Source organism: Enterobacter cloacae complex sp. S1 (assembly GCF_014930525.1).
Classification (GTDB): domain Bacteria; phylum Pseudomonadota; class Gammaproteobacteria; order Enterobacterales; family Enterobacteriaceae; genus Enterobacter; species Enterobacter hormaechei_C.
On sequence record NZ_JADBRE010000020.1, the window covers coordinates 1 to 57671 of the forward strand.

The window sequence follows — 57671 nt, forward strand, 5'->3', positions numbered from 1 at the left end:
GGGTCCTGCTGCGTAAATCGTCCGCAGTCCGGGTCATAATACCGGAACAGATTGTAGTGCAGCCCTGTCTCACGGTCCAGGTATTGCCCCTGCATACGCAGGTTCTGGGAATATCCTGATACCTGCGTCTCGCTTTCCCGCAGCAGTTTGCCCCAGACGCTGTTCACGCCTTCCCAGCGCACCTGCCCTTCGATATCCGTCATCCGCTCCGGCGTGCCGTTGGGCTGACAGTGGAACCAGAAGATTTCCGGGGCATCAACGCCGTCGATACGCGCCAGCGGGTCGTAGCTGTCCTGATCGCTGTAGACGTAGGTCAGCGGCACATCACCGTGCACTTCCTGCAACAGCCGGAACCCTTCCCAGACAAACCGGGTGGTGACTGGGTTACCGGTTGGCTGTCCGCCCACCATCTGGCGACGCGTTTTGCTGATGCGTCGTCCGAGTGGGTCATAGCGGAAGCTGACCTGCGTCTGCGGCCTGTTGCGGTCCCGCGGCTGGCTGATGACCTCCGTCAGGCGGTGCTCGCCGTCGTAGCGGTAGTGCCAGCGGGTCTGGCCGTTATCCTTCTCCACGGTGCGGCCGTGGATGTCACAGCGCCAGCGAATGCCGTTGAGCTGCGTCAGGCGGTTGTGCGTGACCTTCTCAGCAGACTCTTCAAGCGATAAAGGTTCTGTAGTGGTAGCGTTTTGGAACGCGGTTGAATCCGATATCGCTGAAATGAACGACGCCGATCGTGAAGATTTCATGGCCGAGCAGGGTCTGAACCGCGTGATCCGCGCGGGCCATGAGATGCTCAGCCTGCAAACCTACTTCACCGCGGGCGTAAAAGAAGTGCGTGGACCATCCCTGTGGGTGCGACTGCGCCTCAGGCGGCTGGTAAGATCCACACCGACTTCGAGAAAGGCTTCATTCGTGCGCAGACTATCGCGTTTGAAGACTTCATAACCTACAAGGGTGAGCAAGGCGCGAAAGAAGCAGGCAAGATGCGTGCGGAAGGGAAAGATTACATCGTTAAAGATGGCGACGTGATGAACTTCTTGTTTAACGTTTGATTTGTTTTGAATGAAAAAAATCCACGCTTTGGCGTGGATTTTTTTATGGAGTAACGAACTTATCCCCTTTTGCGCAGATAGAACTCCAGATATTTTTTAGGTCTATCCTGAAACGCACGCTCTTTGCCGTAGTTATAAGCATCGTTAAAATATTTATACGCTTCCTCGAATTGATTTAACTCATAACAGACCATGCCGAGATCGATTAAGGGTGCAGTGTCTATATCCGATCCACGTGTCCGTAATGTCGTCTCTCCCCATTTCTCTGCCTCAGCGTAATCCGCGTGATCAAAATATGCGCTGTATATGCAGGCAGAGATCCAGTTGGCGAGCTCCCATTCGAGCTTTGGCTCAGGAAGAGCTTGCCAGGCTTTTTGGTATTGCTCTAAAGCCTCGACGTATTTTTTATCATCGTGAAACTCGTTTCCTTGTCCAATAGTATATTATTATAGATATTATCATACTTAAGTCCTTGCCCTTTTAAATAAAAAACCTTGCCTAAGAAACCGCCAGAAACACCATAATATATGGTTAAATTTTTATTTAAAATTATAAAGTTATTACATTGCAATCAATCATTTTATAGCAAATATTTTTTAGTATTAATGACTCTATGACATTCCAATCACCACCACCGAGGCCAGCTCCTATCCTTGGCATTTGTACAGAAAGGCGATTCACTAAAGCAAAGTCAGATAATTTTTCAAGACAAACTTCCAGAGAGTCATAACAAACGTATTGTTTCTTGTCGTTGATATTTTTCTTTATACCATCCTGCGCATACATATTAGCAATAAATATCTTCTCCTGAGCATCAACCATAACAAAATCAACCATTCCTAATTCTGGGAAGTTATTTTCTTTGAAGCTACTAAGATAGCTTTTTTTTGCCGCAGGATATTTATTTGAAAGGGACAGAACAAAACCTTTACCCCACTTCCCTTTATTGTTCACAATATGAGCAATAACTGTGGATTTTTTCAAAGGTTCCACAGCATCTCCAAACAAGTATTTTATTCGCTTTTTTTCTTGCAATGAACTCGTTGATGTTTGCCAGAAAACTTCAAATTCCTCATTCGAAATTTCTTCGGCGTCACTTAAGTCCAGGTCGCTTTTCTTACCATCATACAGCAGGAAGCCAACTTTTTCATTTTTATCTAGCAAAGAGGAAGAAGCATAATAATTACCATCTATAATATTTATTTGTCGCGTGGCTACCTCTCCTATGAACTCATTGAGAATAGTCCCTTCACCTGCAATAAAATCAACACTTCCTTTATAATATTTTTTCACCTCAACCACAACTCCTCCCACTTTTAACAATTCTTTTAGAGACATCAAGATCTTTTGTGTTTAAGATCAAAAATGTATTTTTCCGGGGTTCAATTACATCTAAGCCAGTAACATCTATTTCGACAAAATGGCTTATACCTTTTAATTTCCTCGCATCACCATATATATCAGCTGCTAATTGACCCAGAGACATTTTTCCAGTTCCTCCAACATCTTTGAGTGTTCGTCCGCCAATCATTTCAGGTCTGATATTAGTGAAGTATTGTCCATCCCCGAAACGGGCGTGTATATCTCCTGATGAAGGTCTTATTACACCACTTTCCGTGATACCTTTCATCCCTTCTTCAGTCGTGTAGTGAATTAATGTTTTAGGAGTCAACCCCCACGGATCCACCCATCCCAGCGCATTCGGCGCATACTGGTAAAGGTTTATCCCTCCCGCCAGCCCTATCGGGTCCTGCTGCGTAAACCGTCCGCAGTCCGGGTCGTAATACCGGAACAGATTGTAGTGCAGCCCTGTCTCACGGTCCAGGTATTGCCCCTGCATACGCAGGTTCTGGGAATATCCTGATACCTGCGTCTCGCTTTCCCGCAGCAGTTTGCCCCAGGCGCTGTTCACCCCTTCCCAGCGCACCTGCCCTTCGCTATCCGTCATCCGCTCCGGCGTGCCGTTGGGCTGACAGTGGAACCAGAAGATTTCCGGGGCATCAACGCCGTCAATACGCGCCAGCGGATCGTAGCTGTCCTGATCGCTGTAGACGTAGGTCAGCGGCACATCACCGTGCACTTCCTGCAACAGCCGGAACCCTTCCCATACAAACCGGGTGGTGACTGGCTTGCCGGTCGGCTGCCCAAACAGCATCTGGCGTCGCGTTTTGCTGATGCGGCGCCCGAGCGGGTCATAGCGGAAGCTGACCTGCGTCTGCGGCCTGTTGCGGTCCCGCGGCTGGCTGATGACCTCCGTCAGGCGGTGCTCGCCGTCATAGCGGTAGTGCCAGCGGGTCTGGCCGTTATCCTTCTCCACGGTACGACCGTGGATGTCATAGCGCCAGCGAATGCCGTTCAGCTGCGTCAGGCGGTTGTGCGTGACCTTCTCAGCAGAGCCTTCGAGCGGGTTACCGGCAGCATCCCAGCGCCACTGCTCCTGGCCGGGCAGCGTGCCGTCCTGAACCAGCAGACGTCCGGCGCTGTCATACTGCCAGCGGTACCAGCTGAACGGGTTATCGTCCCGCTCTTCGCGGACCAGGTTATTGCGATAGTCGTAATCCCAGCGGCGGGACCAGCGGCGCGGCGACGGGCGCTGGGCATTGCCGGTAAAGACGTCCCGGCGATGCAGTCGGCCAAGGCGGTCGTATTCGCTGCGGGTGGTCAGCAGCCCCTGCGTACGGCTGGTTTCACGGTGGAGTTCGTCGCGGGTAAAGTCGGAGACCGAGAGCTTATCAAGGGCAATGCTGAGCAAATGTCCGCTACCGTAGTAAAACTGCTTCAGCTCCCGGCCATCGGGCAGCGTGACAGAGGTGCGGTTGCCCAGCGCATCATACTCCCACGCCAGCTCCCCGTGTTCGCCCGTTTCGCGCGTGACGCGCCCGAGCGCGTCATACTCAAACACAAGCTCCTGCTCGGCCTCGGCGCTCCAGGCATCGGCTGAAAGCGCGGGATGCAGCCCAATCCGGCTCAGAAGGCCGGACGGGGTGTAGTGGTAGCGGGTCTGCCCCTCCGGCGTGGTGCGGGCGACCAGCTGGCCGCTCGCGCTCCAGGCGAAGGAATGGGTAATGGCCTCCGGATGTCCGGCGGCAAAGGTGCGCGCTATCGTACGCCCGCAGGCATCGTAGCGATACTGCGAGGCCACGCCATCCAGCCCCACCTCTTCCAGCAGCAGCGAGTCTGCGCCCCAGCGGAACTGATACGCTTCGCCGTTTTCGTTTTCCAGGGCAATCAGACGCCCGCGGCTGTCCCAGCGGCGGCGCACCTCTTCACCCTGCGTATTACGGGTGGCGGTTAAGCGCCCTGCCTCGTCGTATCTGAACTCGCTCTCTTTCCCGTCGGCGCCCGCATGCTTCACCGGCAGGCCACGTTCGTTCCATTTGAGCGACTCGGTCCAGCCTTCTGGTCGGTCGAGCTGCACCGGACGCCCCGCGGCGTCGTAGCGGTAACGCGTCTCTTCGCCGTCGGCGCTTATCTCAGCCACCAGCCAGCCCAGCGGATGATAACGGTATTGTGTCACACGGCCCGAACAGTCCGTCGCACGCACCATCTGCCCGGCCTCGTTGTACTCCTGGTAACGGCTGTTCCCGGCGGCATCGACTTCTTCCACAACCTGACCAAACTCGTCCCGACGCAGCAGCGAGGTCTGCCCCATCGGATCCACCACGCGTTTCAGCCCGTGATGTTCGTCATACCGGAACCGGGTGGCGCTACCGTCGGCTTCGATGATGGACGCCGGAAGCGCACGGTGCTCCAGCCAGGTGGTGGTGCGGGTATTGCCGTCGGCGTCGATCTCCTGCACCCGGTTGCCCATCTCGTCATAGACGAAGGTAACGGCATTACCCAGCGGATCGATGCGACGCGTGAGGAGTTCGTTGTCATCCCACTCGTAGCGCCAGTTCTCACCGCGCTCGTCAACGTAGCGAACAATCAGGTTTTGCGCGTTCCAGTAATGCTTTCGCGTCTGACCGTCGTAGTGATCGACGGTCGTCAGCCCGGCGGCTAAATCGTAGGTAAAGCGACAGCCGTCGCCGGTGCTGGTGCGATTTTCCACCACGCGCCAGTGGTCGAATTTTTGCCAGCGGTATTCGCTCTCCAGCCCGCCCGGCAGACGGTGCCAGACCATCAGGCCATCATCGTTATAACGGTATTCACGTGTGACCACGCCGGAGGCATCCGTTGCGCTGGCCAGTTGGCCGCGCGCGTCGTACCCCCACTGCATCAGCGGCCATGTCTGGTTGCCGTCAAAATGGCTCGCCGAGGTAACGCGCTGCGGGAAACGTTCATCGTCATAGCGCAGGGTGACATCGATCGCTCGCGGCTCATCGTGCAGACCTACCAGCCGCCCGTGCTCATCCCATTCCGTCAGCAACGCGTTGCCGTATTCGTCGCTGAGGGAGGCCAGGCGCAGGATGGAGGGGTTAGCGCGGGTCGGTTTATACAGACGCCACACCGCGCCGTCATCGTCGGCAATCGCCACGTCTCCGCTCTCATTCCGGCGGATGATAATGCCTTCGCTGATGCTGTAAAACGCGCGGTCGACCGGCGGCAGTTCAAAGCTCAGCTCGCGCCCGGTTTCATCGAACCAGGTGGCGTTGTTTTCTTCCAGCGTCAGATAGCTGTCAAAGGTGGTAGCCCAGCCCAGACCAAACAGCCCTTCGCGGGTGGTCAGGCTGTTGTAGCTGCGCTGCCAGCGCAGCGGAAAGCGCCCCGGCAGCGAGAAATCGAGTTCGTCGTCGTCATTCAGCACCTTCACGCCGGTAGCGGCGTGAACCGGGTGCGAGGAGCCGAACACGGCGTTGACGGCCATATCCGCCAGCATCCCGCCACCGGCAGCAGCCAGCGCGCAGGGCATGTTTTTCAGGATCTTGCCCGGACGCCCGCGCAGCAGGGAGAGCGCAATCATCCCCAGCGCCAGACCCGGCGTTTTGCCGCTTTTGATGTCGCGGACCGTGAGCGTGTCGCCGCCAATGATCACGTTCGGGGATACGTCGTCGGAAACGGTGCCCTCGCAGGTGGTGCGATCTTTTGCGCGCACCGCAGGCTGTCCGTTGATGAAGACGCTTTTAGATCCTTCCGCCAGATACTGTGGCCCGGAGTGTTTATCACACGCCACCTTGTCTTCTTCCAGCGGCGAGGTCCCCGCGGCGGCAGAGGCGACGCTGGGCTGCCACATCTCGCTGCCGAACTGTCCGGCAGCGGAGAGCAGCATGCCCGCGTAGTCGGCAAAGCTGCCCGGCGACTGCGGCTCAGGGGACGGGGTATCGGCAGGCGTTAACGTCCCGGCGGCGCGCGCAGCGGGAAGTTTATTTGTCAGAACATTGCTCGAACCGGTGGTGATTTTGCCCGCGGGCGACGGCGGGAAAAGCGCGTTACCCAGCCCTTCAGCGGCGTTGCTGATATCGTCGGTGATCCCGGCGACGTTCGCCAGAACCCCACCAATAATGCCGCTCAACAGACAGCTGGAGCCAATTGCCGCCACGCCTGCTGCTGCTGCCCCGGCTCCCAGCAGTGGGGCCGCAACGGTCGCTGCCGCGCCCACCGCCGCGCCAATCACCGCATAGGCAGCGCCTTCCGCCACAATGCTGGTAATATCAGCAAAAATGCTGGAGTGAATAATCTCGTCGCCCTTACGGGCCGCGTTGTTATCGCTCATGCCTTACACATTCCGGTTGTCGTTTAGCGTCAGACTCTGCTTCAGTGCGCTCCAGCGCGCCTCGTCCTCTTCCGTAAAGGCTTTTAAGGCCGAGAGGGTAAAAATCATCAGTACCGGTTTGCCTGGCGTCTGTACGGCCAGCTGTTTTTGCCACAGGCGCTGGCCGTTACGGTCAAAGGTGGTCTCAACTTCTACCCCATCAATGTTGCCGGCAGGCCCGGCTTTTACGTGCTGAAATTCGCTCTGGGCGATCTCACCCATCTGAGGACGCAGCACGCCCCACTGCCGGTGAAACTCTTGTTCGTAGTCGCTGCCGTCCGGGATAACGCCGCGGCTGACCACCACGGACAGCCCGCTTTCGTCATCGCGAATGATGTTCATGCTGTTGTCCTGCCAGGCGGCAGGAAAAAGGGTAAAGGAACCTTCCTGGAGGGTGTATTTCATCGGTGAACTCGCGTCTAAAATTGCTAAAGGGTTTTACGTGCCGCCACGGACAACCCGGCGGCAGACAGAAAGCGGTTACTCTTCCGGGGGCGTAAATTTCTCCTGCACCGCCGCATCAATATCCCCTTTATGCCCCGATCCCGGTGCTGTTGTGCCCGGTTGGGTGCCCGACGTATTCAGGTGCAGCTTGCCGCCCGTGGTGATATAGCCGTCCCCTTCAACGAAGAAGTTGAACTCTTTGCCGATCAGGTTAATTTTGCCGTTAGCGTTAAGCTCAATAGCACTCTCGCCCGAGACCAGCCGCAGCTTCGTCCCGGAAGCAATAACATACTGCTCTACCGCCGCATCCAGCTTGCCTTTACCCGTCAGGATCTCGGTTCCGCCTTTCACGGCCTGGGTCTGATTAGCCTCCACGCGATGCAGCTCATTTTTCTTCACGTAATGGCTGCGCGCGCCGCCGACGCTGTGCGTTTCATCATTTTTAACGCTGGTGTCCATGTTACGCTCGGCCTGGATCCACACCTGCTCTGCGCCCGCCTTGTCCTCAAAGCGCAGGGCGTTGGCGTTATCCACGGAACCGTCTTTTGTCCGGCTCATAAAGCCCATCTGCGTCGCGGCAGCCGGCAGCGCCCACGGCGGCATGCTGGCTTCGTTATACACGCGGCCGGTGATAATCGGACGGTCCGGGTCGCCGTTGATAAAGTCCACCACCACCTCATCGCCGACGCGCGGGATCTGCACCCCGCCGTAGCCCTGGCCCGCCCAGGCGCTCGACACGCGCACCCAGCAGGAGCTGGTGTCATCGCCCTTCGCCAGACGGTCCCAGTGGAACTTCACCTTCACGCGGCCATATTTGTCCGTCCAGATACTCTCCCCCTGCGGTCCCACGACTTTCGCCGTCTGCGGGCCGTAGGTGCGCGGCCACGCCGTGCTCTGCGCCGGACGGTAGGACACCGACGCCGGGATAACGGTGAAATCGGTGCGGTGAATGGTTTCCCCCTCACCGCTCGCGTAGCGGTTCTCCTCGAAGTGGTAACCCGCCGCCGTGACCAGATACTCGCCGTTGTCACTGAAGAACGGCGCGTTGGTCAGGGTAAAGATGTGGCCCGGCGCAATGCCCGCCGCCGTGGCCGTCGCCTGAATCTGCTGATGCTCCACCTGCCAGCGCTCCTGACGGATGCGGGCGTAGAACTCCGCATGCCCTGTCTCCACAAAGCGGCCCGGCCAGTCGTACACGTCGATGCTGCCCGGTTTCGGGGACGCCGGGTTCTGCTGCGCCTGGAACAGCCACGCGTTCGGCTTGCGGAAGTCATAGTCGTCGAGGCTGTAAATCCCCGGCGTGACGCTGTCCTCCAGCGCCCACTGGCTGATGCCCTCTTCATCCGTACTGCCGCCGGACGGCGTCTGATGGTAAGGAATGACCTCATAGCCGCTGAACGGCTGGTGCTGGGTGGCGGCGTCGGTCAGTACCAGGGTATGCTTGTCCGCCTCGTGGCTGAAGTAGTACGCAATCCCCTCCAGCTCCATCAGGCGGCTGATGAAGTCCAGGCTCGATTCCTGATACTGCACGCAGTAGTCCCACACCCGGTAGCTGCCGGTAAGTTTGTCTTCGAGGTTAACCTGATGCTCACCCAGCAGGGTTTTGACAATCTGCGGTACCGTCTGGCCCTGGAAGATACGCAGGTTACGGTCGCGCTTCATCGGCCACAGGTCCGGCTCCACCGTCAGCTGGTACACCGCGTAGCGGGTGCCCGTCAGCTCCACGGCGCTCACCGCCACGCGCGTCACCTTGCCGTTGATATAGCGGGGGGTGAGCAGGTTCTGCGTGGGGATGGTCACCGTGACCGGCTGGCCCAGCAGCTTGCTGCGGTCAATGCGCGCGTCCGTACCAAGCAGGGTCAGCGTCAGCGCGAACGACTCGGACATCGCCTCGCGGCCGGAGAGTTTCCAGAAAAGCAGCCCCTCAACCGGGAGCTGGACGGTAATTCGGTTGAGCATAATCTTTATTCCGTAATGGTTTATGCTGGGAACGTTTATGAACGTAAAGCTAATTTCGACGAGGTGGTTTTGGATTGATGCAATGCTGGGTTGATTTGTCTGGAGGTACGAACTTTCGTTTTTATAAATCCAAAGAGTGCAGGCTTATGGAAACTCCGGAAAAAACCTTATCTCTGGCTTTTATGACAGTTGTGCAATCACTTAACCGGCGCAGGTGGCCACACGCCCCCTTTCTGAATAAGTTTCTCTTTTATTTCATTTAACTTCTCGTATTGCTCGCTGCCTCTATCCAGTCCACTCAGCGCGTCCGCAAGCGCATTACTCATTGACCAGCCATTTTTAGCCTTAACTGACGGGTCCGCTCCACGATCGAGCAGTAACAAGACATGATCGTAAGCCTGGTTATCCAGCGCATCAAACACCAGCGTTTTACCCAGTGAATTGGTTGCATTGACGTCAGCTCCGCTATCGAGCATGGCTTCCAGCGTCTCTGTATTTTTCGCTTTTAGCGACTGGAAGATGATGGGTTCGTGGAAGACCTTATCTTTCACATTGGGCGAAAGGCCACCGTCCAGCATAGCGTTGATCCAGTCTGCGCTGTCCCCCTTCAGGGCAAATTCGGCAGGGCTGCTTTTTCCCTGCGGTCGAGGCTGGAGCGGATCTGCGCCGGCCTTAACAAGCAACGTAATCACCTTTAAATGGGGCGATGTTTTTTTATCATTAATCGCGTTGCCGATGGCCCAAAAAAGCAGGGTCATATCCTGCTTTCCCGGTTTATTAAGATCGCTTTCTGGTGCAAGCGTCTTCACCGCGTCGACATCGCCTTCTTCAATCGCTTTCGCCAGTTCAAGCTGCTGACCGCTGAAGTAGTCCTGTGGATTAAGGTCCATATCCTGCTTACACCCCTGAATCATGAATAAAAAACATAACGCGACAAAAGCCATCAACCGTTTTTTCACAATCGACTCCCGATTATCGAAATATCCTCGTCCTTCTGTTGCTCTATGCAATCAATCGCCTGATTAATCCCGTGGCGGTCCAGCGCGCTTCCGGTTCCACCGGGAAGATCGTGGGGTATTCCGGCAGCATTAGGGCTCAGCGCAGAGATTTCCTCTTTGAGGATCCACGAAGGGACATGCCCTTTCATCGTTTTCAGATCCTCCCAGGGGTTAACTTCCTGAATCTTCGTCAGCAGCTCACCTTCAACCCGATAAGCCTGGATATTATCCGTACTGCCTAATATCTTGCCGCCGTATTTTTCTACGGTTCCGGCATTCAGGCCGGCGGCGTTGAACGTCCACCCCGCTTTCCCGCTGCCCATGGAGGTTGCAGAGGCGAGGCCACCGCCAAGGGAATGACCGGCAATATCAATATTTTGGCCTGACCTTGCCAGCTCCTTACCAATACTCACGGCCTTTTTATAATAATCTGAAGCCATACCCATGCCCTGAGAGAAGTTATTAGACCAGTCAGCCCCGTTTACCACCGGCGCCAGCTCCCCTTTGGTCAGTAAAGAGGAGACATTCTCAGACAGAGAGGCGAAACCAGGCTCGCGCGATCCCCTGAATACCAGTGTGGGGTTCATATCTGTACCAAACACTTCCGGCTTCGGTTGATAGACGCGCGCCAGAAAATTGGGGGACGTATCATCGTCAAAGAGCATTGATTTGTTCAGCCCGAACTTTCCTAACAGCGCATCGTCATTACTGATATCCGTCCACCCCTCCGGCACGCCCGGTGTGGTTTCCAGCGGGTTCACGGTCTTATAAATATTTTCCGCAAGCTTCGCTTTTTCCACCGCGATATTATTCGCCGCCAGACGCTTAGCGGCGATCTGGGCATCCGGATAAAGGCTATTGCTCCCCTTCGCAATCAGATCTTTACGCGCCTGCCAGCGCTCTGCTTTGGTCATCTTCTGAAGCTGCCCGGCATAGGTTTTACCGTCCTTGCCCGGAGTAGGTTCATCCGGCACCTGTGCCGTTTTAGATTTCACCACCTGTTTTGGCAGTACCGTTGGCGCAGGGCGAGATCCGTACGTTCTCACCATGGTTTCGTAGCGGTCGACAATCGTACTCACCGGATACCAGCCCAGGCCGACCAGCGAGGCAGCCTGGAGTTGCCCTTTGGCATTGATGTAAAAAATTTCCGTTACTGATGACCAGTCACGAAAACTTTCGTCAATGGCAACCACTCTGCCCATCTCTAAATCCTGCGCGATCAGCGTGCGGGTATCGCGCCCGGACTGATAAGGATTCGCACCGGTGATCGTGCGCAGCAGATCGTAGCGCGTGAAGAGCGAGCGCAGCGAATGGTCGGGAACCGACATAATCCACTGTCCGGCAACGGACGGACGGATTATTTTCGCAAACAACGCTGGCGAGACGTTCTCGTGGAACAGATAGACAAACTTGATGTTATACATTCGCTCCGTCCTGTTACCCGCAGGCTTACGGATTCACCAGCCAGGTGCCTGGCTTCGCAATATCCAGCGTCTGGGTACGCGTTCTTCCATTGCCTTCCAGTTCAATGCGGGTCTCGCCCGCAGGCAATTTCAGCGACGCGTAACCGTTATTGCCCGGACGCAGCGCTTTAGACTCGCCGTTCACCTTCAGCGTCTCGCCATCAAGCATGCGGATGTAGACCAGCGCGACCGGGCTGGCGTCGACAGGCGGCGCACTCTGCTGCGCCGTAGAAGGTGACGCTACCGGCTCGCTCACGTCTGCCGTTGCCGGTCTGGTCTCCGCCTGGGAGGAGGTCTCAGCCGGAGGGCTCACGGCAGGCGTTTGCGCCGTCTGCTCTGGCGTTTCCTGGCTGCCGCCGCCGAACAGCATCGCACCGGCAACCACCCCAACCAGCACGCCCGCGGCCACCAGCCCTGGAAGCTTGTAACGTCGCCAGTCCAGCGCGGAAGCAGATGTCTCCTCTTCCACCGGCACCAGCATCGTGCCGGTCTTCTTCGCGGTCAGCACCTCGTCGATACCGGCGACGGGCATCTCGATCAGCGCCGCGAACTCCTCAATGGATTGCGGACGGTCTTCCATATGCAGCGCCAGCGCCTTGTCGATGGCCTGTAGCAACGGGATGGAATACCCCTGCGGCATCAGCTCCACCAGCGGTTTGCAGGTATCCTGAATCGAACGCACCACGCTGACCGGCGGCGGAGAGCCGACGATGAGGGTGCGCAATACGGCGCCGAGCGCGTAGATATCCGTCCACGGCCCCTGCTCGCTTTCATTGTCGTCGGTATACTGCTCGATAGGCGCGAAGCCCGGACGCAGCATGGTTTCCGTCTCATCCGAGAGATTACCGATGGTGCGGCGCGCCGATCCGAAATCGAGCAGCACCGGCAGGCCGTTATCCTGAATCTGAATGTTATCCAGCGAGATGTCGCGGTGCAGATAACCCTCGTCGTGGATCGTTTTGATGGCGCCGAAGAGCATTGGCAGCATGCGGCGGATCCACGCCTCGTTAATCAGCTCCGGTTTCTCTTCGCGCAGACGCGACAGCGTGGTACCGCTGTAAAACAGCGTCCCCATATAGGCCGTGTCGTTTTGCACCCAGAAACGCAGTACGTGCAGCAGGTTCGGGTGGTTAAAGCGCGCCAGCAGGCGGGCTTCCTGGATGAAGCTGTTCAGACCGGCAGAAAACGCTTTGCCGAAGCGCTCGCTGCGCAGCACCAGCGTCATATCCTCGCCGCGCACGGCGAGGGAGGAAGGCATAAATTCTTTGATAGCGATAGTGCGTTCGAGCTGGTGATCCCAGGCGCGATAGACGATGCCGAATCCGCCGCCGCCAATCACCTCTTTTATCTCAAACTCATTGAAACGGTACCCGACCGGGAGCGCGTTTGGGACAGTCCGATTGTTATCATTATCCGTCATCTTTTACAGTTCTCTTGATGATTATTACGCGGCAAACTGACAGTGGAACTCGCCCTGCTCGCAGGTGACATGCAGACGTCGGTACTGCTCGTCGCTGCGGCTGGCGGTAAGTAAAATCTGGCTCATCTGAGGCAGCAACGTATTGGTCAGAATCGCATCCACCATACGCCCGCCCGACTCAACCTCGGTACAGCGCTGAACAATCTGTTCGACCACGCTGTCGTCAAATTCAGAAATAATGTTGTGATTCTCTTCCAGACGACGCTGAATGCGCCTGAGCTGAAGACGCACAATCTGCCCCAGCATCTCGTCACTCAGCGGGTAATACGGCACCACCAGCAGGCGGCCCAGCAGCGCAGGCGGGAACACCTCCAGCAGCGGCTGGCGCAGGGCGCCGCTTAACGCGTCAGGCTCCGGCATCAGTTCCGGGTCGGCGCACATGGCTGCGATCAGGTCGGTGCCGACGTTAGAGGTCAGAATAATAATGGTGTTACGGAAATCAATGTGACGCCCTTCGCCGTCCTCCATCCAGCCCTTGTCGAAGACCTGGAAGAAGATCTCGTGCACGTCCGGGTGCGCTTTTTCAATTTCGTCCAGCAGCACCACGCTGTAGGGACGGCGGCGCACGGCCTCGGTTAAGACGCCGCCTTCACCATAGCCCACATAGCCCGGAGGCGCACCTTTTAACGTCGAAACGGTGTGCGCTTCCTGGAATTCACTCATGTTGATGGTAATGACGTTCTGCTCGCCGCCGTAAAGGGACTCCGCCAGCGCCAGTGCGGTTTCGGTTTTACCCACGCCGGATGGCCCGCAGAGCATGAATACACCGACCGGTTTGTTCGGATCGTCAAGCTTCGCCCGCGAGGTTTTTACCCGACGGGCAATCAGATCCAGACCGTGACGCTGACCAATAACCCGCTGGTTCAGCGTGTCGGCCAGGTTCAGCACCGCGTCAATCTCATTTTTCACCATCCGGCCCAGCGGGATCCCGGTCCAGTCTGAGACCACCGCAGCCACCACGTTCTCATCCACCGCGGCAAACAGCAGCGGTTCGTCACCCTGTAAGGTCTTCAGCGCCTGCTGCTGTTCTGCCAGCTGGCCGCGCAGTTCAGCCGTATCCTCATCACCCGCCGCAAACAGCGCGGCACGCAGACGGATAATCTCCTGCACCCGCGTGCGCTCTTCTTCCCAGCGACGAGCCAGGGCTTCGCGCTGGGTTTCGAACGCGTCACGTTCGGCGGTTAAGGCCGCCACACGCGCCGGATCGCCCGCCCCCACGCGCGCTTCGCGTTCAGCAATCTCCAGCTCCACGTCCAGGGCCGCCAGGTGACGCAGACAATCTTCCAGCTGGGCAGGCGGCGCGCTCTGGCTGACGGCCACGCGCGCGCAGGCGGTGTCCAGCAGCGCCACCGCTTTATCCGGCAGCTGACGCGCAGGAATATAGCGATGCGACAGTTTCACCGCCGCGCTGACCGCTTCGTCGAGAAGTAAAACCTGATGATGAGTTTCCAGCGGCGACACGGTGCTGCGCAGCATCAGCACGGCTTTGGCTTCGTCCGGCTCGTGAACCTGTACGGTCTGGAAACGGCGGGTCAGCGCCGGATCTTTCTCAATGTATTTTTTGTATTCCGCCCAGGTGGTCGCGCCGATGGTGCGCAGTTGCCCGCGCGCCAGGGCAGGTTTGAGCAGGTTAGCGGCATCGCCGGTGCCCTGCTGACCGCCAGCGCCAATCAGGGTGTGGATCTCATCGATAAACAGAATAATTGGCGTGGCGCTGGACTGCACCTCGTTAATCAGCGCCTGGAGGCGCGCCTCAAATTCCCCTTTCATGCCCGCGCCGGCCTGAAGCATGCCGATATCCAGCAGCCACAGCTGAACGTTTTGCAGCGGCTCCGGCACGTCGCCGTCAGCGATACGCAGCGCAAGCCCTTCCACCACCGCCGTTTTCCCGACGCCGGCTTCCCCGGTCAGCAGGGGGTTGTTCTGGCGACGACGCATCAGAATATCGACCATCTGGCGGATCTCTTCATCGCGCCCTACCACCGGGTCGATTTTCCCTTCCCGGGCGCGCGCCGTCAGATCCTGACCATACTGCGCCAGCGTGCCCTGCGCAGCCGGTACTGCCCCGGCAGGCGCGTCCGCAGCGGCGGCGGCCTGCTGGCTCTCTTTGCTGCTGGCGCAAATGGCGTCGAACTGCTCGATCAGCACCTCGACGTTAAGACGGGTGAACTGCGCCGAAATGCTTTTCAGCACGTTAGCCAGATTCCACGTTTTCAGTATGCCGATCAGCAAATGGCCGCCGCGGATGCGGCTGACGCCAAACTTCAGCGAGCCGTAGACCCATGCGCGCTCGACGGCGCTGTCGATATGCTCGGAAAGATCAGACACAGAACTCGCGCCACGCGGCAGGGCATCCAGCGCCGCCACGATATCGCGTGTCAGCTGCTGTTCATCAAGGGCGAAGTGACGAATGACCTGTTGCAGATCGCCATCCTGCTGCTGCATCAGCTGATGCAACCAGTGCACCAGCTCAACGTACGGGTTGCCACGCAGCTTACAGAAGGCAGTCGCGCTTTCCAGAGAGGTGAATAACAGCGTATCCAGTTTGCCGAAAAGCACGGCACGGCTAATTTCTGACATGTTAGTTTCCATTAACAATGATTCGGTATACGGAAGGATTATCGCTCTGCGCGATACACCAGATCGCCACGCGGAACAGGCTGAGGCTGAAGGCCGAGCCAGGTGTTGTACCCTAATCGCCCGGCGCTGCCGAGCGTGGCGCCCTGCACCGCATCGGCGCGCAGGATCACCCGTGTTTCCCATTCAAATTCCACCCCGGCGTACTGTCGCACCCAGTCGCGCAGCTCGGTCACCCATCCTTCGCCCGGCAGAAAACGGTTGTAGTCGTCTGCGCTCAACGGGCCAATCTCGAGCCGGAATTTATGCTGCACGTCGCGTACCGCAATGCCGAGAAAAGCGGACTCTCCCATGCGCGGCATACGCCGCCCCTCGCCCAGCTGTGCCTGCTCCCGCGTTGAGAGCGGCATCCACTGCGGGACGTTGGCCACCAGCCTGACCGGCACGTTGAAATAGTTGCGCAGGATTTTCTCCAGCCCTTCCGGGTCCCGTCCGTGGCGGGTCAGGTGCCCGGCGTGAGTAAAGCGGGCGTGCGCGCTCAGGCTGCCTTTCGACATCTGGGCAGGCTGCCCCATGCCAATCAGTGATGCCAGATACCCTTCGAAGCGCCTGTTGTCGTCGCGATCCTGTGAAACGGCAGGCTGCGCGTCCGCCCATGCGCGGTAGAACAGCAGCGTCAGGCGGTGGTGAAAGAGGTCGGCAAACGCGCTGAGGCTGTGATCCTGATGATGATGAATACGCTCGCGGGCATACTCAGTCATGTGCACCGGCAGCGGGCCGTTAGGACCAAACAGGCCGAAGCTCAGTATGGAAACGTCATGCAGTCCGTTCTCTTCCCGCTGCCGGACCTCAGCAACCGTTGACGGCGCAAAGCCCATTGAAGGCTGCTGACCAATACGCAGCGGCTCAAATTTAGGCAGCGGCGCGCGCCCCAGCGGGTAACGTTCACCGCCCTGGGCATCAATGCGTCTTAACAGCTGGAACAGATCATAGCGCCACGGCGTCTCGCGCACCCCGCGCCAGAACGCATCGGGCAGCGGCGTCAGGCGATGCACGCGCAGCGTTGCAGGGGCAACTTCACTCATACCAGCGCCCTTTTACCCATGCGCGGCGCCCAGTAGCCGATTTCACCACGCTGCTGGCTCTTGAGCGTGAACTCCGTAAAGCTGTTGATGGAGACCAGTCGGGCAAAAAGGCGTTCCAGCACGCTGCCGAAAAGCCACGGGCTGGCGCCGGAAAAGGCGCGTTCGTCCACCGTCAGGGTGATGCCGATCCCGCGGGCGAACACCACCGGGCCGGGTTCAGGCACGCGGCGGTGCACCGGCTCCAGCACGCAGTGACGAACGCCATCCACCTGACGGGCAACCGGCGTCTCGGCCAGGTTGGCGTACAGCCCTAACAGCTGACGCAGCGCGGCAGCGCCCTCTTCGTTTTCGCTGTCCATCAGGCTGAGGTAGTTCATTTGCAGCTGGCTGATGAGCCGCCAGGTGCTGAACCCTTCCGCCAGCGCCGGACGCGGCGGCGTCGGGCCTTTACGCAGGGTTAACGCCTTCACCGGCATGGAGTCGGCCATAATAAACTGCCCAAGCTCCTGCTGGAGCATCAGCGGCAGGTCACGGCTGGTGCACAGCACCTCGGCGGAAATGTAGCGCAAATTCTCCTGCCACGGCGCGTGCTGCGCATCCACCAGCGAGACGAAGACCTCCGAGCCGATATAGCCCGTGCGGGTGCCATAGCGCAGCGCGTGTTCGGAGAGAACGCGCTGCTCACGGCGCAGGGAAAAATAGGCGCCGTAGTTGCCCGCGTCTCCGCTCCAGGTACTCCAGAACGGACGAAACGTCTGGTCGTCCCGCTGACCATCCGCGCTGGCATAGATTTTTTTCACGGCATAAATTTCATAATCCAGCGGGCGGATGTTATCCACCACCAGGTGGTATTCATGCTGGCTTTCGCTCAGCTTCTGCCGGGCCGCCACTTTCGGGAACAGGTTGATCACCGGTGTGCAGTGCAGCGCCAGGTGGCTGGCATCCACCACGCGCTCCAGCTGATCGTCGCTCTTGTCGAGCAGAATGAAGATATCAAACGCTTTTTCGTCTTCGCAGCGCTGGATCAGCTTGCCCAGCCCGCTCAGGCTGATGAAACGAAAACGCGCCGGGAACGCAAAGTACTCCTGCAACAGACGATAGCCGTCGAAGTTGCGCAGATCGTCCGGGAGCAGCGCCTGGTCCGCATTAAAGCCTTCCTGACGCAGGGCGTCAGACGACAGCAGCTGGCGCTGGGGCTGCTTGCTGACCGTCTGGCAGACAATACCCGCGTGGTGCTCCATCACCAGCTCCAGCAGCTTCAGAGCCTCGATGTCCGGGCCGCTTAAGAAGAACTCCAGGCGGTCAAAGTCCAGGTGCCCGAGATGCTGCGGGCCATCGCAGGCAATGCGGATCCGTAAGGCGCTGCTGATCCCCCGCTGGCTCAGGCCGAGCTGGGCCAGCGGCAGATCGGCGGGAACGCCGCCCAGCTCGATCCGCTCAATTTTTAACGGCAGCAGGTTCACCTCGTGCGCCGTGGTATAGCTGCACGTAACGCCGGTTTTTTTCAGCGCCAGGCTGTCCATCATGGTGCCGCGCGGCACAATAAAGCCTTTGCTCAGGTCGCCGCGGCTGCTGTCGGGCTGAATTTCAGCGATCGCCATCGACGGCGTAGGCGCCAGATAATTTGGCGCAATCATCTCCAGCATACGCTGTGAAAAGCGCGGAAATTCGGCGTCCATTTTCATCTGCACGCGGGAGGTCAGGAAGGCGAAACCTTCCATCAGGCGCTCAATGTACGGGTCCGCCACTTCGATGCCGCGCATGCCGAGCCGCCCCGCCACTTTCGGGTAGCGCTCGGCGAACTCTGCGCCCATCTCGCGCAGATAGGCCAGTTCACGGTTGTAATATTCGAGCAGTTTGCTTTCCATAATTACCCCGCATCCTTCAGTTCAAAATGGCCGTTCTCAAGATCGACGTCGGTGCGAAAGAGAAATTCCAGCGGATACGGCACGCACCACAGGCGACCTTTGATTTCGATAGACAGAACGTTGTGCAGATCTAACGAGGAGGTATCGGACACGCAGCGAACCTGAAGCCCCTGCGGCAGGATCCGCGGTTCAAAGTTAATAATCGCTTCGGTGAGCTTGCGCTGAATGTCGTGCCATTCAATATCGGACATTCTTTTCCCCGCCAGCGGCGCCACGCCAAAATTCACGACGGAACGGCTCACCTGCGTCAGCCCGCTCAGATCGCTGGAGGCATCGTGGTTAATGGTGTTAAACAACCACTGTAAATCCCGCAGGACGTTACGACGCAGCGCGGCGTGGGTAATCAGATTGCTGTTGGCGGACTCGCGTTTTTTTTCCGGATCGTTATCCGTCAGGCGATCCAGCAGTGAGGGCTGCATTTTGTCGCGCGCCCCCACTTTCTCCTGCCTGCTGCGGGCCTGCCAGCCGCTGCGCAGCAGATCGCCTTCGCCAGCGGGATTACTCATCCGCACCATCCGAGGTAAATGTCACCAGGCTCAGGGTAAGCAGCGGGCTTTCGCTTTGCTCGCTCAGCCAGGCTTTCTGCCCCATGCCTTCATACAGGGCGGCGTCATCGTCCAGCGGGAGCCACTCGGTGGTGCGCCCCAGCTTAATGCTGTCTGGCGCCCCGTCAGCAAACGGATAACGCGCCGGGATCTGACACACCTGCTCGGTGCCGTCCGTGAGGCGGACCAGCGCATGACGCCACACCAGATCGGTCACGCTGGCCGGAGCCTGAAAACGGATCGCGTCGATGGCGCAGAACGGCACCCAGAAATAACGGCCATTGACCAGGGTTTCACACACCGGCCCCAGACGGGCATCGCCGTCCATCAGCCATTCAAAGGTGTGGCTCTCTTCATTCTCCAGCGTGACCTGCCCGCGGCTTGCCGGGGCCTGTTCGAGTGCCGCCAGGCGCAGCGTTTGCGCTTGCCCTGCGCTTTCGGTCAGCGCCTGGGCTAACGTCGTCAGCCACGGCCACTGCGCCTCGGGCATTGCCGGTCGTACCTCTCCCGCGAACACGCGCGCACGCTGCTGTTCACCCTGAATGGCCTGCTCCAGCAGCGTTACGGTCGGTTTTGCCTGCGGCTTCAGCGCCAGCCAGCTTTTCAGCTGGGTCAGGGCGCGCGCCCAGTTGCCGCTGAGGATCAGAAACTGCACAAACGCGGCGCGCAGATCGGCATCCGCCGGACGGGCTTTGATATCGGCTTCCAGGCGAAGCAGCGCGTCGCTAATCGACTCGCCCGCCAGACGTTGATAAAGCGTATTCATAGCCCCTCCTTAATTCGCCGCGCGCCAGGCGCCCACTGCCGGATCGCGCAACTGCGGGCGCAGCGTGTCAATCAGAATAACGTTCAGCTCCGCGCCCGGTGCAACCCATGCGCTCCAGATTTTCTTCACCTCTGCGATACGCGCCTGGAGTCTGGCGTCGTCGCTGGCGATCTCACGGGTGATTTCCACCGCCACCGTGCCGTTGCTCTTCCAGCCGTTCAGGGTGCTGTCGTACGGCAGGATCATCCAGCTCTGGTCGCTGTTCTGGGTGCTGAAGACCATGCGCTCTTTGTTGACGGAGGTGATCAGCGCCTTTTCAGGATCGACCGCGTTGTTCAGCCCCATCACCGGGAAGCCGTGAATGTAGGTGACCGGAATCGCTTTCTGCGTCCCGTTACGGTTCTGCGTCACCACGGTGTGGCCGCTGAGCCAGCTGCCGTTGCCGCAGCGGGTGGTGTCAGAATCCGGAATAAACAGCGCTGGCGCGGAGGAGCCGCCCTCCCAGAAGGTGCGCAGGTGGCAACCGTCCTGAAGGGTGAACTCCTGCCATGGCGTACGATCTGCCGCCACGGTGTGCGTCTCCGGATTCTGGTCAGGCGGCAGCAGCGCGCCTGAGGTGGTGGTCGTTGCCGCCGCCGTTTCCTGCTGCTTCACCACCAGCGCCCAGTCCTGCGCTTTAGCCGCTGTGCCCCGGGCAAGCGTCGTGCCTTCCGGATCGTTAAGCGTCCAGTTCAGGGTATTCAGCTTGCTGCACTGGTGCTCCAGCAGCGAGCCAAGGCGCGGCACGAAGTTTTCCAGCACCGAAACCTCTTTCTTGCCGTTCGCCACGATACGCAGCGCAACGTCCGCCTTACACCAGCTTTGCGGCGTATTGTCTTTAATGTTGTCGATCCAGATATCCAGCTTCTGCGCAGGAGACTGCACGATGCGGAAGTTTTCAGCCTGTGCGGTGGTCGCCACCGTCAGAAGAGCCAAACCCGATAGCCAAAGTTTCATATCAATCCTTGTGTGTCTAATCAGTTCCGCAGGGAAGAAATTGTGCTGCGTCAGAGAGCGTATGCAGCAAAGTGGTGTCCTGAGGGTTGCCCATCCACACCGCCACGGCGGTATAGTTATCCTGAGCATTGCCCTCCTGTTCGGCATTCTTTTGAATGATTTGGTTCATTAAGGTCAGCCACTCCTGTGGCGTATTGACCATGTGCAGCGACTGCTTCATCTGCTCTTCGCTGACGCCGTGCCAAAAACCGTCGGTGCAGAGCAGGAAGGCATCACCGTCCTCAACCTGCACGACATCGCTGTAGCTCGCTTCCGGTCCGCCATTCTCAATACCCAGCGCCAGATACAGCAGGTTGCTGTTGAGATCGTCAGTCTGATGCCCGGCATCTTTCATCTGCTGGACGAGGCTGTGATCGGTGGTCACATGCCACAGCCAGCCGCGGCGAAACAGGTACAGGCGGCTGTCTCCGGCGTGCGCCCAGTAAGCCAGACGGTAATCCCTGTCGATAAACAGGCTGACCAGCGTGGTGCCCATCCGGCGATAGTCCTGCACGGCCTGTTGTTCGCTGAGAATGGTGCGGTTCGCCGTTTGGACGTAGTCACGAATATGCTGCGCATTCAGGTGCTTGTCGCCGTCAAAGCGGGAAATAATGCTGTTGCGGGCCAGCTCAGCGGCCACCTCGCCGCCCGGCAGGCCCGCGATGCCGTCACAGACGACAAAGCAGGCTGAACGTTCCCCGATGGTTTCTCCCGTCTGATCCTGGTTGCTGGCGCGCGTCCCCTGGCGGGAGAGAGAAGCCGTTGCGATATTCATTTTTCTTCCGATCCGCTTTGTGAGTCTTTGTACTGATTGACCTCCATGTCATAGGCATGGAGGAAGGCTTCGCCAAACAGGGTATGGAAGTCGTCCTCGATCTCGCCCGCCGTCTCGCCATAGCTGCGAACGAAATAATCCCACAGCGCGGCTTTACGGCTGCCCGGCAGCGCCAGGCGTGACGTCATCCCGTTCTGCTTCGCCTGCTCTTCCAGCTGTTCCGGGTTAAAGGATTGCAGCATGGCGGCGATAATGGCGCGGATACCAGAGATCATCCCTAGCTGGTGTGCCTGGAGATCGATCAGCGCATCACGCACTGATTTGGTCGGCGGCATAAAGCCCGGCATCGGAGTGCCAAACATCTGGATCAGCACCGTTTTCCCGGTCGGCAACAGTTTGAACGGGTTGTTCGCATCGTCGAGCACCATAGTCATATCGGCTTTCACCCCACGCTTGAGGATGGAGCGCGAGGAGAGCAGCGCCACGGTCCCCTGCGAGAACATGCCCAGGATCTGACCCAGCTGACGCATATTTTCCCGGTCGAATTGCGGCACCGGCTGCATTTCGCTCAGGCCCATGCCCTCCAGCAGCGCCTCCAGCAGTTCGCCCTGAAGCACCTCGCCTCGCTCGCCGGTCTGCGCGGAGGCAGCAGGCGATGCAGCGTTTTTAACCGGGTCGATACGCAGGCGGCCTTTAGGCGCCTGCGCGTTGCTGCGCGCCACGGCCTGCGGTGTTGGCATGGTGAAGCCAGCGTAATCAGGGCGCGCGGGCTCCTCTTCCGCGCGCGGCGCGTCCTGTGGTTCAGTCGGTTCCGGATCGAACAGCGGTGAGCTGGCCAGCGCATCCTCTTCCTGTGCGTCTTGCGCTTCAGGCTTTGGCTCCGGCTTATCGGCCACGATTTCATCCGGATGGGTTAACGGCGCGCCGCCCATCAGGCCGAGAGGGTCATCGTGACGCGCGGCAGGTGCGCTCGCCGTCCCGCCAAACAGGGCTAACGGATCGAGTTCGTCCGACGCCTCTTCCTTTGGCTGGGCAGGTTTGCTTTCGTCCGGCTGTACCAACGTTGAAGGGGTGACATCGTCAAAGATGCTCTCTTTTTTAAACAACGCTTCATCGCTAAACAGCGTGTCCGGGTCAACGTTTTTACGTTCAAGCGACGGTTCGGCGTCGTTAAACATTGCCAGCGGATCTTCGGCATTCCGCTCCGGGGCCGCAGGCTGAGAGAACGGATCGTGGGATGCGGCGGGCTGTGGTTTTGCCCGGTTGCTGGAGATGCTGTCGGAGATGGAAAACTCCTGCATCAGGCTGTCCCAGATTTCTGACGGCACGGCCGTAGGTTCAGCTTTTCCGCGAGGCGCGGCGCTGGCCGGTTTCGGTTGCGGCGCCGGAGCAGGTGTCGCCGCTGGGCGCGCCTGCTGCATGCTGGCCGCCATGCGGCTTACGGGCTGGGTGTCATGAATGAGTTCGCTGACTTCAATGCGATAATCATCAATACCGAGAATATCCCCATCCTGAAGCTCAACCTGACGCCCACGCTCCAGCGGGATATCATTCAGTACCACGCGGGTAACGCTGCCGCGGTTCGTGACGCGGCATTCGCCACTGGCGTCGACGTGAACGATGGCCTGCAAACGCGAGATGGTGCGGTCATTGTCCGGCAGCACCAGATTGTTATCCGTACCGCGCCCAATGGTGCCGCCCGGGGCATAAAAATCACAGCTGCTTTGCGGCGGCTGATGACCGGGTTTCGTAGAAATAATCGTGAATCGCATGGCGTATTCCTGCTGGTATGATTAGCGCTCAAACGCTGCCGCTCTCGGGAGTGAGAACGGCAGGGTTTGGGGGTTAAGGGCTGATTAAAGCTATTTGACTACATTCAGGAAAATAATGCCGATAAGCAGCCATAGCGTAAAAAGTAAGGCCTGAGCTTTATAGCGTCGATGCAGTTTTAATATCCAGCCGATTCTCTCTTCCGGTAAAGCCTGAACGAATTTATAGGCATCGTCCTGAACATTTCTGTCTTTGGTAAATTTCATCTTCACGCCTTTGCGAAGACGAACAAACCAGATTATTTTTTGATAGTTCGCCAGCGAACCAAAAAATGATGCGTAATTTGTCACCAGATCGAGATCGTAGCCTTTTTGCCTATATTCTGAAAGAAGCTGATTATATTCGGCCTCGTGTTTTTTAAAATAACGGGAACTGATGAAGTCCATAATTACAACCATCAGGAACAAGACCACAATAAGAAAGAACAGTAAACAGTCCATATACACCATAATTTACTACCAAGGCTGGCGAAATTGCACTCATCTTGAGCTCCATCACAGATTGTGACTTGAAGACGCCAGATGGTACGGTCAAATCTCCTGGCAATATCGGTGAAACGCTATTTTTGAACATTGAGCAGACGAATTGCGTCGCTATTGGCAATTAAGCTGCACTTTAATATCTGATAATTACCCGGTTCGGTACCGCCTACCTGCTCTTTAAGTAAGGAAACAATCACCTTGTCAGCTTTTTCAAAATTCTCTGGAGGTAGATCGCTTGCTTCGAGCCATGCAGCGGCACTGGCCTCTGCATCATCCTTCAGGATTTTACTATCTGCAATCTTGCCGATGCATCGATTTTGCACCCAGTTTTCAAAGATTTGTTGCTGAGTAAAAGCACTAACATCAGGCAGTGTTTGGGAGTAAGCGACTGAGGCATTTAAAACCAATACAAGCAGCAACAAACGTTTCATTTCAGGCTCCACAATGTTGCGTTTGTAGGAATAAATGAACCATTGCCAGGAGAGCCAAGAAAATGACAATCATCAGAGCAAATATTTCCATTCCACAGTGTTACATGTCCGGTTGCATCATACTAGCCATGTCCGGTAAATATGATTATGCCCTGCTTGCCTGCAAATTGTGCAGGAGTTGGTGAAGAGACTGACATATCTGCACTGCCCAGAACTGTGGGTAGGAATGCAATCATATCTTTGACACGGAACATGTACCGCTTCTTGTCATTCCCGGTCACTGTTGCATATTTACTATTAGAAGGTATCGGAATGCCACAATAGTTTAAAACGTAGCTCATACGAATGGGGCAGGCATTTTTAAAAATTCCGGCTTCAATATTGTGCTGGACTTTTCCACCCAATAATTTGCCCACCGTTTCGACATTGACATTAACTTCTCTGAATCTGTTCCAGGCGGCACCAAAAGCAGGACGCATAAGTATTTTCCCTTTTAGAAAGTACAGGCTAAAGTGAGCCCTTTCGGGCCCACTCCTGTTACGCTTCTTTATTTTCTTTGATGTTCCAGCCAGCGCTGCTTTCAGCACCTTTACCACCGGCAGTGGTCTGCTCCCAGTACTGCTGTTTCACTTTCGCAGCCTGGAATGCATAGGTCACGCCAACGGTATCGCCGTTGTCTGCACCCGTGTACTGAACGGAAGTCACAAGAACGTCTTCCAGGGTGATGCGGGTGTATTCAACCTGCTGACCACCCGCTTTGCAGACGGACAGTTCAACTTTGGTCAGGTGTTTACCGCTTGCGCAGTGTTTCAGGATTGCTGTAGTGGATTTGTCGATCAGAGCGTTAACGTGCAGATCGTTAAAGTTCACTTTACCGGCACCGCCGCCACCGCCAACGCTCATATTACCTGGCTGGGACGCGCCCCAGGAGAAGGAGGTAATATCAGTCCAGCCGGTGTGGTTAGAATCTTTAGATTCGCCCGTAACACCCTCGACCTTCAGAAACATATCAATAGCCATAATATCTACTCTTCGTGGATGAACAATATTGCTTTCGAAAAAGCCCTTATATGGCAAACAGGAAAGCATGGGGCTGAATAAAACCGTCCATATTTTACCTCTGCCTCATATCAAATGACCCGTGTCATTTGACAGTCTTACATTCCCCCGAAATAACGGAATGAATGTGAAGTCTTTATTACTGTGCTTTATTGTGGAACCAGTTAAGGACAGCATTAGCAATTTAGCCGTCTTTCTTGCCGGGTGGCGCTGTGCTTACCCGGCCTACATTGAGCAACGATATCAATTGATTGCACGTTTGATTGTAGGCCCGTGCAAGCGTAGCGCCGCCGGGCGAAACTCACAAAACGCACGTAGTCAGCAGTCTGACGCTCTTACGCGTCCTTCGTCTTCAGCGACGGCAGTTTAGATACCAGACGCAGGGAAACGGTCAGACCTTCCAGCTGGTAGTGCGGACGCAGGAAGAACTTCGCGGCGTAGTAGCCCGGGTTGTCTTCGATTTCCTGCACCTGCACTTCCGCCGCCGCCAGCGGTTTGCGGGACTTGGTTTCCTGGGAGGAGTTAGCCGGGTCGCCGTCCACGTAGTTCATCACCCAGTCGTTCAGCCAGCGTTCCATCTCTTCGCGCTCGCGGAAGGAGCCGATTTTGTCGCGCACGATGCACTTCAGGTAGTGAGCAAAACGGCAGCAGGCGAACAGGTACGGCAGACGGGAGGCCAGGCGCGCGTTAGCGGTGGCATCCGGGTCGTGGTACTCGGCCGGTTTTTGCAGGGACTGCGCGCCGATGAAGGCGGCGAAGTCGGAGTTTTTGCGGTGCACCAGCGGCATAAAGCCGTTTTTCGCCAGTTCCGCTTCACGACGGTCGCTGATGGCGATCTCGGTCGGGCACTTCATGTCCACGCCGCCGTCATCGCTCGGGAAGGTGTGGCACGGCAGGTTTTCCACCGCCCCGCCGGATTCCACACCGCGAATCGAGGTGCACCAGCCGTACTCTTTAAAGGAGCGGTTGATGTTGGCCGCCATCGCATAGGCAGCGTTTGCCCACGAGTAGCTGTTGTGGTTCGCGCCGTCGGTCTGCTCTTCAAAATCAAAGCTGTCGACCGGGTTGGTGCGAATGCCGTACGGCAGACGCGACAGGAAGCGCGGCATCACCAGGCCCAGATAGCGGGCATCTTCTGATTCACGCAGTGAACGCCAGGCAGCGTATTCGGTGTTCTGGAAGATTTTGGTCAGGTCGCGCGGGTTAGCCAGCTCCTGCCAGGACTCCATCTGCATCACACCCGGCGCGGTGCCGGTGATGAACGGACAGTGGGCCGCAGAGCCGATGCGTGCCATCTCGCCCAGCAGCTCAACGTCCTGCGGGCTGTGGTCGAAGTAGTAGTCGCCCACGATGCAGCCAAACGGCTCGCCACCGAACTGGCCGTACTCCTGCTCGTAGATTTTCTTGAAGATCGGGCTCTGGTCCCAGCCCACGCCCTTGTAGCGCTTCAGGGTGCGGCCCAGCTCCTGCTTGGAGATGCTCATAAAACGGATCTTCAGCATCTCGTCGGTTTCGGTATTGTTCACCAGGTAGCTCAGCCCGCGCCAGGCGCTCTCCAGCTTCTGGAACTCCTCGTGGTGAATAATCTGGTTCACCTGCTGTGAAAGCTGCTCGTCAATACCGGCAATCAGGTTCTGAATGGTGCGGTAGGTATCGTTTGAGAAGGTTACGGTGTTTTCCAGCGCCTGCTGCGCCAGGGTTTTAACCGCGCTTTCTACGGCAGAGCGCGCCTGATCGGTTTTCGGGCGGAACTCTTTATTCAGCAGCGCGCTGAACTCGTCCTGGCTGAACGCCTGGCCCGCCTGCTGATCGTGTTGTTGAGTCTGGTTGCTCATCGATTATTCCTCGCTACCTTTCGCACTTTCGTCATTTTTTGGCAACTGGCTCAGGGATTTGAGCAGCGTCGGATCCTGGAGAATTTTCGCGATCAGCTCTTCCGCACCGTTTTTACCGTCCATGTAGGTCAGCAGGTTGGAGAGCTGGGTACGGGCTTCCAGCAGCTTGTTCAGCGGCTCTACTTTGCGGGCCACCGCGTCCGGCAGGAAGTCGTCCATGCTGTCGAAGGTCAGATCGACGTTGAGCTTACCTTCGCCGGTCAGGGTGTTATCCACCTGGAACGCCACGCGCGGCTTCAGCGCCTTCATGCGTTCGTCGAAGTTGTCGATGTCGATTTCCAGGAACTTACGCTCGTCGACGGCTGGCAGATTTTCCACCGGCTTGCCAACCAGATCGGCCATAACGCCCATCACAAACGGCAGCTGAATTTTGCGTTCTGCGCCGTAGATCTCTACGTCGTACTCGATCTGCACGCGGGGAGCACGGTTGCGTGCGATGAATTTCTGTCCACTGTTACTCATTGCCATGATGTTCTCCATCAAAGATGCGCGGTGAAGGTGAAACGGCAGACTCCATGCCTGTCGTCATAATGCCAGGACGCGTCATTCGCGGCGTCCAAAGATGTTTTCCAGTTGGTTAACGCCGTCTGGCGCCAGGTCGCGAATAATGTCCATAAAGTTGAGTTCAGACAGCCGCTGCACCCGTTCAATCATCAGCGGTGCGGGATGGCTGGGTTCGTACTGCGCAAAATACTGTTTCGCTTTTTCCAGCATCAGCTGGGCGTCGGCGCGGCTGGTCACCTGCACGCTGCGCCAGTCCGTCACCTGCTGAACGGGCGACGCGGCCACCGGCTGCGGCTCGGCGTGCTGTTCAGCCTGCGCGTCACGGTTCGGCAGCAGCTTGCTGATATCGGTCACCTGACAGGCGCTGGAAACCAGTCCGACGGTTTTCAACAGCTGTTCCATCTCCGGTACGCCACTTTCCCCGAGATAGCCGGTAAGCAGTTCGCGGATGGCCAGCAGGCGTTCGTTGATCACGATTACCGCTTCGGTGCCGGGCTGATCGCCCCGGGCCAGCTCATCGATCAGTCGTGGACGACCGCCCGGATAATCCGGACACTCGGTTTTACTGCCGTCAAGCAGCGCCTGGGCGTCACGGAGCGAAATCTCATCGCCGTTTGAGCGGAGCAGTGAGGCGTTACGCACCGCGACCGTCAGGTCAGATTTATCACTCAGCCCGGCGAGGGCGTTGATGCGGTAGAACGGATCGGTTTCGCCATACTCTTCCAGCAGCGGGTAAAGTTGCTCCCAGTAACGGGACAGGGCTTCCTGCACCAGCACTAGCCCGTCGGCGTAACCTGCCAGCCCGCGACGACGCGTCCAGGCATGGGTTAACGCCAGCATGACGCGAAGATCTTTGGTGCGACCCAGCAGGCTGGTGGCGAGTTTTTCCACCGTGTTCCAGTCGGCAGGCTCTGCCGGAATGATGGTGTCGCCAAACTGCTGCTCGGCTTTACCCTGACTGGCCTGACCCATAGCCTGGAAATCAGCGTCGTACTCCAGGTTTTCACCGCAGGGGTTATCGGGGCTTATCGGCGCGAGAAATTCATCGATATTCATAAGATCCCTGCTTATTCAAACATAGGCGGGTAAAGACCGTGGCGGCCCGGACGGGCGCCGCCTGCCGGATCGAACAGCAGCGTAAAGAGCTGCCCGGTGAAGTTTCCACTGTGGACGTGGGTGTACAGCGGATAGCCGTCGCAGCGGTTTGTCCACCAGTAGCTGGTCTGGCGCAGCGGATCAAAACACTCCGCCGCCTGCGGCCAGCCCAGCGTGCTCTGACCATCGTCGTCATAGCCAATCACGTCGAGAATGTCGGAACGCTTTTGCGGCTCAACCGGCTGGGGCGCCGGGATGGTCATCAGCATTTCATCCAGCTGGGAGGCAGAATAGCTGTTACGCACCGCGTGCAGCCCCAGACGGCCAAGCTGCTGGTACCAGCTTTCAGCCTGCCCGAGCAGGCGGGATGACCACTCGGCGGGGGTGAAGCTCAGTTGCAGGCATACCGGATAGTGGCGGCCTACGCTGTCACGGCCCGGCAGCAGGCAGCCCATCTGAATCATCTGGCTACCGAGCATCGGCGGGACGACAAAGTTCCACACCGGGGCTTTTGAAAACGGGCGCTCGCCGCTGCGCTGCTCTTCCTGTTGCCAGGCCAGCAGGCCGACCTGGAACCAGTGCGACCACTGGCGTTGCAGGGTATCCGGAAAGCGACGCTGCAAAAAATCTCCGGCGCTGGGTAATTTGCCATACCAGCTATAACGGTTCATCGCAGGGGTATTCGTCATACGGCTGTCCTTGCGGTTATGGGCATATGAAACGGGGAAGCTGGAACGGGTTGCGGATGCTGTTCGGGGCAAACTCCAGCGTGACCTGATGTCCGTCGACGTTGAAGGTCGCCTGACGGCTCAGGCTACCCGCGCCAGGGCTGGTGCGCGCCTTGTCGAAAAAGCGGTTGAGCGCCCAGGAACCGTTAGTTACCAGCGTTGCGGTGCTGCCATTGGTCAGACCGAGCTGCATACGCACCTGGTTCGTCCCGCCCGGCCCCGGCCAGTTCATGATCTGCACCGCCTGCGGACCGTGGCTGTAGCGCAGCAGTTGGCCGTCCACGTCCAGCGTCAGGTTCAGAATGGTGTTGTCCATCCGCACGGTGCGCACCGTGACCTTAAAGGATGGCGTGGTCGCGCCGTTGGCAAAGAAGGCATCGCGGACAGACTGCGCCTGCTGGAACGGACGCAACAGCCCTTCGCTGCCCGGCAGCGTTTTACCGTCGATGCCCGGCATAAAGCGCCAGTTCGCCTGGGTGGTGTCCACCTTGTTGGTCAGGTTGTCGCGGAAAAAGGTATCCATCAGTCCGGTGCCCGGCGCGAACATGCGGGCGAGATCGTCCGGCGTCACCTCGGTGCTGGCGCTGCGCACCAGTGGATAACGCCCGGCAATCGCCTGACGGCAGAACCCACCCACTTCCACGTTGATGCGCTTACGCACGTTCTCCAGATCGCGACGCTGGGTGTCGCTGCTGGCGCCGACGGCCATATTGCTGAACATGGTTTGCAGCCCGCCCGGCAGACGGCCCGCGCTGGCTTGCAGGCGGCTGATTGCATCCCCGCCCGGCGCAGGCATACCGCTGTTTGCCGCATCCTGAACGGCGGTCAGGTAGCGATAAAGCTCGTCAACCTGCTTAAGAAAATCGTCAAAGACGATGGTCTTGCCACCCTTCTCCAGCGGCTGCGCCAGCTCAATCATCGGCGCATAGTGGTCGGTCACCAGTTGCTCAGGCGCCTGCGTCACGACCGCGCCCTGCGTCGGGGCATTGTCACCGTTGCTGAACAGCGCTTCCAGCGTGCGGGTGGCGCGGTTGCTTTGGTCTTCCGCTTTCTGCGCATCTTCCGGCGCAGGCGCAGTGCGCGACAGGGTCAGCACCTTGCTCAGGTTAAGCACCAGACGGCGCAGCGGCGAGTTGGTGCCTGAAAGCAGGCGCGCGGTGTTGATGCGCTGGGAAAGATCGGCGCTGTTGTTGAGCTGAATGTCAGCGAGAAAGCGATCCCAGTTGACGATAAAGTCGCGCATGTAGAGCTGGCGCACGGCGTTGTCGATCTGCTGTTTATCTTCCTGGGCGGTGGTCGCTCCCAGTACCCAGGCATCGTCCTCGTGCAGGGCGGTGGTCACGCTGTCGATCTGGTCGTTGAAGCTCTTCCAGTAGCCGTCCGGCGTATAGAGGCCCGGTACGCCTTCACTCACCGGCTTGCCGCTTTTACGAGAAAACACCAGCTCGCTCTGCGGGCCGCCGAGATCTGAAAGCGAAACCGGCTTCAGGTTCTCATCATGCTCCAGCAGACGTTTCAGGCGGCCATATACGCGAGTTGAGAGCGGCTGCTGGTTGATAAGCGCCCTTTCACGTGCCACCAGATCCTCATCCTGCGCATACGGTGAAGCCTGAATTTTTGGCTCCAGCAGCTGGGTCAGGTGCCATTCCAGCTCCTGAAGCTGCGCCTGCGTCACGTTCTGCGGCAGGTTGCGTTGCAGGTTGAGCATCACCCACGAGTGCAGGAATTTGCCGTCATAGTGCTTCGGCTGATAGAGCATCTGATAGGCTTTCAGCGCCTCGTAGCTGTACTCCACGTCGCTGCCGTTGTCGTTGCGCAGCCAGGTGGTAATGTGCATCGCCACGGCGGGCAGCAGCATCTGATCCAGCGCCTTCTGATACAGAGACTGCGAGGCATCGCTGACGTCATCCCCGCGATAAAGCCCCATGCGGCGGGAAACCGGCGGGTCGTTAACGTCGAAGGCATTGCTTTTCGGCAGATCCACCAGGCTGTTAAGCAGCGGCAGAAGCGCAAACAGATCGCGCTGGGGCTGGTTTTGCAGCGCCTTGCTCTGCTGCTCCAGCATCGGCACTTTTGCGTCCACTTCTTCCAGATAGGCTTTATTTTTGGCGTAGCTGGTCAGCCACAGGCCACCCAGGATCACCAGCAGGGCCAGCAGCGCCGCGTAGCCGGACCACATCACGGCGCGGTTGCGCAGTTCCCACCAGCGGTTTTCCCCGGCGATGCCCGCTTCCTGGAAAATCACGTTTTGCAGCAGGTTTTTAATGAAGAAGCTTTGGCCCTTCGCGCCTGGGATCGGCGCCTCTTTGCTCACCGAATCCCAGCGCGTGCTTTCCCCCCCTTCAGGTAAGGAGAGCGCGCGATTCAGCTCGCCCATCACGCGGTCAAACGGCATCCCTTCCTGAGTGCCGCTGGCAAAGTAGATGCCGCGCGGAGAAAATTCGGTTTCGAAGTTTGAGCGGGCAAAGACCGTGCTCAGGTAGTCTGCCAGCAGCGGACGCAGCGCGGCGAACTCCTGCGGGAAGAGATAGGCTTCCGCACGGGTTTTGGCGTCATGCTCTTTGAGCATGGTTTCCGGAAGGCCAGCATCCAGACGCTGTTGCAGCAGGGAAAATTCCTGCTGGAAGTTGCCCATCAGGTCGTAATCTGCGTGTTTGGTCTGCTCCCACGGCAGCGTAAAGCCCCAGATCTGGTCGCGCTGGGCTTTGTCGTAATCCGCAAACCAGGCGCGGAAGCCTTTAAGCAGGTCCGCTTTGGTCACCATCACATACACCGGGAAGCGAATACCCAGCTGTTCATGCAGCTCGGAGAGACGCTGGCGCAGGTTGACCGCCTGCTGGCGCGAGGCCTCAGCGGACTGCGAAAGCAGGTCGGAAATGCTGATGGTGATAATCACGCCGTTAATGGGCTGGCGACGGCGGTATTTACGCAGCAGGTTGATAAACTCCAGCCACTCCCCGGCGTCCTGAACCTGCTCGCTCTCCTGAGTGGTGTAGCGCCCCGCGGTATCCAGCAGAACCGCCTCGTTGGTAAACCACCAGTCACAGTTGCGCGTGCCGCCAATGCCGCGCAGCGCGGTTTTACCGAAGCGATCCGCCAGCGGGAATTGCAGCCCGGAGTTGGCCAGCGCGGTGGTTTTACCTGAACCCGGCGCGCCAATAATGACGTACCACGGCAGCTGATAGAGGTACTGTGTGCTGAAGCGCTGCGTCCACTGCGCGCCATGTCCCGCTTTGCTGAAGTGGGCTTTTTTCAGCATCTGGGCGGCTTCATCGAAACGCCCGGCAAGGATCTGCTCCTCGCTGTTCAGACGTTTCTGCGGATCGGCCGCCTCCGGGCTGGTGGTATTTTCGTTGAGCTTGTCCATCAGCTTACGGTTCAGCCAGGCGTTATACAGCCGCGGCAGAATGTGGCTCTGGGCCCAAATCAGGTAGACCACCGCAATGCTGATGACGCGGTTCTGCTCTGATTCAAGGGGCCGGGTATCCACGATGGACAACAGCGGGCCAATCATCCAGATGACCGCCGCGAGCGCCGTTACGCCCAGGAAGCTCCACAGAATGCGATTGGTCAGTATAGAAAGTAGAGTTGTCAGCATCCTTAGTTTCCTTGCGGCAATCCGTTCAGCTCGGCCTGGGTATTGTCAGGCGATACCAGCAGCGTAATCTCCACGCGGCGGTTACGGGCGCGATTTTCAGGCGTGGTGTTAGGCGCTACCGGGTTGATCTCGCCCCGCCCTTCGGCTTTGACGCGCTCTGGCTGCGAGAGGCTACCCTGGAGCTGTTTTTGCACCGAACGGGCGCGCTCAAGCGAGAGTTCATAGTTGGAGGCGAAGCGTGCGCTGCGGATCGGCACGTTGTCGCTGTACCCCACCACCAGGATTTTGCCGCTGACGTTATTCATCGCCTGGGCGATGCGGTCGATGACCGGCTCATAGCGATCGCGCACCACCGTTGAGGCCGAGGCAAAGAGTCCGTCCCCTTTCAGGATCACCACGCTGCGATCCGCCTCATCCTTAACGGCCACCAGACCGGCATCAATTTCTGGTTTCAGGAAGCCGCGCAGGTTCAGCACCGCCGGCAGCTGACGCGCAGGCTGCTGGATCGTGGTTTCCGGCAGTTGGGACTGGTAAATTTTCGCCAGCACCGGGCTGGTGTTATCACCCAGACGCCAGTTCAGCACGATATAGAACAGGCAGGCGATAAAGCCGACCAGCGCCACGCACGCCCAGAGTGGGATCATCGGCCGCCAGAGCTTGCGCAGAACGGGGCGATCTTCCGGGTGCGGCGAGAGCGGCGGCGGGTAGCTGCCGCGCACGCCACGGATCATCTGCCACAGGCGCTGTTTGATGGTTTCAAGCTGTGTCCGGCCATTGTCCAGCACGCGGTAGCGGCCTTCAAAGCCGAGCAGCAGACAGTAGTTGATCATCTCCAGCAGCAGAATGTGTTCGCGCGGATTCTGCGACAGACGCGCCAGCAGCTGGAAAAACTTCTCACCGCCCCAGGTTTCGTTATGAAACGTCACCAGCAGACCATTGCTTGACCAGACGCCGCTGCTTCCCCACGGGGTCAGCGCGGCGGCTTCGTCCAGCGCCGTGCAGAGGCAGTAGCGCGCGCCGACAATCACTTCATACGGTAAGCCCGCCTGCTGGCATCGCACTTCGAAACGGCGAATTTCGTCAATCAGGCGCTGGCGCAGCCCGACCTGATCGTGGTGGGAAACCGAATGACGGATTTGCGGAATCGCATTGAGCAGCGGATTGGCGGCCGCCACCAGCTGATTGTTCCCACTGGCTCCGGTAAACACGGCATCACTGCCGGTATCCTGTCGTTCCTGCATATTAAGCGCTCGCTTTATTATTCTGTCGGGCTACGGATGGCCCAGAACTCCATATCGAGACCCGGGAATTCCCCTGCGAGATGCAGCGCGAATGCCCCGGACTTGTCCATCTCATGCCACAGTTCGCTGCCCCTCTCGAGCTCGAAATAGCTGTAGCCTGCATGCCACGGGATCTGCGGCGGCGCGACGGGCATTGCCCGAAGCATGATGCCCGGCAGCTGGAGCTGAACCAGATCGCGAATTTTCGACACTGGCGCAACCTTCATCTGGGCAGGGAAATGGGTTTGCAGGTGTTCGCCGGGGACATTGGCTTTTACCGCCAATACAAAGCCAAACTCCCGGACCATGCTGGTCTCCGGCACGGTGGCGATGTTCAGCCCGTGGGAGCGTTCGTGCAGCGGCAGCTGGATGGCATGATCTTCCATGACCAGCGACAGTCCCTGACGCAGCATCAGCATCAGTTTGCCGAAGCAAACGGCGAGATCGTCATGGTCGTATACCGGCAGTATGCTCTCTGCGGTACGCTGCGGCGTCCAGGTGGCGAGCTCCGTGGCAAACGGCAGCCAGCTGCGCCAGAGCGCTTCAGGGTGAAGCAGCGGCAGCGTTTTTAAATGTGAGACGTCGCCAAGGTGGCGGTTGATCAGCGAGAGAAGCGTGAACTCAACCATCTCAGACGTATTGAAACGCCCCGGCTGGCGCAGGCGGCCGCCGATCTGCTGGCTACGCTGCACCAGCAAGCCGTGCAGGTCATTGATCATGCCATACAGCTGCGGGCTGTTATTGGCGTTCAGCATTGGCGGAATGTAGCTGTTATCCAGCCGCACGTGGTTGTCGTTGCGCTTTTCGGTAACGTACGCCACGCCGATGGCAGTCCATTCTGCCGTCAGATCTTTCTCCAGCATCAGGGTCAGACGCAGGCGGCCAAACTGGACCGTCGCCTCCCCGACCGACATGGCGTTGTCGTCTTCCACCTCTTGTTCAAACGTAATAAAACGCGCCAGAGAAGACTGCTCCTCGCTGAAAATCACCTCTTCACGGCCACCGCGACGAACCGGCAGCGCAAGCACCACCTTTTCATTGGTGAGATTATCGGGGATTTTTAGCGGAGCCGGACCGTTGCGGTCGCTGCGAACCTGGAAAAAGGTGCCGTCAGGCAGCAAACCGCTACAGTAGCTCAGGGCAATACACCCCTGGCGTAGCATCGCTTCATCCAGCTCAAGGTCGAGAAAGCCCCAGAGATACGATCGCTGCAAGGCCCCCCACTCACGAACGTGGTTGAGGAGGTAACTTTCTGTCCGCTGAAAATGGTGGGGACGCAGGAACATGCCCTCGGTCCAGACGACCTTTTCTGCTTTCGTCATGATGATCTCTTTCCTGTTATGAAGGGCGTTACTGGCTGATGACCCGGATACCATTTACGTCAAGAAAGACGCTGGCCTGGAGTTCATCTGCGGACCATTTCCAGAACTGGTAAATCGCGTTTTCGCCGGGAACAGGCAAAGGAAGTGAGACGCGCCATTTTTTGCCGTCCAGCGCCTGGTATTCCGTCATCACGCCGATATAGCGCGCTTCCGGTGAGCTTTGTCCGCTCAGGGTTTTCGAAAGCTGGCCCGGCATCAGGAAGAACACATCGCTGTTCAGCAGATTCGCGCCAAGCGTGGCTGACGCGTTGTTCTGTAAGGAGTAGAAGTCACTGGACATGAAATCCGCATCGGATTTCAGCAGCAACACTCTGACCTTAAGCGGTGCAGAATCATTGATTTGAGGATGAGCCTGAAACTGAAGATTGTAGCGGGAGGGGTCGCTGTGTGAAGACGACGTACAACCACCGATCAGCGCGAGAATCAACGCAAAAAAAGGGAACCACATCCGATGAAAATTTTTATTATTCATAAAAATATGCTCGTGAAACCCGTTTAGTTCAGGATCCAGGTACCGTTCGCGCTGTCTTTGCAGGCTTTGCTGTTGCCATCGACATCAACACAGGTGGTTTTCTTACGCGCTTTCGGGCGCAGTGCCTGTTTACGCACGGTGGCTTCGTACTGGTCAGCCTTGATCACGGCACGCATCGGCACGTAACCAATCAGCTGTTCACTCCCTTCATCGGCCAGCGCCATCCAGAAATGTTCAACCTGCCCCAGCACGACGTAAGTTTTGCCGGTCTCAAGCGTACGGATCACTTTTCCGCCGTAGTCAGGACGGCTCATCAGGGATGCCGGGTACATGGCACGGTACGGTTCATTCACCTGAGTGAACTCCGCCGGAGGGGTAACAGCGTGACGGTGCGTCAGCGTGACGCCATTCACCTGGCTGGTCACAATCGTATCATCGGTGATCGCTGGTTTCTGCGGCGCCTTACAGCCCGCCACCGCCATAACAAACAGAAGTGATAACAATACGCGCAGTTTCATATGCTTTTCCGTAGCGATATTTAGAGGATGAAGAGAGGGGATAAAATTTGACTTAGGTGCTATTGTTAAAATAGTCAGGTTTTTCCGGGGCGTTACTATTATTTGGGCATAGCTACCGCACGAGCCTTGAGAATAAGGCCCAGCGTAATCCTGACATATTTTGACAAACGGTAAACAAGTTTACATGAGCTGGTCACCTTTTCAATATTTCCTTTCTCTCTACTACTGTTTAATGAAGCGTCCGCCCCACCCTGAGATTAATCTGAAAAATACACAAGCCATGCAACACTATGATTTAAAAACAAAAATATACAGAAGAGAACCATTATCACTAACGTAACATCGCTATTTTAGCCACTACCATAATTAGTAGAATGGAGAATTTTTCAGTTGCGCATGAATATATTTCACATGAATTATTTAATGTATTGATAGCATCTCTACAAAACTCAGGGACGCCATCCCAGCGAATTAAGAAAACATAGTAAGGATCGAGAAATTAATTTCACGCCACAAATTAACTTTATGCTCCCTCTCTCTGACGGTAATTTTTTCTCTTCCGGGTCGTACGAATAATTAAGCCTCACTACAACTTCATTCACCAGAGCATTGCTTAAAATATAACCACATCCTCCCGAATGGCGGATAAAAACGCTGCTTTCGCCTGACTAATTCAATTTTGTATTTTATCGTCACTACACTATCGCTTGCTTTTCTTCATTGCGACGACTTATTACTAACATGATGAAAATTTGTTATGCGTTCTTTGCTTTTCCTGGCCATAGCTCGCAGGACGAGCGGCAAAGACAGTGTAGTTGGGGTACAAAAGACGTGCCGTGGCCAGCATCGGGCGTTTGAACAGAACCGTGGATCATACAGTCAACGCTCTCCTCTTGACTTATTTTGTGATAAAGGTACTTTTCGGGACATGAAGAAGATCCTGATTATCGTTCCCGATGGTGGCATGTTGTTTGAGGCCGCCGGTATCGCCGACATTCTGATGCAGGCCAACCGGCTGCACCCGGACGGCCTTGCGCAGCCCCGCTACCGCATCATTATCGCCACCACCCAGCCTCATCTGGTGATCCACGGCCAGTCCGGCTTGAACCTGCTGGCGGACTATCGCCTGCCGGAGCTGGATCCGCGCGAGCCGCTGGACACGATCATCATTACCGGCCGCGGCATGAATGAGCTGGAGAGCACCGCCGTGGTGGACTGGCTGCACCTGGCCGCGCCGCATGCGCGACGCGTCGCCTCTGTCTGCGGCGGGGCCCTGCTGCTGGCACAGGCCGGACTGCTCGATGGGCGCCGGGCAACGACCCACTGGCGGCTTCTGGAAACCCTGAAAACCCGCTATCCTGCGGTCAACGTTGAGGGTGGCCCGCTTTATGTTCAGGATGGCCCCGTCTGGACGTCCGGCGGCGTCAGCTCCGGGTTTGACCTGACGCTGGCGCTGGTGGAGGATGATTACGGCTTCACCCTCGCCCGCAATGTGGCGCAGGATATGGTGATGTACCTGCGCCGGCCTGGCGGCCAGCTACAGTTCAGCCGCTATAATCTGGAGCAGTCTGGCGCGACCGGACCCGTCAGCGAACTGCAAAGCTGGATCCTGCAAAACCTCACCGCAGATTTGTGCGTCGAAAGGCTGGCCGAACGGGTCGCCATGAGCCCGCGCAATTTCACCCGCGTGTTCACGCGTGACGTGGGCGTGCCTCCGGCCCGTTATGTCACCGAAGCGCGTCTGGCCGCCGCCCGACAGCTTCTGGAGCAGACCCAGGATCCGCTTGAGGTCATTGCCGAAAAAAGCGGGTTTGGTACCAGCATCAACCTGCGCCGCGTTTTTGAAAAGCAGCTTCATCTCACGCCGGGCGAATACCGCCAGCGCTTCCACTGCCGCAGAATGGCGTAATATGATCCTTTTTTGTCATTTACGCCATCTGACCTGACGCCTACAGTAACTCCAGACAACACAGATAAGGAGTGCATCATGGTTAAGGTCGGTATTAACGGTTTCGGCCGTATCGGACGTAATGTCCTGCGCGCGGCGCTGGGCAACCCGGATCTCCAGATTGTGGCCATTAACGATCTGACGGACAGTAAAACCCTCGCTCATCTGCTGAAATATGACTCTCTGCTCGGCACGCTGCCGGTGCCTGTGGAAGCGGCGGACGGCGCGTTACAGGTTGACGGGCAACGCATCACCGTATTCAGTGAACGCGACCCGGCAAACATTGCGTGGAAAGACGCAGGCGTTGAGGTGGTAATTGAAGCAACCGGCTTCTTCACCGAACGTGAAAAAGCGGCGGTGCATATCACGAACGGCGGCGCAAAACGCGTCATTATTTCCGCCCCGGCTAAAAATGATGATCTGACGGTGGTGATGGGCGTGAACCACACGCTGTACGATCCGGCCCAGCATTTTGTGGTCAGCAACGGGAGTTGCACCACTAATGGTCTGGCGCCAGCGGCGCAGGTGCTGCACCAGCAGTTTGGCATTGAGCACGGGCTGATGAACACCACGCATGCCTACACCAACAGCCAGGCGCTGCATGATCAGCCGGAAAAAGATCTGCGCGGCGCGCGCGCGGCAGCATTATCCATTGTGCCTTACTCCAGCGGCGCGGCAAAAGCGCTCGGGAAAGTGATCCCCGAGCTGGACGGTAAACTCACCGGGTATTCTCTGCGCGTGCCGGTTCCGGTGGTGTCGATTGTCGATCTGACGGTGACGCTGAGCCGCAACGTAACCGCCGAAGAGGTGAATGACGCGTTCCGTCAGGCTGCCACCAGCGGGCCGTTGAAAGGCATCCTGGGCTACAGCGATGAACCGCTGGTCTCCAGTGATTATCAGGGCGACCCGCGCTCATCCATCATCGACGGGCTTTCAACGCTGGTGATTGGCGGGAATATGGTGAAGATCCTGTCGTGGTATGACAACGAATGGGGCTTCTCCAACCGTCTGGTGGATCTGGCGGTGCTGATGGATAAGAAAGGGTTGTAGCCGATCGCATTGCCGGGTGACGCTTGCGCATACCCGGCCTGCAAAATGGCCCCTCTGCCTGCTAACAGGGGGGCATCATGACACTCTTCAGAAATAATATTTAAACCGCACACGACCGCCATAACGATCGTCGTTCTTATCGCTTCCCTTTTTCGGCGACGCGTTCACCCACGAAGCGTAGGCACCCAGGTAAATGTTAAAGTTCTTCATCTTCATTACGTTGGGAATAAGGTATGACGCATGGACAGTGTGAATATCATACTCACCCGGATCGGTGATCCAGCAATCATTCTCACACTCTGCGTCAAAGGTTGAAGTGTTAAATTCGTCGATTTCGTTATGTGCATAAATATAGCCCAGGTCATGGTGAATCCGTAACCGGTGCGGTCAGACTGATCGACCCAACGACCCGCGTCATCCCGATAGCCATAAGCATTGTTGACCAGATTGGTTTCCATGGCGACGGCCATTGAGAACGGGCCGTCCTGCCACGAAATAACTGGCCGGACATAGGCGACGTTCTTATCATTTTCCAGTTCCGGCCATGGTAGCGCTGGTCGACGTACAGATCGCTGCCGTCTTTGAACAGCGTATTCAGCTCGAAATACCAGTTATCCAGCGTTTTACTCATCAGGAAGTTACCGCCGCTGTCGGTACGGCCACGCCCCTCTTTCAGCATATAAATGTAACCATAGCCGTCGCTATAAAGATCGTCCGCTGTATTGCCTGAGTATTCAACAAAGGTATCCTGGTTAAGCGGGAACATATCGTAGGCTTCAAAACGTCCAACTTTAATTTCCCAGTCGTTTTCTGCGCCAAAGAAAAATACCGCATCATCAAGGTACATTTGCCCTGCCAAATCGCCCAGTGGTTGTACAGAAAATCCGGCAAAATGGCCGTTATCCATTTTTCGGTAACCCTCAAACCCCAGCAAAATACGACCATTAATATCCCACCGTTCTTTATCTCCCGGCGCCCAGTCGCTATTAGCACTTTACTTAACAGAAGTCAGACTGCCGGTTTTGCTGGCAGCATCCATATTAAATTCCACATCGCCATAAAATTTTATATATCCAAAGCCCGAAAGCGTCAGCTTCGGTGGTGCGTCTTTATTGACGGGCTTTTCTGACTGGACGACCACGGGAGCAGCCTGCTGACTGGCCGCCTGCTGTTGTTTCAACGCCTCGATTTGCGCCTCCAGTTGCGCCAGTTTTTCATCTACGCTCGTCGCGCTTTGTGCCGCAAAAAGAGAGCCAGAACAGAGTGCCCCCACGAGGACAACCATTTTTTTTAATTGCATAGAATCCATCCTGAAATAAAAGTGAATACCCAAAGTGATGGGCCACTCTATTTCGTCTAAATGCTTTTCGGCAGGCTATTATGTTTTTTGTTATGTCGCTTTGTGTGACCTTCACAGAAAGTTATTCGCGGAATGTAATAAAGAAACACAATCCCGCTCACAGAATTAAAAAAGGTTGCAACCCATAAGCCTGGTCAATATTCATGGCGTGCCCTGACAGGATATTTAATTAAAATCATTCCCCAAAAAACATTCCCCGAGTAAATAGTTTTCGGCGCGCTTCTCACGTCCGGGCGCGGCGGTAAATTGTCTGGTAATGCGCAAAATGGGATATCTAACACGCGAAGCGGGCAATATTCGTCTAAGGTTTTCAGGTGATTGACGACAGCGGTGACGCTGCCCAGCGACGAATGGAGATGAACCGATGATAAAAACTCGAATGCTACGCCCTGGCTTGTTACACCTTACGTTGGCAGGCGCCCTACTCGGTGTTACCGCATTTGGTTATGCTGAAGACCAGCCAACGAGCCAGCAAAGCTCACCTGATATTCTCCTTGGCCCCCTCTTTAATGAAGTACAGAGCGCCAAACTGTTCCCGGATCAGAAAACCTTCGCGGATGCCGTTCCCAAAAGCGACCCGCTAACCATCCTGGCGGATTACCGGATGCAGCATACCCAGTCCGGTTTTGACCTGCGCCACTTCGTAGAGATGAATTTTATCCTGCCGAAGGAAGGTGAGAAATACGTTCCCCCTGAAGGCCAGAGCCTGCGCGAACACATAGACGATCTGTGGCCTGTACTGACCCGCACCACTGACAAAGCGAACAAATGGGACTCCCTCCTGCCCCTGCCAAAGCCCTATGTCGTGCCGGGAGGACGCTTCCGCGAAGTCTATTACTGGGACAGCTATTTCACCATGCTGGGGCTGGCCGAGAGCGGCCACTGGGATAAGATCGGCGACATGGTGGACAACTTCGCTTACGAGCTTGATACCTGGGGCCATATCCCTAACGGTAACCGCAGCTACTACCTGAGCCGCTCTCAGCCGCCGTTCTTCTCGCTGATGGTGGAATTGCTGGCCACGCATGACAGCAACGCGTTGAAGAAATACCGTCCGCAGATGGAGAAAGAGTACGCTTACTGGATGGAGGGGGCTGATGGGCTCCAGCCTAGTCAGGCGAACAAACGCGTGGTGAAGCTGGATGACGGCTCGATCCTCAACCGCTACTGGGACGATCGGGACACGCCGCGCCCTGAGTCGTGGCTGGATGACGTGACCACCGCCAAAAATAACCCTAACCGTCCGGCCACCGAGATTTACCGCGATCTGCGCTCTGCCGCGGCCTCGGGCTGGGATTTCAGCTCCCGCTGGATGGACGATCCACAGAAGCTGGGTACCATCCGCACCACCAGCATCGTGCCGGTGGATCTGAATGCGCTGATGTTTAAGATGGAAAAACTGCTGGCCCGCGCCAGTCAGGAAGACGGCGATAACGCCAGTGCAAGTAAATACGACGCGCTAGCCTCCGCACGTCAGAAAGCCATGGAGAGCCACCTGTGGAACGATAAAGAGGGCTGGTATGCGGATTACGATCTGAAAACCGGGAAGGTGCGTAATCAGCTGACGGCCGCAGCCCTCTTCCCGCTGTACGTGAAGGCCGCATCACAGGATCGCGCCGATAAAGTGGCCGCAGCCGCGTCGTCACGCCTGCTGAAACCGGGCGGTATTTCTACCACCACCATCAACAGCGGGCAGCAGTGGGATGCGCCGAACGGCTGGGCGCCGTTGCAGTGGGTAGCGGTGGAAGGGTTGCAGAACTATGGTCAGCAGAAAGTGGCGATGGACGTAACCTGGCGTTTCCTGAAAAACGTTCAGCATACCTACGATCGCGAGAAGAAACTGGTTGAGAAGTACGATGTCTCTTCGACCGGTACCGGCGGTGGCGGCGGTGAGTATCCGTTGCAGGACGGTTTCGGCTGGAGTAACGGCGTGACGCTCAGGATGCTGGACATGGTCTGTCCGAAAGAGAAGCCGTGCGACAGCGTACCGGAGAATCAGCCTGCGGCAAACGATGATGTTGCACCTGCGAAACAGGCGGCGCAGTAGCGCCCCTCACCCTGACCCTCTCCCCGGTGGGGCGAGGGGATGGTTCCGTGCAATAGATTGGCCCGGTAGCGAAGCGCCACCGGGCTTTTTTCAGAAGCTGTAACTCGCCCCGACCTGGAACGTGCGGTCACGGCCTATCCAGCAGTTGGTCGCGTCATAACAGGTGAGCGTCTCTTTGTTGGTGACGTTCTGCGCGCTCGCTTTCAACGTCAGCCCCTCCAGCGATGGCGCCAGCTCGCCCATGCGGTAAGACGCCGCCAGATCGTATTGCGTCGTACCGCCCAGCTTGCCTGCGTCGTTGGCTGGCGAGATCTCCATCGGCCCGGTGTAGCGTGCCCCTGCCCCCAGCGTTAACCCTCTCAGCGGCGTGCTGTCTAAGGTGTAATCCCCCCACAGATTAAAGGCGTTCTCAGGGACCTGCGTCGGTCGTTTGCCCTGATACTTGTCATCTTCGGTATTGATGGCATGGGTGTAGGCATAGTTGGCAATCAGCGTCAGGTTATCCGTTGGACGACTCATAGCGGAAAGCTCCGCGCCTTTCGATTCCACTTCCCCGGTCTGGCGATAGTTGAGGAAGCCCGGATCGCTGGTCACCACATTTTTCTGACGAATGTTAAACACCGAGGCGGTGAAGGTGGTTGCGTATTCCGCCAGCAGGTATTTCACCCCACCCTCCACCTGCTTGCTGGTGGTGGGCTTAACGTCTTTCGCGGTCAGCGTGCCCTGCGGCGATACCGGGGCGAACCCTTCCGAATAGCTGATAAACGGCGAGAGACCATTGTCGAAGGCATAAAGCGCGCCCAGTCTCTTGGTGAGGCGATCCTGCGATACCCAGGCTTTGTCACCGTTTTGCAGATAGTTGGTGGTGACAGAACGGTAGTCGTCATAGCGCAGGCTGGCCAGCACGTTCAGCCCGCCAAACGCAATCTGATCCTGGAGGTAATAGCCATTCTGCTGATAGCTGAGACGGTTTTTCTGCGCGGTTTCAAGCCCCAGCGCATCGTTATCGATCTGCGAGTGATCCGGATTACGCATATCGATACCCGGTGTGGACGAGGCGTAACGATAATGGAAGTGAGAGTTCAGCTTCTGGTAGTCAAAGCCCGCCAGCAGATGATGTTTCCAGTCCCCCAGCGCGACGGTTCGGGTGATCTGGTTATCAATGTTGAAGCTCTGTAAATCTTCATCCGTGGTATAGGCGAAGCGGTTAAGCTGGTAGAACTCGCTGCCCGTCCCGGTGGAATAGGCGCTGCGCTGGTGGGTGTCCACGTCAAAGTAGCGCGCTTTCTGGCTAAAGCCCCAGCCACTGTCAAACTCATGTTCAAAGCTGTAGCCCAGCATCCACTGACGCTGCTTAAAGCCGCTCCACTCATCCCCGGCATAGTCACGACGATCGGCGTATTTAGACCGCAGATAGCTAAGCGGCATCGGATCAGACGGCGTCAGGCTCGGCGTATTTTGCGCCAGCGCGTCAATGGTCAGGCGCGTTTTGTCGTCCGGCTGCCAGGTCACGGAGGGGGCCACCAGATAGTTTTCATAGCGCGTGGTGTGCGCCTGTTCGTCACTCTCTGTCGCTTTACCCAGCAGGCGATAGTTCCAGTCGCTGGTCGCAATCTGCCCCGTGGAATCCAGGTACCCCTCTTTCAGATTGCGGTTTCCGGTGTTAAAGCCCAGTTCTGTTTTCGCCTCTTTCTGCGGCTTTTTACTCTGAATATTGACCAGCCCGCCCGGGGAGCCGCCGCCATACAGCACGGATGACGGCCCCTTCAGAATATCGACGCTCTCAATCAGCAGCGGATCGATTCGCGCTTTAGTGTTCCCGGTGACGTTATAGGGAAGTTGCAGGCCGTTGTAGAACTCCTGCTCGACGTTAAACCCGCGGATTTTGTACTCGCTCATGTAAGAGGTGCTCCCGCGCACCTCCGTGGAAACGCCCGGCGCATAGCGCAGGATCTCGTTTACCGAACTGGCGTGCCGCTGCTCAATCTCTTTAGCGGCAATGGTGTTGATCACCTGCGGCGTTTTACTTTCCGCGACGGCTGATTTCGTGGCGCTGTTGGTCCAGGCAGGGAGCGCGCTGCCCTGCTCTGTACCGGTCACCACGATGGTGGGTTCTTCTGCAAAAGCCTGTGTTTGCAATGCCAGCGTGACGGCGCCTGCCAACGCGCATAACGCAAAACGTGAGGTGCTCATAGTGTCGTCTTGTTATTAGATGGTGTTGGGAACGCCAATTATTATCATTTCCATTAGCAAATCAATATCGGCGGAGAAAAACAGATCGTTTGTATTAAGTTTCATGCCAGCGTGCCGATAACCCAGAGACAGTCTGTCATCTATCGAGGAGCCATCTGGCGTGAGTAGCTACAGTGAGCAGTTCCTGAAACAAAATCCGCTGGCTGTATTAGGGGTGTTACGCGACCTGAAAAAGGGCGAGGTGCCGCTGCGCATCAACTGGTCAACCAGCCAGTTTATCAGCAAGATCCTGGACGTGACGGCAGAACACCTGATCGTGGATCTGGGTAGCCAGAGCGAAGAAAACCGTGCCGCGCTACAGGCAGAAAACCTCTCGGTGATGGCCGAAACGCAGGGGGCTAAAGTCGAGTTTATACTGCCCCGCCTGACCACGATCGCGTACCAGGGTTTGCCTGCGTTTATCGCTCCCCTGCCCGCTAACCTCTGGTTCGTGCAACGCCGCGAGTTTTTTCGCATCAGCGCCCCGCTTCACCCGGCCTATTTCTGTAAGGCAAAAATGCCGGACAAAAAAGAGATCCGCTTTCGTCTCTTCGACCTGTCACTGGGCGGGATGGGCGCGTTAATGGATACGCCGAAGCCGGAAGGACTGGTGGAAGGCATGCGTTTTAGTCAGATTGAGCTGGATATGGGCGGATGGGGACGCTTCTGGTTTGACGCCCAGCTGATTGCCATCAGCGAGCGTAAGGTGGTGGACAGCAAAAACGAAACCATTACCACACCGCGACTGAGCTTTCGCTTTCTGAATGTCGGGCCAGGCGCCGAACGCGAACTACAGCGCATCATCTTCTCACTGGAGCGTGAAGCGCGGGAACGCGCGAACAAAGTGCGCTGAAAGGCGTCGGGCAGCATGCTGCCGCCCGACAAAGGCGTTACATGGCGTCCATCGCTTTCTGTACTTTCCAGATATAACGTGGAGCCTGTGCTGACGGATGATTCTTCACAACGTGCTCGAAGAATTCATCTTTATCCATATCGTTAATCTCTTCTATCGCCTCTTTGCGATCGGATGAGAAGGTTCGGAGCAGCGCGCCGGCTCCGTTAACGTACGACACCACCAGCGCATATTGCATCACTTCCGGATCGTCAATCCCCTTCAGAATGCCATGCTCGAGAATGCTCAGGTAAGCGGTTCCCATAGAGATATTACGTTCCGGGTTTTTCAGCTCGCTGGTGGATGGCTGTCCCTTCCAGCCCATGTAGCGATAGACCTCTCTTCCCGCCGTCGAGGCTTTTAACTGCATCAGCCCCACCGCATTCGATTTACTCACCAGCGTCGGGTTGCCGCCGGACTCCACGGCAATGATCGCCGTGATCAGACGCGGGCTCACGCCCCAGGCCTTCCCGGCTTGTTCGCTGATCGGCATCCACTGCATGGCCCGCTTTACCGGCACTTCAGGGTTCCAGGGGGGATTTTGATAATCATGTTTTGAACTACAGCCAGCGAGCAGCACAATCAAAAAAGCAAACCATCTCAATTTCACGTCATCTATCCTTATAGCCGGTCATCGCGGTACGTCGCCCCTTGAAGCAGGCGGCGTATAAGCGGCATGATATAGACAATTAGATTCTCATTCAGCAAGGAATTGCCATGCCTCAGTTTCATCTCATCGCACCGTCAGGCTACTGCATCAACCAGGAGGCGGCACAGCGGAGCGTTCAGCGCCTGCTGGAAATGGGCCATCAGGTAAAAAATCAGACAATTATCCCCCGCCGCATGCAGCGTTTTGCCGGTACCGAGGCGCAGAGACTGAGTGATATCAACAACCTGGCGACGCTGGAAGGTGAAAACACCATTGTGCTGGCCGTGCGCGGCGGCTATGGCGCAAGCCGGCTGCTGGAGAGCATCGACTGGGCCGGGCTGGCCGCGCGCCAGCAGCAGGATCCGCTGTTAATCTGCGGACACAGCGATTTCACGGCGATCCAGCTCGGCCTGCTGGCTTTGCATAACGTCATTACCTTTAGCGGCCCGATGCTGGCCGGCAACTTTGGTGCGCCGGAACTGGATGCGTTTACGCAGGACCATTTCTGGCGCGCCCTGCAAAACCCGACGTTCACCGTCGAGTGGCAAGGCAATGGACCGCACTGGGAATGTGAAGGACAGCTGTGGGGCGGCAACCTCGCGATGCTGGTGTCGCTGATTGGAACGCCGTGGCTACCGCAGATCACGGACGGCATACTGGTGCTGGAAGATATCAACGAACACCCGTTCCGTGTCGAACGTATGCTGTTGCAGCTGTATCACGCCGGGATTCTGGATCGGCAGTCGGCCATTGTGCTGGGCAGTTTTAGTGGTTCAGCCCCCAACGATTACGATGCGGGCTATTCCCTGGAGACGATGATTGATTTCATTCGTTCCCGGCTGGATATCCCGGTGATCGCCGGTCTGGATTTCGGCCATGAGCAGCAAACCGTTACCCTGCCGCTGGGTGCCCAGGCGCACCTTGTACACGATAATTCAGGCAGTCGGTTAACAATCAGCGGTCATCCGGTCTTAAAGGCATAAAAAAGCCGTTATTCCCCCTCAATAAAACGCAGTTAACGTTGTTATTATGTTAGGGTTTTAATAACAGCGTTCACATTGAGGTGGGAGTAAGACGACATTGGGTGCCACAGCGATAATCAGTCTTTTCATTCTGGGTTCCATCCTGGTAACCTTTAGCATTTTATTAAGTTCATTTTCATCGCGTCTTGGCATACCTATTCTTGTCATTTTCCTGGCTATCGGCATGCTTGCCGGGATCGACGGTATCGGCGGTATCCCCTTCGATAATTACCCTTTCGCCTATATGGTGAGTAACCTCGCGCTGGCGGTGATTCTGCTGGACGGCGGAATGCGCACCCAGGCAAGTTCGTTTCGCGTTGCCTTAGGCCCGGCGCTGTCTCTGGCGACCGTCGGCGTGCTGATCACCTCCGGCCTGACCGGCATGATGGCGGCCTGGCTGTTTAACCTCGATATAATGGAAGGCCTGCTGATTGGCGCGATTGTCGGCTCTACCGATGCGGCGGCGGTTTTCTCACTGCTCGGCGGCAAGGGGCTGAACGAACGCGTTGGCTCCACGCTTGAGATTGAATCCGGCAGTAACGATCCGATGGCGGTGTTCCTGACCATTACCCTGATTGAGATGATCCAGCAGCACGAAACCGGCCTGAGCTGGATGTTCGCCTGGCACATCCTCCAGCAGTTTGGGCTCGGGATTATCATTGGTCTCGGCGGCGGTTACCTGTTACAGCATACGATTAACCGTATTACGCTGCCTTCCGGCCTTTACCCGCTGCTGGCCCTGAGCGGTGGGATCCTGATCTTTGCCGTCACCACCGCGCTGGACGGCAGCGGTATTCTGGCGGTTTACCTTTGCGGTTTCCTGTTGGGCAACCGACCGATTCGCAACCGTCACGCCATCTTGCAGAACTTCGACGGTCTGGCCTGGCTGGCGCAGATCGCCATGTTCCTGGTGCTGGGCCTGCTGGTGACGCCGTCGGACCTGCTGCCTATCGCCGTACCGGCGCTGCTTTTGTCGGCCTGGATGATCTTCTTCGCCCGTCCGCTGTCGGTGTTTGCCGGGCTGCTGCCGTTCCGCGGGTTTAACCTGCGTGAGCGGATATTTATCAGTTGGGTGGGGCTGCGCGGCGCGGTGCCAATTATTCTGGCAGTGTTCCCGATGATGGCCGGGCTGGACAACGCCCGCCTGTTCTTCAACGTCGCCTTCTTCGTGGTGCTGGTGTCGCTGCTGTTCCAGGGGACGTCGCTGGGCTGGGCGGCGAAAAAAGCCAAAGTGGTGGTACCGCCCATTGGCTGGCCGGTCTCCCGCGTGGGGCTGGATATTCACCCTGAGAATCCCTGGGAACAGTTTGTCTACCAGCTAAGCGCCGATAAGTGGTGCGTGGGCGCGTCCCTGCGCGATCTGCATATGCCCGCTGAAACGCGCATTGCCGCCCTGTTCCGGGATAACGCCCTGCTTCACCCGACCGGCAGCACGCGGCTGCGTGAGAACGATATTCTCTGCGTGATTGGCCGCGAGCGCGACCTGCCGGCCCTCGGCAAGCTGTTCAGCCAGTCGCCCCCGGTGGCGCTGGATCAGCGTTTCTTCGGCGATTTTATCCTCGAAGCCAGCGCCCGCTTTGCGGATGTGGCGCTGATTTATGGCCTGGAAGGTGGACTGGAGAATCGAGATAACCAGCAAACCCTGGGTGAGATTATTCAGCAATTATTAGGAGCTGCGCCGGTCGTCGGTGACCAGGTGGAGTTTGCCGGGATGATCTGGACGGTAGCGGAGAAAGAAGATAACGCGGTGCGCAAAGTCGGCGTAAGGCCGATGGAGGAGGAGGCGGAGTAGCTGCTTTTTTGCCGGGTGGCGCTAACGTTTACCCGGCCTACGTTCGGGCTTTTGTAGGCCGGGTAAGGCGAAGCCGCCACCCGGCACACACACACACATGTTACACCGTCACAACAGGCACTCTTGGCGCCAGCGCGCACATCAGCTCATACCCGACGGTGCCCGCCGCAGCGGCCACATCATCAATTTTAACCTCGTTGCCCCACAGCTCAACCGGTGACCCGATCCCCGCCTGGGGACACGGCGTCAAATCGATGGCCAGCATGTCCATGGAGACGGTACCTACCGTGCCGGTGCGCACGCCATCGACCCACACCGGCGTGCCGCTCGGGGCGATGCGCGGATAACCATCTGCATAGCCCCCCGCCACGATACCGATGCGCTGTTCACCTGCTGCCCGATAGCGGCTGCCATAGCCCACCGTATCGCCCGCTTTCAGGGTTTGCACGCCGATAATCTCGCTTCGTAACGTCATCACCGGCTTCAGGCCGCTGTTGGCAATATCCTGCCACTGACCTGAGGGTGACGCGCCGTACAGTACGATCCCCGGACGTACCCAGTTGTAGTGCGCCTCGGGATGCCAGAGCGTTGCCGCTGAGTTCGACAGCGAGCGCGGACAGTCCAGACCTTCTGCCGCCTGCTCAATGCGGACCATAGCATCGGCAATGCCGTCCGGCTTTTCCGCATCGGCGAAGTGCGCCATCAGCGTCATCTCACCGACGTTTTTCAGCGCACGAAGCTGCTGCCAGACCGTATGCACCCGTTCAGGCTGGAAGCCCAGACGGTTCATCCCGCTGTTCACTTTGAGATAGATATCCAGCGGGGCATGCAGCTTCGCGTCCTGGATGGCCTTGATCTGCCAGTTACTGTGAACGCCGGTCGTCAGGCGGTACTTATCCAGCAGAGGCAGATCCTGCGCATGAAAGAATCCTTCCAGCAGCAGGATCGGTCCTTTCCAGCCGCGCTCGCGCAGCAGGATGGCCTCCTCCAGATTCAGCAAGGCAAAACCATCGGTGCCGCCGAGCGCACTCCAGATACGGTCGATACCATGACCGTAGGCGTTGGCTTTCACCACCGACCAGACACGAGAACCCGGCGCAGCACGGCGAACAATTTGCAGGTTATCCTTCAGCGCCTGCAAATCCAGCTGGGCCAGAATGGGACGGGACATGACGACTCCTTAATTATGCGCGCCGTGCAGGTGTTGTGGACGCGATGGGGTAAAGCCTGATTGATAGCGTGCGGCGCTCAAATCGTCAAACGGAATTGCCGGCGTCCGTCCGGAGATCAGGTCGCTCAGCAGCTGGCCCGAACCGCAGGCCATGGTCCAGCCAAGCGTGCCGTGGCCGGTGTTAGTCCACAGATTTTTGTATGGTGTACGGCCCACAATCGGCGTGCCGTCCGGGGTCATTGGGCGCAGGCCGGTCCAGAACGTCGCCTGCTCAATGAAGCCGCCGCGCGGGAAGAGATCGCCCACGACCATCTCCAGCGTTTCACGACGCGGTTTGAGCAGCTCGGTATTGAAGCCCACGATTTCCGCCATGCCGCCGACGCGGATCCGGTTATCGAAGCGGGTGATGGCGATTTTGTAGGTTTCATCGAGAATGGTCGAGACCGGCGCGCCGCTGTCCTCTTTCACAGGAATGGTCAGGGAGTAGCCTTTCAGCGGATAGACCGGGATATCCAGGATGCCTTTCAGCATCGCGGTTGAGTAGGAGCCAAACGCCATCACGTAGGCATCGGCTTTAATTACCTCTTCCCCACACTTCACGCCGTAAATCTTCTCCCCTTCCGACAGCAGTTTGTCGACAGAAGTATTGAAGCGGAATTTCACCCCGGCCTGCTCACACATGCGCGCCAGACGCTGGGTGAAAAGCTGGCAGTCGCCGGTTTCATCGTTCGGTAAACGCAGACCGCCCGTCAGCTTGTGCGCGACCTCGGCAAGCGCTGGCTCCACCTGCGCCAGCTGGCTGGCTTCCAGCAGCTGATACGGTACGCCAGCATCTTCAAGCACGGCGATATCGCGGGTCGCGTTTTCGTACTGTTGCGCGGTACGGAACAGCTGAAGCGTGCCGCCCTGACGCCCTTCATATTCAATGCCCGTTGAGGCACGCAGCGCCTTCAGGCAGTCGCGGCTGTATTCCGCCAGGCGCACCATGCGCCCTTTGTTTTCCATATAGTGGCGGGTGTCGCAGTTGCGCAGCATCTGCCACATCCACTTAAGCTGGAACTGCGTGCCGTCAAGGCTTATCGCCAGGGGAGCATGTCGCTGAAACATCCATTTGATCGCCTTCAGCGGAACGCCCGGGGCCGCCCACGGCGCAGCGTAGCCCGGAGAGATTTGCCCCGCATTCGCCGCACTGGTTTCCAGCGCCGGACCGGATTCGCGATCGATAACGGTAACCTCATGTCCCGCCTGACTCAAATACCAGGCGCTGGTTACGCCAACGACACCACTTCCCAGTATGACAACACGCATAGCCACTCCATTATGAGCAAAAGAACAATCATCTAATTACAGATTGATAACCTAGTTGAAAATATTATTCAACATATGACTTTTTTATGGTGACTCAACTCACATATCCCGCTGTATCAGGGGATGGCGCTTATTTGGGATCTCCTGCTGCGCGTTATTTTTAACCAGTAGAAAATTCTGTGAGCACCGCTTTATTTGCCGTATCGAAAACGCGAAATCGCAAAGAAAAAATTTCTGCGCCCCGCGTATTTGAATGGGGTGATCTATGCTTGAAAGGAGGCTCTCCAGTCAGAGAGAGCGACCAACAACGAGGGCGCGCTAATGGCTACACTAGATTCCATGTCCAGGGACAGCACCCGTCTGAGCGATGGACCCGACTGGACCTTCGAGTTGCTGGATGTCTACCTGGCGGAGATCGACCGGGTGGCCAAACTCTATCGTCTGGATACCTATCCCCATCAGATTGAAGTCATCACCTCGGAACAGATGATGGACGCTTACTCCAGCGTCGGGATGCCAATTAATTATCCGCACTGGTCGTTTGGCAAAAAATTCATTGAAACAGAGCGGCTGTATAAGCACGGGCAGCAGGGACTGGCGTATGAAATCGTCATTAACTCTAACCCGTGTATTGCCTATCTGATGGAAGAGAACACCATTACCATGCAGGCGCTGGTGATGGCGCACGCCTGCTATGGACATAACTCGTTCTTCAAAAATAACTATCTGTTCCGCAGCTGGACGGACGCCAGCTCCATCGTCGATTACCTGATCTTCGCCCGCAAATACATTACCGACTGCGAAGAGCGCTACGGCGTGGACGAGGTGGAGAAGCTGCTGGACTCCTGCCACGCGCTGATGAACTACGGCGTTGATCGTTATAAGCGTCCGCAGAAGATCTCATTGCAGGAAGAGAAAGCCCGGCAGAAGAGCCGCGAGGAGTATCTGCAAAGCCAGGTGAATATGCTGTGGCGCACCCTGCCGAAACGTGAAGAGGAGAAAACCGTCGCCGAGGCGCGTCGCTACCCTTCCGAGCCGCAGGAAAACCTGCTCTACTTTATGGAGAAAAACGCCCCACTGCTGGAGCCGTGGCAGCGTGAGATCCTGCGCATCGTGCGCAAGGTGAGCCAGTATTTCTATCCGCAGAAGCAGACCCAGGTGATGAACGAAGGCTGGGCGACCTTCTGGCACTACACCATTCTTAACCACCTGTACGACGAAGGAAAAGTCACCGAGCGGTTTATGATGGAGTTTCTGCACAGCCACACCAACGTGGTATTCCAGCCGGCATATAACAGCCCGTGGTACAGCGGCATTAACCCGTACGCGCTCGGCTTTGCCATGTTCCAGGATATCAAGCGTATTTGTCAGTCGCCCACCGAAGAGGACAAATACTGGTTCCCGGATATTGCCGGTTCTGACTGGCTGGAAACGCTGCACTTCGCGATGCGTGATTTTAAGGATGAGAGCTTTATCAGCCAGTTCATGTCGCCGAAGATCATGCGTGATTTCCGCTTCTTCACCGTACTGGATGATGACCGCAACAACTACCTGGAGATCTCCGCGATCCACAACGAAGAGGGCTATCGCGAGATCCGCTCGCGCCTGTCATCCCAGTACAACCTGAGTAATCTTGAACCGAACATTCAGGTCTGGAACGTGGATCTGCGCGGCGACCGCTCCCTGACGTTGCGCTATATTCCGCACAACCGCGCGCCGCTGGATAAGGGGCGTAAGGAAGTGCTAAAGCATGTGCATCGCCTGTGGGGATTTGACGTGTTGCTGGAGCAGCAGAACGAAGATGGCAGCGTGGAGCTGCTGGACCGGTGTCCGGCGCGGTTGAATACGCTGTAGTTTGTTGCCGGGTGGCGGCTACGCCTTACCCGGCCTACGGGTTTTGTAGGCCCGGTAAGCGAAGCGCCACCGGGCGAAAAAAAACCTCTCAATCGAGAGGTTTTTTCTTTTACCGGCCCTGAATCGCCAGATCGCCCGGCAGCGTTTTCTGCATCCGGTGCCAGATTTCACCGGAGTCGTGGCCGTAACGACGCACCGTTTCATAGACCTGATCGTGCAGCCCTTCGGTGCAGAGTTTGCTCAGTTTATGGTAGAAGCCGAGCGCCAGGCTGCGGGCTTCAGGGTTAGCAAAGTAGTGACGACCAATGCGCGTATATAACCCTTTCATTCCATTCAGGATCAGACCGTAAACCGGATTGCCGGAAGCAAACGCCAGACCGCGGAACACATTGTAATCCAGGGTCGCAAAGGCATCCGCGTGGTCTTCCACCTCATTAGCGGTGGCAAGCACCTTCAGCGCATCTTCAGGATGCTGACGAAACGCGGTGCGGATGAAAATGGTGGCGATGTTGGTGCGCACGGAAAGCAGATTATCAATCAGCTGCGGTACGCTTTCGTGGTCGAGACGCGCCAGCGTTTCCAGAATGTTCAGCCCGGACGTTTCCCAGAAGTTGTTCACCTTAGTGGGTTTGCCATGCTGTATCGTCAACCAGCCATCGCGCGCCAGACGCTGGAGCACTTCTCGCAGCGTGGTACGGGTGACGCCAATCAGTTCAGAGAGTTCGCGTTCAGCAGGTAGAATTGATCCCGCAGGGAAACGATTATTCCAGATGCTTTCAATGATGTACTCTTCCGCGAAACCCGCCGGGCTCTGCGCCTTAATGACCATAGTGAGATTTCCATTACACAGCTTTAGCAAATTGCACTCATCATACCAGAGGCGCGCAGAGGCAGATAGCGCAGCAGAGACAGAAAAGAGGGATCGCCGTTTCATTTTTATGAAATTTACAAATGGCTTAATCCCCCGCTCTGCCGCCATTTTTGCGTATACTGATGTCTTGTCTTATTTGACGGGGAAAGGACGTCTGTCGTGGAAATTTCATTTGGGCGCGCGCTGTGGCGCAACTTTTTAGGTCAGTCATCTGACTGGTACAAACTTACTTTACTGGTATTCCTGGTCGTTAATCCCGTTATCTTTTTGCTGGATCCCTTCGTTGCCGGGTGGATGTTGGTCGCCGAGTTTATCTTTACCCTGGCGATGGCGCTGAAGTGCTATCCGCTGTTGCCCGGCGGGCTGCTGGCGCTGGAAGCCGTGGTCATCGGAATGACCAGCGCGGAGCATGTTAAAAACGAGATTGCGTCGAATCTTGAAGTCCTGCTGCTGCTGATCTTCATGGTGGCGGGGATCTACTTTATGAAGCAGCTTCTGCTGTTTATCTTCACCCGTTTGCTGCTGAGCATTCCGTCGAAAACGCTGCTCTCGCTGGCGTTTTGCCTCGCCGCGGCCTTCCTCTCTGCCTTCCTGGATGCGCTGACGGTCGTGGCGGTAGTGATCAGCGTCGCCGTCGGCTTTTACGGGATTTACCACCGGGTGGCCTCGTCTCGTCCTGGCGATAACTTGCAGGACGACAGCCACGTTGAGGCGCACAACCGCGATGTGCTGGAACAGTTCCGCGCGTTTCTGCGCAGTCTGATGATGCATGCGGGCGTGGGGACGGCGCTGGGCGGCGTGATGACCATGGTCGGAGAGCCGCAAAACCTGATTATCGCCAAAGCGGCTGAGTGGCATTTTGGCGAATTTTTCCTGCGCATGGCGCCGGTCAGCGTGCCCGTGCTGGTCTGCGGGTTAGCAACCTGTGTGCTGGTCGAAAAATTCAACCTCTTTGGGTATGGCGCGAAGTTACCCGAGCAGGTCCGCCAGGAGCTGCATAAGTTTGACGAGCAGAGCCGCAAACAACGCACGCGCCAGGAGACGCTGCGCCTGATTGCACAGGGTTTTATCGGCGTGTGGCTTATCGCTGCGCTGGCCTTCCACCTTGCCGAGGTGGGGCTGATTGGCCTGTCGGTAATTATCCTTGCAACCAGCCTGGGTGGCGTTACGGACGAACATGCTATCGGAAAAGCCTTTACCGAAGCGCTGCCGTTTACCGCCCTGCTGGCGGTGTTTTTCGCCGTCGTGGCAGTGATTATTGACCAACATCTGTTCGCGCCGATCATCGCATTTGTGCTTCAGGCTACGCCAGATTCGCAGCTAACGCTGTTCTATTTGTTTAACGGTCTGTTGTCCTCTATATCCGATAACGTCTTTGTCGGGACGGTATACATCAATGAGGCCAAAGCCGCGATGGAGCAAGGGATTGTCAGCAGTGAACAGTTCGAACTGCTGGCGGTGGCGATCAACACCGGAACCAACCTCCCCTCCGTGGCAACCCCGAACGGTCAGGCGGCATTCCTCTTCCTGCTGACCTCGGCGCTGGCACCACTCATACGACTTTCTTATGGAAGAATGGTCTGGATGGCGCTGCCGTATACGCTGGTGCTTACCCTGGTTGGTTTGCTGTGCATCAAAATTACTCTCGTTCCCTGTACGCAATGGTTATTGCAAGCAGGTATACTTGCGGCGCATTAAAATTCGTTTACACTGCGCTGTCTAAGCATGTTCCAGGGAAATGATTATGTTGCGATTTTTGAACCAGTGCTCACGCGGTCGCGGAGCGTGGTTGTTGATGGCCCTGACCGCCTTTGCGCTGGAAATGGTCGCGCTGTGGTTTCAGCATGTGATGGGGCTGAAACCTTGCGTACTGTGTATTTATGAGCGTTGTGCGCTGTTCGGCATTATGGGCGCGGGTCTGGTAGGTGCGATTGCACCCAAATCACCGTTACGCTATGCGGCAATTGCCATCTGGCTGTACAGCGCCGGGAAAGGGATTGCGCTTGCCTGGGAGCACACCCAGATGCAGCTTCACCCGTCGCCGTTTATGACCTGCGATTTTGCCGCCCGCTTCCCGAGCTGGCTGCCGCTGGATAAATGGCTGCCGCAGGTGTTTGTGGCCTCCGGTGACTGCTCTGTACGCCAGTGGGAATTCCTGACGCTGGAGATGCCGCAGTGGCTGGTGGGCATTTTTGTCGCCTACTTTGTGGTGGCGTTGCTGGTGCTGATTGCCCAGCCGTTCAAACCAAAGAAACGCGATCTTTTTGGAAGGTAAAAGCAAAACGGCAACGTCAGTTTTGTTGGTCGGGTAAGCGCAGCGCCACCCGACAAAATTGCGCACAATAAAAAACCCGCCTCGGCGGGTTTTTTATTGTCACCGATTAGGGTGATTCATAATGTGG

The 57671-nt window shown here is 57.1% G+C and carries 42 protein-coding genes and 4 pseudogenes (1 of these 46 running past the window's edge); 10 read left to right on the forward strand and 36 right to left on the reverse strand.

Annotated features, from left to right (window positions below; translation table 11 throughout):
- A pseudogene (locus tag IM290_RS13930) lies at positions 1-659 on the reverse strand (RHS repeat domain-containing protein); the annotation flags it as partial.
- Here IM290_RS13930 and IM290_RS13935 point away from each other — a divergent pair.
- Positions 655-1052: pseudogene (locus IM290_RS13935) on the forward strand (DUF933 domain-containing protein); the annotation flags it as partial. The pseudogenes IM290_RS13930 and IM290_RS13935 overlap by 5 nt on opposite strands.
- Positions 1053-1601: 549 nt before the next feature.
- Here IM290_RS13935 and IM290_RS13940 read toward each other — a convergent pair.
- From IM290_RS13940 to IM290_RS14075, 28 genes and pseudogenes are all read right to left on the reverse strand, one after another.
- Complete coding sequence (locus IM290_RS13940; RefSeq protein WP_052683444.1) at positions 1602-2390, reverse strand: macro domain-containing protein; 789 nt, start codon at positions 2388-2390, stop codon at positions 1602-1604.
- Positions 2347-6705 carry an RHS repeat-associated core domain-containing protein gene (locus IM290_RS13945; RefSeq protein WP_193042415.1) on the reverse strand — a complete coding sequence of 1453 codons (4359 nt, stop codon included), beginning with the start codon at positions 6703-6705 and terminating at the stop codon, positions 2347-2349. The genes IM290_RS13940 and IM290_RS13945 overlap by 44 nt, the downstream gene beginning before the upstream one ends.
- Before the next feature lie 3 nt (positions 6706-6708).
- Entirely contained in the window at positions 6709-7149 is a 441-nt protein-coding gene (locus IM290_RS13950; protein ID WP_193042414.1) for a DcrB-related protein, read from the reverse strand.
- A gap of 75 nt (positions 7150-7224) precedes the next feature.
- The gene (locus tag IM290_RS13955; RefSeq protein WP_165747035.1) at positions 7225-9147 is read right to left on the reverse strand and encodes a type VI secretion system Vgr family protein; all 1923 of its coding nucleotides are present in this window, start codon (positions 9145-9147) and stop codon (positions 7225-7227) included.
- 197 nt (positions 9148-9344) lie between these two features.
- On the reverse strand, positions 9345-10091 hold the full coding sequence (locus IM290_RS13960) for an ankyrin repeat domain-containing protein (protein WP_032103586.1): 747 nt from the start codon (positions 10089-10091) through the stop codon (positions 9345-9347).
- 11 nt (positions 10092-10102) lie between these two features.
- Positions 10103-11569: a hypothetical protein gene (locus IM290_RS13965; RefSeq protein WP_017384289.1), complete on the reverse strand. Its 1467-nt coding sequence runs from the start codon at positions 11567-11569 to the stop codon at positions 10103-10105.
- Positions 11570-11594: 25 nt separating this feature from the next.
- Positions 11595-13028 carry a serine/threonine-protein kinase gene (locus tag IM290_RS13970; protein ID WP_045348631.1) on the reverse strand — a complete coding sequence of 478 codons (1434 nt, stop codon included), beginning with the start codon at positions 13026-13028 and terminating at the stop codon, positions 11595-11597.
- Positions 13029-13052: 24 nt separating this feature from the next.
- Positions 13053-15668 (reverse strand): type VI secretion system ATPase TssH, encoded by a 2616-nt coding sequence (tssH, locus tag IM290_RS13975; protein ID WP_032648551.1) that lies wholly within the window; start codon positions 15666-15668, stop codon positions 13053-13055.
- A 38-nt stretch (positions 15669-15706) separates the two neighbouring features.
- Entirely contained in the window at positions 15707-16750 is a 1044-nt protein-coding gene (gene tssG, locus IM290_RS13980; RefSeq protein ID WP_032648553.1) for a type VI secretion system baseplate subunit TssG, read from the reverse strand.
- Positions 16747-18618 (reverse strand): type VI secretion system baseplate subunit TssF, encoded by a 1872-nt coding sequence (gene tssF, locus IM290_RS13985; protein WP_023296775.1) that lies wholly within the window; start codon positions 18616-18618, stop codon positions 16747-16749. Before tssF ends, tssG begins: the two co-directional genes overlap by 4 nt.
- A 2-nt stretch (positions 18619-18620) precedes the next feature.
- Positions 18621-19184, reverse strand: coding sequence for a type VI secretion system baseplate subunit TssE (gene tssE, locus IM290_RS13990; RefSeq protein ID WP_015570336.1), 564 nt, complete (start codon positions 19182-19184; stop codon positions 18621-18623).
- On the reverse strand, positions 19177-19989 hold the full coding sequence (locus IM290_RS13995; RefSeq protein ID WP_193042413.1) for a type VI secretion system accessory protein TagJ: 813 nt from the start codon (positions 19987-19989) through the stop codon (positions 19177-19179). Before IM290_RS13995 ends, tssE begins: the two co-directional genes overlap by 8 nt.
- Positions 19990-19998: 9 nt before the next feature.
- Positions 19999-20985 carry a hypothetical protein gene (locus tag IM290_RS14000; RefSeq protein ID WP_058700642.1) on the reverse strand — a complete coding sequence of 329 codons (987 nt, stop codon included), beginning with the start codon at positions 20983-20985 and terminating at the stop codon, positions 19999-20001.
- A gap of 16 nt (positions 20986-21001) precedes the next feature.
- Positions 21002-21799 (reverse strand): PP2C family serine/threonine-protein phosphatase, encoded by a 798-nt coding sequence (locus tag IM290_RS14005; protein ID WP_003859969.1) that lies wholly within the window; start codon positions 21797-21799, stop codon positions 21002-21004.
- Complete coding sequence (gene tagH / locus IM290_RS14010) at positions 21796-23571, reverse strand: type VI secretion system-associated FHA domain protein TagH (protein ID WP_193042412.1); 1776 nt, start codon at positions 23569-23571, stop codon at positions 21796-21798. Before tagH ends, IM290_RS14005 begins: the two co-directional genes overlap by 4 nt.
- A gap of 90 nt (positions 23572-23661) precedes the next feature.
- The gene (locus IM290_RS14015; RefSeq protein WP_370532100.1) at positions 23662-24069 is read right to left on the reverse strand and encodes a hypothetical protein; all 408 of its coding nucleotides are present in this window, start codon (positions 24067-24069) and stop codon (positions 23662-23664) included.
- Positions 24070-24188: 119 nt separating this feature from the next.
- A complete protein-coding gene (locus tag IM290_RS14020) occupies positions 24189-24542 on the reverse strand; it encodes a T6SS amidase immunity protein Tai4 family protein (RefSeq protein ID WP_017384298.1) in 354 nt (117 codons plus the stop codon).
- A pseudogene (locus IM290_RS14025) lies at positions 24539-25021 on the reverse strand (type VI secretion system amidase effector protein Tae4). Before IM290_RS14025 ends, IM290_RS14020 begins: the two are co-directional and overlap by 4 nt.
- Positions 25022-25079: 58 nt before the next feature.
- Entirely contained in the window at positions 25080-25562 is a 483-nt protein-coding gene (locus IM290_RS14030; protein WP_014884229.1) for a type VI secretion system tube protein Hcp, read from the reverse strand.
- A gap of 374 nt (positions 25563-25936) precedes the next feature.
- Complete coding sequence (tssC, locus tag IM290_RS14035) at positions 25937-27436, reverse strand: type VI secretion system contractile sheath large subunit (protein ID WP_006810956.1); 1500 nt, start codon at positions 27434-27436, stop codon at positions 25937-25939.
- Between the two features lie 3 nt (positions 27437-27439).
- Positions 27440-27964: a type VI secretion system contractile sheath small subunit gene (gene tssB / locus IM290_RS14040; protein WP_008502644.1), complete on the reverse strand. Its 525-nt coding sequence runs from the start codon at positions 27962-27964 to the stop codon at positions 27440-27442.
- 75 nt (positions 27965-28039) lie between these two features.
- Positions 28040-29056, reverse strand: coding sequence for a type VI secretion system protein TssA (gene tssA / locus IM290_RS14045; protein ID WP_017693278.1), 1017 nt, complete (start codon positions 29054-29056; stop codon positions 28040-28042).
- A gap of 11 nt (positions 29057-29067) precedes the next feature.
- The gene (tagF, locus tag IM290_RS14050; RefSeq protein WP_015570330.1) at positions 29068-29784 is read right to left on the reverse strand and encodes a type VI secretion system-associated protein TagF; all 717 of its coding nucleotides are present in this window, start codon (positions 29782-29784) and stop codon (positions 29068-29070) included.
- 16 nt (positions 29785-29800) lie between these two features.
- Entirely contained in the window at positions 29801-33421 is a 3621-nt protein-coding gene (gene tssM, locus IM290_RS14055; RefSeq protein ID WP_193042410.1) for a type VI secretion system membrane subunit TssM, read from the reverse strand.
- A gap of 2 nt (positions 33422-33423) precedes the next feature.
- On the reverse strand, positions 33424-34662 hold the full coding sequence (locus IM290_RS14060) for a DotU family type VI secretion system protein (RefSeq protein ID WP_062938814.1): 1239 nt from the start codon (positions 34660-34662) through the stop codon (positions 33424-33426).
- A gap of 17 nt (positions 34663-34679) precedes the next feature.
- Positions 34680-36023, reverse strand: a complete 1344-nt coding sequence (tssK, locus tag IM290_RS14065) for a type VI secretion system baseplate subunit TssK (protein WP_193042409.1) — start codon at positions 36021-36023, stop codon at positions 34680-34682.
- 28 nt (positions 36024-36051) lie between these two features.
- Positions 36052-36555 (reverse strand): type VI secretion system lipoprotein TssJ, encoded by a 504-nt coding sequence (gene tssJ / locus IM290_RS14070; RefSeq protein ID WP_193042408.1) that lies wholly within the window; start codon positions 36553-36555, stop codon positions 36052-36054.
- Positions 36556-36578: 23 nt separating this feature from the next.
- Positions 36579-37073: a hypothetical protein gene (locus IM290_RS14075; protein WP_047719471.1), complete on the reverse strand. Its 495-nt coding sequence runs from the start codon at positions 37071-37073 to the stop codon at positions 36579-36581.
- A 928-nt stretch (positions 37074-38001) separates the two neighbouring features.
- On the opposite strand from IM290_RS14075, the gene IM290_RS14080 reads away from it, so the two are divergent.
- Together IM290_RS14080 and gap are read left to right on the forward strand one after the other, a co-directional pair.
- Positions 38002-38982, forward strand: a complete 981-nt coding sequence (locus IM290_RS14080) for a GlxA family transcriptional regulator (RefSeq protein WP_015570326.1) — start codon at positions 38002-38004, stop codon at positions 38980-38982.
- Positions 38983-39060: 78 nt separating this feature from the next.
- Positions 39061-40071 carry a type I glyceraldehyde-3-phosphate dehydrogenase gene (gene gap, locus IM290_RS14085; RefSeq protein WP_193042407.1) on the forward strand — a complete coding sequence of 337 codons (1011 nt, stop codon included), beginning with the start codon at positions 39061-39063 and terminating at the stop codon, positions 40069-40071.
- 87 nt (positions 40072-40158) lie between these two features.
- On the opposite strand, the pseudogene IM290_RS14090 reads toward gap, so the two are convergent.
- A pseudogene (locus tag IM290_RS14090) lies at positions 40159-41371 on the reverse strand (carbohydrate porin).
- 424 nt (positions 41372-41795) lie between these two features.
- Between IM290_RS14090 and IM290_RS14095 the strand changes: the two are divergent.
- Positions 41796-43478 carry an alpha,alpha-trehalase gene (locus IM290_RS14095; protein WP_193042406.1) on the forward strand — a complete coding sequence of 561 codons (1683 nt, stop codon included), beginning with the start codon at positions 41796-41798 and terminating at the stop codon, positions 43476-43478.
- Positions 43479-43568: 90 nt separating this feature from the next.
- Here the strand turns inward: IM290_RS14095 and IM290_RS14100 are convergent, their stop codons facing one another.
- The gene (locus tag IM290_RS14100) at positions 43569-45671 is read right to left on the reverse strand and encodes a TonB-dependent siderophore receptor (protein WP_193042405.1); all 2103 of its coding nucleotides are present in this window, start codon (positions 45669-45671) and stop codon (positions 43569-43571) included.
- 160 nt (positions 45672-45831) lie between these two features.
- On the opposite strand from IM290_RS14100, the gene IM290_RS14105 reads away from it, so the two are divergent.
- Positions 45832-46563 (forward strand): flagellar brake protein, encoded by a 732-nt coding sequence (locus IM290_RS14105; protein WP_017384309.1) that lies wholly within the window; start codon positions 45832-45834, stop codon positions 46561-46563.
- A gap of 37 nt (positions 46564-46600) precedes the next feature.
- On the opposite strand, the gene emtA is transcribed toward IM290_RS14105, so the two are convergent.
- Entirely contained in the window at positions 46601-47212 is a 612-nt protein-coding gene (gene emtA, locus IM290_RS14110; protein ID WP_017384310.1) for a membrane-bound lytic murein transglycosylase EmtA, read from the reverse strand.
- 107 nt (positions 47213-47319) lie between these two features.
- Between emtA and ldcA the strand changes: the two genes are divergently transcribed.
- Positions 47320-48234 carry a muramoyltetrapeptide carboxypeptidase gene (gene ldcA, locus IM290_RS14115; RefSeq protein WP_193042404.1) on the forward strand — a complete coding sequence of 305 codons (915 nt, stop codon included), beginning with the start codon at positions 47320-47322 and terminating at the stop codon, positions 48232-48234.
- Positions 48235-48331: 97 nt separating this feature from the next.
- Positions 48332-50065 carry a potassium/proton antiporter gene (locus IM290_RS14120; RefSeq protein ID WP_017384312.1) on the forward strand — a complete coding sequence of 578 codons (1734 nt, stop codon included), beginning with the start codon at positions 48332-48334 and terminating at the stop codon, positions 50063-50065.
- A gap of 100 nt (positions 50066-50165) precedes the next feature.
- Here IM290_RS14120 and dadX read toward each other — a convergent pair whose 3' ends face one another.
- Both dadX and IM290_RS14130 read right to left on the reverse strand, forming a co-directional pair.
- Positions 50166-51236 (reverse strand): catabolic alanine racemase DadX, encoded by a 1071-nt coding sequence (dadX, locus tag IM290_RS14125; protein ID WP_193042403.1) that lies wholly within the window; start codon positions 51234-51236, stop codon positions 50166-50168.
- A 9-nt stretch (positions 51237-51245) separates the two neighbouring features.
- The gene (locus tag IM290_RS14130; RefSeq protein ID WP_015570317.1) at positions 51246-52544 is read right to left on the reverse strand and encodes a D-amino acid dehydrogenase; all 1299 of its coding nucleotides are present in this window, start codon (positions 52542-52544) and stop codon (positions 51246-51248) included.
- A 321-nt stretch (positions 52545-52865) separates the two neighbouring features.
- On the opposite strand from IM290_RS14130, the gene IM290_RS14135 reads away from it, so the two are divergent.
- Complete coding sequence (locus IM290_RS14135; RefSeq protein WP_017384314.1) at positions 52866-54398, forward strand: SpoVR family protein; 1533 nt, start codon at positions 52866-52868, stop codon at positions 54396-54398.
- Positions 54399-54507: 109 nt separating this feature from the next.
- Here the strand turns inward: IM290_RS14135 and fadR are convergent, their stop codons facing one another.
- Positions 54508-55227 (reverse strand): fatty acid metabolism transcriptional regulator FadR, encoded by a 720-nt coding sequence (gene fadR, locus IM290_RS14140; RefSeq protein WP_003859951.1) that lies wholly within the window; start codon positions 55225-55227, stop codon positions 54508-54510.
- Between the two features lie 201 nt (positions 55228-55428).
- Here fadR and nhaB point away from each other — a divergent pair, with 201 nt between their 5' ends.
- Positions 55429-56967 (forward strand): Na(+)/H(+) antiporter NhaB, encoded by a 1539-nt coding sequence (gene nhaB / locus IM290_RS14145; protein WP_193042402.1) that lies wholly within the window; start codon positions 55429-55431, stop codon positions 56965-56967.
- Between the two features lie 46 nt (positions 56968-57013).
- Complete coding sequence (gene dsbB, locus IM290_RS14150) at positions 57014-57544, forward strand: disulfide bond formation protein DsbB (protein WP_017693268.1); 531 nt, start codon at positions 57014-57016, stop codon at positions 57542-57544.
- A gap of 99 nt (positions 57545-57643) precedes the next feature.
- Here the strand turns inward: dsbB and IM290_RS14155 are convergent, their stop codons facing one another.
- Positions 57644-57671, reverse strand: the final stretch of a protein-coding gene (locus IM290_RS14155) for a YcgN family cysteine cluster protein (RefSeq protein WP_015570314.1). 413 nt of this gene lie beyond the right edge of the window; 28 of the gene's 441 nt are visible here — the last part of the coding sequence; its start codon lies off the right edge, out of view; it ends in the stop codon at positions 57644-57646.

What these genes read in the sequence shown, in the direction of transcription:
- IM290_RS13940 (WP_052683444.1), bottom strand. Translation starts at nt 2,390, where the DNA reads ATGTCTCTAAAAGAATTGTTAAAAGTGGGAGGAGTTGTGGTTGAGGTG.
- IM290_RS13945 (WP_193042415.1), bottom strand. Translation starts at nt 6,705, where the DNA reads ATGAGCGATAACAACGCGGCCCGTAAGGGCGACGAGATTATTCACTCC.
- IM290_RS13950 (WP_193042414.1), bottom strand. Translation starts at nt 7,149, where the DNA reads ATGAAATACACCCTCCAGGAAGGTTCCTTTACCCTTTTTCCTGCCGCC.
- IM290_RS13955 (WP_165747035.1), bottom strand. Translation starts at nt 9,147, where the DNA reads ATGCTCAACCGAATTACCGTCCAGCTCCCGGTTGAGGGGCTGCTTTTC.
- IM290_RS13960 (WP_032103586.1), bottom strand. Translation starts at nt 10,091, where the DNA reads ATGGCTTTTGTCGCGTTATGTTTTTTATTCATGATTCAGGGGTGTAAG.
- IM290_RS13965 (WP_017384289.1), bottom strand. Translation starts at nt 11,569, where the DNA reads ATGTATAACATCAAGTTTGTCTATCTGTTCCACGAGAACGTCTCGCCA.
- IM290_RS13970 (WP_045348631.1), bottom strand. Translation starts at nt 13,028, where the DNA reads ATGACGGATAATGATAACAATCGGACTGTCCCAAACGCGCTCCCGGTC.
- tssH (WP_032648551.1), bottom strand. Translation starts at nt 15,668, where the DNA reads ATGTCAGAAATTAGCCGTGCCGTGCTTTTCGGCAAACTGGATACGCTG.
- tssG (WP_032648553.1), bottom strand. Translation starts at nt 16,750, where the DNA reads ATGAGTGAAGTTGCCCCTGCAACGCTGCGCGTGCATCGCCTGACGCCG.
- tssF (WP_023296775.1), bottom strand. Translation starts at nt 18,618, where the DNA reads ATGGAAAGCAAACTGCTCGAATATTACAACCGTGAACTGGCCTATCTG.
- tssE (WP_015570336.1), bottom strand. Translation starts at nt 19,184, where the DNA reads ATGAGTAATCCCGCTGGCGAAGGCGATCTGCTGCGCAGCGGCTGGCAG.
- IM290_RS13995 (WP_193042413.1), bottom strand. Translation starts at nt 19,989, where the DNA reads ATGAATACGCTTTATCAACGTCTGGCGGGCGAGTCGATTAGCGACGCG.
- IM290_RS14000 (WP_058700642.1), bottom strand. Translation starts at nt 20,985, where the DNA reads ATGAAACTTTGGCTATCGGGTTTGGCTCTTCTGACGGTGGCGACCACC.
- IM290_RS14005 (WP_003859969.1), bottom strand. Translation starts at nt 21,799, where the DNA reads ATGAATATCGCAACGGCTTCTCTCTCCCGCCAGGGGACGCGCGCCAGC.
- tagH (WP_193042412.1), bottom strand. Translation starts at nt 23,571, where the DNA reads ATGCGATTCACGATTATTTCTACGAAACCCGGTCATCAGCCGCCGCAA.
- IM290_RS14015 (WP_370532100.1), bottom strand. Translation starts at nt 24,069, where the DNA reads ATGGACTGTTTACTGTTCTTTCTTATTGTGGTCTTGTTCCTGATGGTT.
- IM290_RS14020 (WP_017384298.1), bottom strand. Translation starts at nt 24,542, where the DNA reads ATGAAACGTTTGTTGCTGCTTGTATTGGTTTTAAATGCCTCAGTCGCT.
- IM290_RS14030 (WP_014884229.1), bottom strand. Translation starts at nt 25,562, where the DNA reads ATGGCTATTGATATGTTTCTGAAGGTCGAGGGTGTTACGGGCGAATCT.
- tssC (WP_006810956.1), bottom strand. Translation starts at nt 27,436, where the DNA reads ATGAGCAACCAGACTCAACAACACGATCAGCAGGCGGGCCAGGCGTTC.
- tssB (WP_008502644.1), bottom strand. Translation starts at nt 27,964, where the DNA reads ATGGCAATGAGTAACAGTGGACAGAAATTCATCGCACGCAACCGTGCT.
- tssA (WP_017693278.1), bottom strand. Translation starts at nt 29,056, where the DNA reads ATGAATATCGATGAATTTCTCGCGCCGATAAGCCCCGATAACCCCTGC.
- tagF (WP_015570330.1), bottom strand. Translation starts at nt 29,784, where the DNA reads ATGACGAATACCCCTGCGATGAACCGTTATAGCTGGTATGGCAAATTA.
- tssM (WP_193042410.1), bottom strand. Translation starts at nt 33,421, where the DNA reads ATGCTGACAACTCTACTTTCTATACTGACCAATCGCATTCTGTGGAGC.
- IM290_RS14060 (WP_062938814.1), bottom strand. Translation starts at nt 34,662, where the DNA reads ATGCAGGAACGACAGGATACCGGCAGTGATGCCGTGTTTACCGGAGCC.
- tssK (WP_193042409.1), bottom strand. Translation starts at nt 36,023, where the DNA reads ATGACGAAAGCAGAAAAGGTCGTCTGGACCGAGGGCATGTTCCTGCGT.
- tssJ (WP_193042408.1), bottom strand. Translation starts at nt 36,555, where the DNA reads ATGAATAATAAAAATTTTCATCGGATGTGGTTCCCTTTTTTTGCGTTG.
- IM290_RS14075 (WP_047719471.1), bottom strand. Translation starts at nt 37,073, where the DNA reads ATGAAACTGCGCGTATTGTTATCACTTCTGTTTGTTATGGCGGTGGCG.
- IM290_RS14080 (WP_015570326.1), top strand. Translation starts at nt 38,002, where the DNA reads ATGAAGAAGATCCTGATTATCGTTCCCGATGGTGGCATGTTGTTTGAG.
- gap (WP_193042407.1), top strand. Translation starts at nt 39,061, where the DNA reads ATGGTTAAGGTCGGTATTAACGGTTTCGGCCGTATCGGACGTAATGTC.
- IM290_RS14095 (WP_193042406.1), top strand. Translation starts at nt 41,796, where the DNA reads ATGATAAAAACTCGAATGCTACGCCCTGGCTTGTTACACCTTACGTTG.
- IM290_RS14100 (WP_193042405.1), bottom strand. Translation starts at nt 45,671, where the DNA reads ATGAGCACCTCACGTTTTGCGTTATGCGCGTTGGCAGGCGCCGTCACG.
- ldcA (WP_193042404.1), top strand. Translation starts at nt 47,320, where the DNA reads ATGCCTCAGTTTCATCTCATCGCACCGTCAGGCTACTGCATCAACCAG.
- dadX (WP_193042403.1), bottom strand. Translation starts at nt 51,236, where the DNA reads ATGTCCCGTCCCATTCTGGCCCAGCTGGATTTGCAGGCGCTGAAGGAT.
- IM290_RS14130 (WP_015570317.1), bottom strand. Translation starts at nt 52,544, where the DNA reads ATGCGTGTTGTCATACTGGGAAGTGGTGTCGTTGGCGTAACCAGCGCC.
- IM290_RS14135 (WP_017384314.1), top strand. Translation starts at nt 52,866, where the DNA reads ATGGCTACACTAGATTCCATGTCCAGGGACAGCACCCGTCTGAGCGAT.
- fadR (WP_003859951.1), bottom strand. Translation starts at nt 55,227, where the DNA reads ATGGTCATTAAGGCGCAGAGCCCGGCGGGTTTCGCGGAAGAGTACATC.
- dsbB (WP_017693268.1), top strand. Translation starts at nt 57,014, where the DNA reads ATGTTGCGATTTTTGAACCAGTGCTCACGCGGTCGCGGAGCGTGGTTG.